Below are 49,510 nucleotides of genomic sequence, written 5' to 3' on the forward strand. Positions count from 1 at the left end.
ACAATAACAGCACCAACCGGCACCTCTTGCTGGTCGGCGGCTTGCTGCGCTAGTTGTAACGCACGCTGCATCCAGTGAACGTCTTGCTGCGAGAACGAATTCATACCACCCCTATTTTTTCAACAAAGGGCATTAAATTACTGTAGATCGGGATGATATTCCACCGGCTTATGTCCGCCCTCGCAGAGTAATTAATTTTGCCTCCGCCTTTCAGAATAGTTACCATTTTCACAAACCTGTTATTCCGGTTCCTTTATTATAATGAATTGTTCTCTATACGTTGGCGTTGTACCGGCTTAGCTCCTCAGAGCTCTGCTCCATGATCCGAATACAGGAGATTCTGTGTAAAAGCGGGTTTCACGACGGAAGCAAAGCGCAAGGCGCGAGCGTGAAGCTGGTCACCTCCAACGGGTCTACATAAATTTACCTAGGGAAGCGGAGTGTCGATGTTAAGATTTCAATCCAGGCACACAAGCAGAATCAAGTTCAGAAGATTTTAGACTGAAACGCAAATGGCTGCTTGCTTAACCAATGAATGGAACCAGACACTCGCACTCTATGAAATTAATTTCCAGTATCCAGTACCTCGTTTTGCTCATTCCCCTGACAACCACTACCGGTCAATCGCTGGCTAAGACTGATTCCGGACAACAAAACGAGATAAAAAACATAGCTGAAAACTGCCCGCACAAACAGTATATCTTCAGCTGGAACCTGACTGACACTTGCTTACCACAACCCCGCGGCGGCACATCCAAGGGTGCGCCAGTCACGCTAGCCACAACTCCCTCGCCCCGCTGGCTCGCACTGCAGGAGCCCGGTTTAAGTAAATTCGAGCAAGACCGGCGTGCAATTCTGGCCATGACCGGCGGTTACCGCGCCAGCTTCGAGTTTCTGGAAACCATCGGTTATCCCGCAGATTACGAACTGGCCCGCCCCTACCAAAGCTGGGGCACGGAATATATTTATCTGGTGGAAGATCGCGGCGAATTTATTAGCCTACAACATATTATGGTGATGTTCTTTCAACAGGAGGAAGGTAAGCTATCGGACCCCATGGTGATGAAACATTGGCGACAGGACTGGCAATATCAGGATCGGGAGATCCTTCAATACAGTGGGAATAACACCTGGAAAAACCATAAGCTGAGTAAAAAAGAAGTGAAAGGAACCTGGTCGCAGAGCGTATATCAGGTGGACGATTCTCCGCGTTATGCTTCATTCGGTAGCTGGCAGCACAATGCCAGCTTTTCTGCCTGGGAGAGTGGTGATACCTGGCGTCCCCTGCCCCGTCGTGAGCACAGCGTACGCGAGGATTATCAGGAAATGGAGGGTATTAACCGCCATATAATTCTGCCCACCGGCTGGGTTCAGGAAGAGGAAAACTTCAAACGTTTATCATCTGGCACTGAAAGCACTTCACCAAATTACGTGGCTAAGGAACTAGGTAATAACCGCTATCAATTACTCACTGATTTTGACTGGAGCGCGGGTGATCAATACTGGAAAGTAACGGGACCATTCTGGAAGATTGTTCGCCAACAATGGGAACAGGTCTCCAAACGTAAAACTCCCTTGGCCCTGAAAAAGCAACACGAGGGAACGCCTCTGTTTATGGCGCTGTTTCAGTTAGCGGAGCAATTCGGCAACGGTGAGTTGGATGATCCAGAAAAGGCGGTTGCAAACGCATTGCACCATTATGTGCAGTAGGCCCCGGTCATCGGCATCCCCGCCGTTTGCCATAGCCGTGCTCGATTCTAAAACGGATAACGATAAGATCAGATAAAAAAAACCCTAAATAGCACACGGTTATGATGGCTCTATTTAGGGTGGGGTCTACCCAAAGACCGCAAGCGCTAAAGCGGTTTAAACACCGCCCAGAGTCAGCTTTTCGGGGTTAAGCAGTCGTGTTAATTCATCGCGGCCAATATCTGTATTTTCTTCGGCAACATCAATAATCGGCCGCCCTTCCGCATAAGCCTGTTTCGCAATTTTAGCCGCTTTTTCATAGCCAATGATCGGATTAAGCGCGGTCACCAGAATCGGGTTGCGGGTTAATGCATCTGCCAACTTGGCTTCATTCACATTGAAACTGGCAATGGCTTTATCTGCCAACAGGACGCTGACATTGGCCAGAATTTCGATCGAAGAAAGCAGGTTGTGTGCGACCAACGGCAACATCACATTCAATTCAAAATTTCCGGACTGCCCTGCTACAGTAATCGCTGCATCGTTACCAATTACCTGTGCGCCCACCATCGCCGCCGCTTCCGGAATCACCGGATTGACCTTGCCGGGCATAATAGAAGAACCGGGCTGCAACGCTTCCAGTTCTATTTCACCCAAACCTGCTAGCGGGCCGGAGTTCATCCAGCGCAAATCGTTGGCGATTTTTATGATGGAAACGGCCGTCGCTTTTAATTGGCCCGACAACGCCACCGCGATGTCTTGCGAACCGATGTGAGTAAAGAAATTCTCTGCCGGAGTAAATTGCAGATCGGTTAAAGACGATAAAGTGCGGTTAAATTTAGTAGCAAAATCCGGATGTGCATTAATACCGGTGCCGACCGCAGTACCGCCCTGAGCCAGGCTTTGAAGGTCCGGTTGCATTGCCGCCAGACGCTGAATATTTTGCTCGATTTGATCCGCCCAGCCGTTCAACGACTGGCTCAAACGCACCGGCATGGCATCCATCAAATGGGTACGACCGGTCTTAATATAATGATCCACGCTCACGGCTTTTTTCCGTGTAATGGTAACCAGGTGATGCAATGCCGGCAGCAAATCTTCCTGCAACGCTAACGCCGCACTGACATGAATAGTGGTTGGGATAATATCATTACTGCTTTGGCCGCAATTAATATGGTCGTTAGCCCCGACTTTTTCACCACTGATATTGCTGGCCAATGTCGCCAACACTTCATTGGCATTCATGTTCGAACTGGTGCCAGAACCGGTCTGAAATACATCAACCGGAAAATGTGACATCAGTGCGGGATCGTCTAATAGCTTTTTGACTGCAAGCTTAATAGCAACCCCGATACTTTCCGGGATTTGTTCCAGCTCCACGTTCACATCTGCCGCGGCCGATTTAATCAATAGTAACGATCGGATGAACTTTTCCGGCAACCGTAATCCACTGACCGGAAAGTTATTAATGGCACGCTGGGTTTGCGCCGCATACAAAGCATCTTCTGCGACGTCCAGATCGCCCATACTGTCGCGTTCAATTCGTGTGTTTGTCATAGGTGAGGCCTTAATAAAAAAAGTAATGTGGGTAAATTAAGCCCGCAGGCTCGACTGAAAATAATGGCTGGTGACCCGCAACTCATGAAAAAAGCAAATCACCTGAGCTCGGCTATGCCGACAATCCGCCAATCGCCTGAGTGCCAGTAGTGGAATATGAACGTGATCAAGACACTGGCAACGCCAATGAGGCGGTAGGCATTCATCGGCAATGGTGTCCATCAATAGTTGAAACTGAGCAACCAGCTGCTCTCTGTGCAGATTTTTCGAATGCGTGATTTCAAATGAATGTGAGGATAGGAACTCCCTGATCAAACCCGGATTATCCGGTTCAATTGCGTTCCTTACCTTTTGGGGTAGTGGTGATGTTGGGCATCTGGTGACCGCCACAGCAGAGTTCATTGCGCCGCTCTCATTTATGATAATGAGAATCATTTTTATAAAAAATGACCACGAGGTCAATAGGCGAGGCCAAGTTATTACAAATAATTATCATTTGCATTTAAAAGAAAGACACTTTACCATCTATAGGCTTCTAATTAGTCTCACAGGAGCAGAAGCTAACGGAGGAACCAATGCACTCAGCGTTCACGCAATTACTCTGCCAGTACCGATTCCGGAAAATCAGAGCAGAAGCCGGGAAAATGCCTGTCCAATATTCGCAACCCATCGCCACTAATAATACGGATAAAAGGGACTATTTCACTCGCCTGCGTTCCGCATGCACATTCGGATGCAGTTTCCTGCTGGCGCTTGGATCCGGTATCGCCCTGACTGGCTGGGTACGATTGCCATCGCTGGAAAAGGCATTGCTCGCCACCCTCTCCATTCCTCTGCTATGGGCTGCATTGATGGTTATTCTGCTGAACTGCTCACGCTGGCGGACTATCTGTAGTGTAGCGGCAGTGGGTGGGGTCGCATTGCTGGGTGCGCAGCTGCTGGTGTATTGATTGGATCGAATTTGAAAATTGGCACTTAAGTACAGCGACGCATCAGCCAAACAAACAATTGATAATACTTATCATTTGCATTAAAATCGCACACAATTTCTCTAACGCTTATACAAACCATTTCACATCGAGGAGTTGTTGTGTCGAAATTCATTCAGGAAACCGTGACCCACGTTCACCACTGGAACGAAACGCTGTTTAGCTTTCGCACTTCCCGGCAACAGTCCCTGCGTTATGAAAACGGCCATTTCATCATGATTGGCCTGGAGGTAGAAGGAAAACCGCTGATGCGTGCCTACAGCGTGGCCAGTGCCAACTACCAGCCGGAGCTGGAGTTTTTCAGCATCAAAGTAGCCGATGGCCCGCTCACATCGCGGTTGCAGAAAATCCAGGTGGGCGACCCGATTATTTTGAGCACCAAACCCACCGGCACCCTGATTGCCGGAAACCTGCGCCCAGGCAAGCATCTATATTTGCTGGGTACCGGTACTGGTCTGGCGCCGTTTCTGAGCATTATCCGCGATCCGGAAATCTACGAAAAATTTGAAAAAGTGATCCTGGTGCACGGTGTTCGTGAAGTGTCTGAACTGGCTTATCAGGATCTGATTGAAAAGGAACTACCGAATGACGAGTTCCTGGGCGAGGAAGTAAAACAGAAGCTAATTTACTACCCCACCGTCACCCGCGAAGAATACAAAAACACCGGACGCGTCACCACGCTGATGAACAGCGGGAAGCTTTACGACGATATCGGCCTACCACCCCCCAATACCGACGATGACCGTTTTATGTTGTGTGGCAGCCCCAGCATGCTGAAGGACCTGTGTGTAATCCTGGATGAAGCCGGCTTTAAAGAATCACGCCACGGGCAGCAGGCTGATTATGTAATTGAACGGGCCTTTGTCGAGCAATAATAGTGAATGAATATCTGATATTTATACCTCTTTGATACCGTACTTTTCGCACAAGTCAAAGCGAAAAAAATCGGCAATTCTTCGTTCACCATACAGGTGGATTTTTATCATTTTGAATTCCGCCGGAACTGCATAAAACTATAACGGAAGGTACTCCCGGCGTGAGCATCAAGCATGCCGGTGCGGAAATAAAAAATAGCTATAGACCGTTTTTATAGCCAACGATACAGCCAGCTATGATGATCGCTGTACATGACCTCAATGGTACGGGTAATGTCGGACGGGACGGCTGGCATATTAAAGAACCTACAGGGTTATATTTTAACCAAAACAGCCCCAGAATATAAACGATAATAATTCTCATTACAAACCTCTATTTTGCCCTTTCGACAAACTGAGGCCTATTACCGAAACCAAACCCATATCGCCATCGCCACCATCATCAGGTTTTCTGTCAGTGAAATGACCCCCAAGGGCACGTTGCTATCACCGCCCACGCAGGCACATTTCAATTCACGTTTATCGATATAAACAGCCTTGAACACCGAAACGGCTCCAACCACCCCAATGAATGCAGCCGGTGGTGACACCAACCAGGCCGGCAGCATCGCCAACATTCCAATACCGGCAAAGGCTTCCAGAAATGCATAGGCGTAGGCGTAACGCGGGTAGCGCATGCCCAATAAATCATAAGTGATGAATTGAAAGCTAAACCCTTCCGGGTCCTTCAATTTCTGGATTGCCAAAGCGCACATGCTAAGAGCGACAAACAACTCCACCAGCAGCAGCAATCCAGGCTCCATCACCGGCCTCGCCAACAACGCCACCGCCATCAAAAAGGCCATACTGAAGATCGCAATCACCGGTCGGTAGGAGGTATCGCTCTCTTTTTCTTTGGTCTTACCGAAGTAGGCTTTCAGTTCACTATAACCACCAACACGCTCGCCATTGATAAACGTTTGCGGCGTGGTTTCCACGTCATACTCGCTCTTAAACTTTTCTGTTTGCTCACGGGTGGTCAACAGGTGGTCGTCAATTTCAAAATTTTCCCGTCGTAGTAACGCACGGGATTTAAGCCCGTAGGGGCAGATATGATATTGCGTGTGCATCCGGTACAGTTCCGCGTGTTTAGCCATAGCCGGGAATCCTTTTTTGCGATTGCATGTATGTTCAACGCCAGAAGGGGTGCAATGGACATACCACCGACATGAAACTCCTTCAAAATCAGCCGGATAACCACACCACTCCCATCTCGTCGGCACACCAGGATTGTAATGATTACAAGCCGCCTGCACTAAGCGTTACTTCCTGAGTCCGATCCGCGCCACATGGTGCCTAACCGAGCCGATTAAAAAGTAAAATTTCGCTCATTTAACTCTATTCTTTTTCCGCGTTTTTCGTCATATTTGCGCTGTCAGTACTGACTACGAAGCGACCACCCTGTGGGAGGACGCCGGGTATCTTTTTTGTTTATTGTTCAAATACATTTACTGGAGAGACCTTCCATGAAAGCAGCCACTTTGCGGCGCTCTATATTCACGGTATTTTGCTTGATCGCGGTTAGTCAGTTCGCCCGGGCGGAAACGCTCAACGTCTACAACTGGTCGGATTATATTGCTGAAGACACCATCCGGAACTTTGAAAAGCAAAGTAAAATAAAAGTCAGCTATGACGTTTATGACTCGAATGAAGTGCTGGAAGCCAAACTGCTGGCAGGCAAAAGCGGCTACGATCTGATTTTCCCAACCGCCCGCCCGTTTGCCGACCGCCATATCAAAGCCAAGCTTTATCGGCCGCTGGATAAAAGCAAACTACACCACTACGGTAACATTGACCCGGTGATCCTGAAGTCGCTCGCGGATATCGATCCAGACAACGCCCACCTGGTTCCCTATATGTGGGGTACCACCGGCATTGGTTATAACATTGACAAGGTAACCGCTATACTCGGCAAAGAAATGCCACTGGATACCTGGAAGTTACTGTTCGATCCGGAAATTGTTGCCAAACTAAGCGCCTGTGGTGTGGTGATGATGGACGATCCTACTGAAGTGTTGGTGGCCGCGCGCGCTTATTTGGGCAAGGACAGCGAAGACTTCAGCACCACCGCCATTAATGAAGCGGCGGCTGTAATCAGTAAAGTCCGTCCTAAAATCCGCTACTTTCACAGCTCGCAATACATCAACGACCTGGCTAACGGCGACATCTGCGTAGCCCACGGTTATTCCGGGGATATCCTGCAAGCTCGCGACCGCGCAGCAGAAGCGAAAAACGGAGTTCACATCGCCTACACAGTGCCGTCCGAAGGCGCCGTCGTTTGGACCGATGTGATGGCGATCCCGGCTGATGCAACTCACCTGGATGCGACTCACCAATTTATCGATTATCTACTCGAACCGGCTGTCATTGCCGATATCACCAACTACGTTGCTTACGCCAACGCCAACACCAAAGCGCTTGAATTGGTGGATGAAACCATCCGCAACGATGCCGGTATCTATCCGCCAGAAACTACCCGCAAACGCCTACTGGTGCTCAAGACCCCCACCGACAAAGAAGCGCGTACCATGAACCGGGTGTGGACTCGGCTTAAAACCGGGCGCTGATATCAAAGAGCCCCTGCATAGATGAGTAGATACTGTTCTCATGGCTGAAACTTTGGCGGCGGCCTATACGCCTTCACGACACCCCACGTCCCCGCTTGCCGCTGACGATGCCATCGTTAAGCTGGAAAAGATCAGCAAGCATTACGATTCTGTGTATGCCTGCGATGATATAAACCTATCGATTCAACGAGGCGAGTTTTTTTCACTGCTCGGCCCTTCCGGATGCGGCAAAACCACTTTATTGCGTATTCTGGCAGGGTTTGAAGTGCCCGATGAAGGACGCGTACTTATTGACGGGGTCAACGTCACGTCCATGCCGGCTTATCTGCGGCCGGTGAATATGATGTTTCAGTCTTATGCATTATTTCCACATATGGACGTGGAAAAAAACATTGCCTTCGGTTTAAAGCAGGAGTCAATGACGAAGGCCCAGCGCAAAGATCGTGTCCGGGAAATGCTGGCCATGGTGCAGCTGGAAAAACTCGCCGGCCGCAAACCCCATCAGCTATCTGGCGGCCAGCGCCAACGGGTGGCATTGGCCAGGGCATTAGCAAAGCAGCCCAAACTATTATTACTGGACGAGCCTCTGGGGGCATTGGATAAAAAATTACGTGAGAAAACACAGTTTGAATTAGTCAACTTACAGGATCGCCTGGGTATTACCTTCGTTATCGTTACTCATGATCAGGAAGAAGCGATGACCATGTCCAGTCGTATTGCGCTAATGCACAATGGGCGTATCGAACAACTGGATGCTCCACGTCGCATGTATGAATTCCCTTCCACCCGCTACGTTGCGGATTTTATCGGCCTGGTCAACCTGTTCGACGGACATGTGATTTCCCATGAGAACGACACCGCGCTGATTGAGTGCGAACAAGCGGGCACCCAGCTGCAGATTCACCATAGCCAACCGTTAGCAGCAGATATGCCTGTTACCGTCGCCTTGCGTCCGGAGAAGATCCGTTTGCTTGATCAGTATTCTGGTCTGCCCAATCAGGCGCGGGCCGTGATCAAAGATATCGCCTACCTGGGCGATGTATCGATCTATTACGCGGAGCTGGAAACCGGAAAGCGAGTTAAATTCACCCTGCCCAATGTGCTGGCCCTGGCCGAACAACCGCTAACCTGGGAACAAACCGTCGTGCTCGGCTGGAACGCCGACAGTTGCAATGTGCTGACACAATGAGGCTGAGGTTGAAACGATTTCAAGCCAGTGGAAACCGCTTTGACCGGTCAGCAACCAAGCTTCGGCATTTGATTATTGCCGCGCCCTGGTTCTGGTTGGCACTCTTTTTCACCTTGCCTTTTCTGTTCCTGCTAAAGATCAGTTTATCTGAAGCGCAGTTCGCGCAACCGCCCTATCTCACGATGTTGCGCGGCGGCGAGGACGGATTGCTTACCCTGGTTATCAATTTCGCCAATTATTTAATGCTGTGGCAAGACTCGCTGTATGGCAGTGCACTGCTAAGCTCGTTGAAGGTCGCATCAATCTCTACCCTTCTTTGCCTGCTGATCGGCTACCCCATGGCGTACGCCATCGCCCGCGCTCCGGAAAACTGGCGTATGCCGCTATTAATGCTGATTATTCTGCCATTCTGGACGTCGTTCCTGATCCGTGTTTATGCCTGGATTGGCATCCTTAAAAACAACGGGCTACTAAACAATTTTTTACTGTGGATAGGTTTGATTGATCAACCCATCGATATTTTATACACGCCACTCGCTGTCTATATCGGTGTGGTCTACAGCTACTTGCCGTTTCTGATTCTTCCGCTTTACGCCACCTTGGTAAAACTCGATCTAACGTTACTGGAAGCAGCGGCCGATCTTGGTTGCCGTCCACTGCAACAATTTATTTCCATCACCCTGCCGCTATCGATGCCCGGCATTATTGCGGGTGCCATGTTGGTTTTTATTCCGGTAATGGGAGAATTTGTGATTCCCGATTTACTGGGCGGCCCGGACAGTCTAATGATTGGCAAATTGCTCTGGACCGAGTTTTTCAGTAACAAGGATTGGCCATTGGCCTCGTCACTGGCCTGTGTGTTGCTGGTGGTCCTGGTGGTGCCCTTTGTTCTACTGCGTCATTTTGAACGCAAAGCCAATGAGGAAAACGAATGAAAGGTCGCTTTTCCTGGCTTATCACCGTGTTGTTACTCGGCTATGCATTTCTCTATATTCCGATTATCAGTTTGATGGTGTACTCCTTTAATGAAAACCGCTTGGTTACGGTATGGAGCGGCTTTTCCACCAAGTGGTATGCTGCGCTCCTGCAAAATCACGCACTGCTGAATGCAGCCGGGCTCAGCGTTAAAATTGCTGCAATAAACGCCACCCTAGCGGTCGTGCTAGGCACACTGGCGGCGCTGGCGATCGTCCGCTTGGGCAAGCTGCGAGGTAGCAAAAGCCTCGGCATCATGGTTACCGCGCCGTTAGTCATGCCGGAAGTGATGACCGGGCTGTCCATGTTGTTACTGTTTGTGGCTATGGAAAACCTTTTCGGCTGGCCCTCCGGTCGCGGCCAAACCACAATTATTCTGGCTCACGCTACCTTTTCTATGGCTTATGTCGCTGTGATTGTTCAGAGTCGCCTCAGTGGTATGGATATTTCTTTAGAAGAAGCGGCTATGGACCTTGGAGCAAGGCCGATCAAAGTGTTTTTTAGTATTACGTTGCCGATTATCTCACCAGCCCTGATAGCGGGTTGGTTACTGGCGTTTACCCTATCAATGGATGACCTGGTAATCGCCAGCTTTGTCTCGGGCCCCGGTGCCACCACGTTACCCATGGTGGTTTACTCCAGTGTTCGCCTCGGTGTGAGCCCGCAAATAAACGCACTGGCAACCCTGATTGTCGGGTTCGTTAGCCTGGCGGTGCTGATTACCGCAATGGTGTTACATCGGCAGGCGAAAAAAACCAAGCGGCATTAAATACTTTGTGAGTCCGGCGCAACTGAAAAAGCGATTAGGGGAATGGACAATGCACGAGGGCCTGATCAATTCACCACACTAATACGCGACCAATCACCCTGCACCGCCCCCAACAATTTACGCATCGCCTTACTTTTCTTCTGATAATCGTAAGCGTTGTTATCCCAACGTGCTTTGACCGACTTATGTATGGGGCCGTTAATGGTGCGAACAAATTCACTGCGAGCCAAATAGATACCTTTGCGCTCGTGGTGCTGCTTATCAAAAGGGTCGGGATGCAAATCCTGGCTATAAAACGGTTCAAACTTCAAACCAAAACCGGATGCCTGCTCCAACATCCATTGGCTGGCACAGTTGCTTAGTCCGCTTTCAGGATAGCCGCCCCCAATATCCGAATGCACACCGGCAAACCAGACTTGTTGTAAATCAAATCCCGGCTTTAAGGTCCACAGCGTTGGTGAAAAGTCTTCGCGATTTTCGTCAATGGAAACGGCGTGGCGCGCGTGTTTAATAATTCGACTAGGCTCACAATCGTGAAACAGAAATTCCTTGCGTCCTAAAGTGCCCCAGAACGGCACCGGAATTCCCAAAGCGCCAACCGTATCCCATACGCCCACAAATTCGATATCGGTCATATCTTCCACTGCGAATTGCTTTCGGAACTGCTTGGCGCCCGGTGAATCGGGATCGCTGGACGCACTGCGCTTTCGATACAATTTATAGGCTTCCGGAATATGATCCGAATACTCTCGTTTCATCAAACCGCAATTACGGATGAAACCAGCCAGGGAACGTACGGTATAGGCACCACGACTGAAACCAAAAAAGAATAACTGATCGCCTCTATTGAAGTTGTGCACGATGAAACGATAGCAATCCATGATATTTTTATCGATGCCCTCCCCGGTTAAACCACCCATAATTTTCTTTCTATCTGTGCCAACACCCCAGTCGTAAAAAGCCACTTGCTCCATATCGCCAACAACAGGCTTCACTGCTCTGGCCATGGTCAGAACATTGGTGGTGCTATCGTCTTCCGGGGAGTTCCAGGTGCCATCTGCGAAAATAGCGATGCGTTTCATTGTTGCCTCCGCTGCACGAGGTGTCTGAGTAAATAAGCGGGATGAAACAAACTGGCCTCACCCCACCACAGTGGTAAGGCCAGTTTACGGCTGTGCATGGGATTATTGATGTCGAATAGTAACAGGAACGTTTGTTCACTAGTCATGATCAGAAACCGGTAGAATTGCCAGTTTGCGGGAGCGAAACGCCGCTCACAGATCATTCAATAGCCGTGAGTGGTGCCAACAGGGTGAGAAGATAAGTGGTCGCGTGATACTATTGCGAAATACTCGTTATTTTTTCCCCTCTTTAAAAGTGAAGCAAAATGAATTCATTATGGAGTAATCTTGTCCAGAACCTGGACCCATATGTCGCAGGCGAGCAACCCAAAGATAAAACCTACATAAAGTTAAACACCAACGAAAACCCCTATCCTCCATCCCCCAAAGTCATGCAGGCTATTCAGAGTGTGACGGCCTCTGACCTGCGCCTTTATCCCGATCCGGACGCTTCGTCTCTGCGAACAGCAATAGCAGAGTACTACGCGGTTTCCCCCACAAATATTTTTGTTGGCAACGGCTCCGACGAGGTGCTGGGATTCGCTTTTGTCGCATTTTTCAAAAAAGAAAACCCCTTGTACTTTCCCGAAATCACCTACAGCTTCTATCCTTCCTATTGCCGCTTGTACGAAATCCGATATCGGCAATGTGCCATGGCCAATGACTGGTCTATTCAATTTGACGATATCGGGGATTCACCCGGTGGCATCGTTTTTCCGAACCCCAATGCTCCTACCGGCATGCTGCTATCACTGCAACAAATAGAATCATTAGTGAAGCGCTATCAAGATATCGTTATTGTGGTAGATGAAGCTTATATCGATTTTGGGGGCGACACTGCGATTGAGCTAACTCAGACCTACTCCAATTTATTGGTGGTACAAACCTGCTCCAAATCCAGATCGCTGGCCGGCTTAAGAGTAGGTTACGCGGTCGGGCATCCAAATCTGATTGCTGCATTGGAACGGGTCAAAAACTCGTTTAATGCCTATCCTCTTGATGCGATTGCTATTCGGGCCGCAACGGCGTCGTTTGAAGATCAAGTCTATTTTGAACAATGCTGCAACCAGATTATAGAAACGCGAGACTGGTTCACAGCGCAATTAAACGCATTGTCTTTTCAAGTATTGGAATCCAAATCCAATTTCGTTTTTGCCCGTCATACACAAGTTGAGGCTAAGCATTTAAGTAAATCTCTAAAAGAAAAAGCAATCCTGGTCCGTCATTTTAGTTCACCTAAAATAGACAATTATTTAAGAATCAGCATCGGTACGCGTGAGGACATGGAAGGGCTGATCGATTCACTGGGGAGCATTCTCGTAGCGTAGATTTATCGCCGTATTCGGTGGGGAAACACACAGGAACACTTAAGCAATTCTAGCAGTGATACAGAATCGTCTTTGGGCGCTGCTGCCAAAATTTAAATTATTAACAGTACGGTCACTTACTAGATGTTGTACGTATAAAAGTGCCAGGTACTTTTACCTGTATTTAATGAATCATAGAGTTTTTGAGCCGGCTCATTACCCAGAGCGGTAACCCATTGCAAACGGGACGCCCCGTGTTTTGCTGCATAGCTGCGACAATGTTCAATAAGCTGCCGACCAATACCTTTGCCTCGCCTCTGTGGCAAAGTAAACAGATCATTGAGAACAGCTACTTTTGCAGTAATTGTTGATGAAAAAGAAAAATAAATAGTGGCGAACCCAACAACATTACCATGCTCCTTATAGATAAATTGGCAACCTATAGGGCTAGAGTCACCGAACTGTGCAAAAAACTCTGCATTTCGATCATCGGATATATCTGCAGCTTTATAAAACTCCTGATAGGCCCGAATTAATGGGAGAACTTCGGTCAAATTTGTTTCCGATACCACTTCGATCATTTGAGCTTTTAATCCTTGTATTACTACCGGTTTGCCGTGCTCGCCATTTGAGCGCTAATGTGTTTATTGAACCTACGACTCGCCTATCTAAATCGAAACATACATCAACAACCTATAATCTAGCTGAAACACGTCGATTATGGCAACAGGTTTTCCGTAACCCGAACGCCTTTTGTTGTAAGACGGCAATCTCTGTAAGTGCTTCATTGGTGTTAGAGAATGTTGATGCAGAGGTTACAAAAGCAGTTGAATCGAATTTTTCCCTAACCAACTATTTTGGATCAGATTACCGGTCAGACTACGAACTTCTATTTTGCTCTGAAGGGTATTGCCGTCGACGCTGAGAGCGGCCAAGCCAGGGTAGCTTTCATAGTCGACATCAGCCAATACTAAAAGGTCGAGGGGCGCATAATCTGGCTGGTAGGAAATATTTCCCACCAGCTCCAGGCCGGATGCGCTAAGTAATTTTACATGTGGCCAGCTGCTTTTATGGGTTGCATTAACGACATGGGCGACCCGGTAGGTGCCGCGCGTCATGCCGCTGACGCTATGAAGACAACATTAACCCTGTAAGCCGCCTGTACTATGCGGCATCGACCCCGGTACGCACGCCTTGCTGATTATAACAGGAGGCGGCTTGGCATTAGGGGCACAGGACGGACGGAGCCGGTTGTCCGCAGTTTTAATAGAGGCAGCTTACGTTAGGTGCCCTGCTAAAGCGCCTTTCAATCCAGACAGTAAAAATCAACTTATCCGCTTAACCACCAAAACATAAACCATGGCTAAAAGAAAATTCAAATTCCCTCATATAGCGCTGCATACATAATCGTTTTCCGCATGCTGAATCGAGTTCAGTATTGCTTTACTCACCTCACAGGAATGTGTGAGAGGCCCCATATGCCCCATTTCGGGGAGCGTCAACATTCCAGCTTGAGGTAACAAGTGCTGAACCAGGTGCGCCATTCGCCTTGCATGAGAATTGGTGCGTTCCCCCATTAACAGAGTGACCGGAGCGAAGTAATCAATCAATGAAAAGGCTTCCGGCTCAACTCGATAGGCTTCGCAAAAATCCTGATAAACAATGGGTGCTAACTGAGCCAACCTTTCCTGTGCGTGCACTGATAGTCTTGACCACGCCTCCGCTTCGTGCCAAAAGTTAATGAACGACTCCATTCCAACAGCGCCCGACTCTTCGCGAACCCTATTTGACAGCGCCAAAATATCATTGAGTAACTGCCGGTCCTCTGGTTGGGAGCTGACCTTCAGTAAAGCCGGAGAAACCGGCTCGAACAGTGTCAGGCTTTTAATTTTGTGCGGAATGCTAGCAATAATTTCCAGCGCTACGGATCCACCGAATGAATGTGCCACCAGATGTGTTAGTCGCCTATCGCTTTCGATAGCCTCTATAATCGGTCTGGCTCTCTCTCTGAGTGTTGAGTGTAGATCTGCTCGCTGCGAAACACCGGCGTTGTAGCCGCGCAAATCAGGAGCAAGCACCGTGCGCCAGGGTGCGCATTGCCGGGACAGGTTTCGCCATAATGCACCTGAACTGGCAGAGCCGTGAATCGCCATAATCGGTAACGGTGAATTTTTCATACATATCCCGTGTCATAATATTGATACAACACGCAAAGCCTACTACAAGCAACTCACATCACTTAGGCTTTGGTGCCTTGAATTTCTCGAAACACGCCTTATCGCCGAGAAGGCTTACATCAATTTAAATTAGAGGCGTGAGAACAATCCCGGTGCCATTGGTAAGGTTCAAAAGCATCGTCCAATGTCAGCGAGAGGGCGTTACTTACGTAATTGGTGAACGTTTTCACGCTCACTCCCAGCGCCAATTCAAAAAACTGGGCTTTTGAATAACCCTGCTCCAAAAAATTCATTAAGGTACTTTGATCGATGCGTCCACGACAGCAAACAAGTTCAACGACAACTCTCTGAAGAATGTGATAACGGGGATCTCGAATGGGCTCTTGGTTTCTAATGGCAAGGATGATCTGTTGCTGAATACCCAGCGTTTGCGACATCAGTGTGTGTCCGGAAACACAATAATCGCAGCCGTTTTCAACACTGGTCACCATCAAAATGACCTGTTGCTCCTCGGGCGAGAATGAGGAATCACGAAACATATTGTTAATCGCCAATAGTCCAGCGAGTGCGTGATGGGATTCAGCAGTTACAGCATATATATTAGGAACGAAGCCGATTGAGTCAGCGACGCTTTCAAGCAATTTCTTTGTGTGATCCGGCACTGATGCCATTGTATGAATATCTACGTTAAACATGGTTATCTCCTTGAAGTGGCATTAAGTTCAAGGCCAGTGTGACTCATCCGATCGAGGCATATTACTTCTACACCAATAGCAACCAACTATACTTTGTGAAGTTGCTAACTCTTTTTTTTGAAGCTACATTGTGAAAAACACCCCCAAAAGGACGCCCCCATGCAATTCGGCCAGTTTTGTCCTATCGCTAAAACCACAGAAATTCTTGGAGAAAAGTGGACCATATTGATATTGCGCGAGATTCTGATGGGAAGTACACGTTTCAATGAACTACAGCGGGGACTGAGCATGATATCCCCTGCAGTCCTAAGCAAACGGCTAAGCTCACTTGATGAATATGGCTTGATTATTAAAAAGAAGATTCATGGCCAAAAAGGGTACGAGTATTTCCCTTCCTCGGCGGCTAAAGAGCTGCTACCCATTTTCATTGAGCTCGGCAACTGGGGCATGCGCTGGACACGAGAACATCTTACCGATATTGATTTCGATGTGGATTTCCTGATGCTTTATCTACAAAGGAGCATTTTGCCAGAGAAGATACCGGGTGCCAAAGCCACTATCCGCTTTCAATTTACGGATGTGAAAGCACAATCCGATTGGTGGGTGCTTATCGATGGGGATATTATTGATGTGTGCACGAAGGACCCATGCAGAGAAGTAGATGTATACTTTACTTGTTCAGTAAAATGCCTGTCTGATATATGGATGGGCGAAACGAGCTATAAAAAAGAAATTCGCGCCGGTAATTTAAAACTAGTCGGACACCGATCTTTCACCCGTGATGTTACAGTCTGGATGTCAAACTGTCAGTTTGCGAACACAAAACCAACAGAATGAAATGCATTATGAGATTCCCAAAGTCGAAACCAGGGTTGTTGTTCGACCTCCACTCGGCACCTGAAAAATATAAACCCTCGCCTCTTCCTGCACTTGTCCTGTCTAGTTTGATCACTTTAAAAGATTGGCTATGCGTCCTTCAAAAATAGCCTTGCACTCCGCAGCCAGCTCACTTCCGTTACTCACCTCGGAATCAAGTGCCACCATAGCCGAAGATATAAATTCATCTACCGTTTTTTTGCTCGCTTCAACAAACGGAACGTTACATATACCGGCTAATTCAAACCCGTTATCCACAGTCCCCATAGCCATTTTCGGTTGATAGGGTATTGAACGTGCAACCATGAAATTAAGTGTTGTACTCATTCCGGCATCACTTACAGACCTCAACTGGCCTGCAACACTAAAGGCATCGGGATCCCCTTTATTTAAGCCAGTTTGCAGAATATCAATATTTTCCGTTAGAAGGTTATGGTTTGCCGCCAGCTCATCCAGATAAGCCCTGCTGCCCTTTTTGGATATTTGGCTTTCGATACTTTCGATGGTTGGATTACTCGTTGAGCAACCAATAATAAAACATGTCAATAGTGTACATACAATGAGTTTCACCTCACCACCTCCAGCTTCTTAACGCTACTTTCAGATATTTTCCTACGAACAATTGGTGGAAGAACTATACACCCTTCCGATGCGTCATTTGTGATAAATTTAAAAGGCTAACAGCTTTATTTCAACCTCCACTCAGCGCTTGAAAAATATATACCCTGGCCTCTTCCTGCACTCGATCAGACAGGTTTTTGCGATCGATTACCAAGGTATTATTCACGCTGATATTTACGTGTCGACGTAACGTACCACGCTCATCGAGGATGTAATCCGAGAACCCGGCGGCGATCTTGTCAACCCCGGCCAATACCTCGGCAACAGAACCTGCAGGCACCCTTATCTCCCGGTTCTCAAGCACCGGGAAGAAACGGTAAAGATGGTGGGTCATTTCAACAATGGGCATTGCAGTTACCCGAATCGAACGGAATAGACCGGCGGGAAGTTATTACCCAGGCAGCGCCAGTTTTCACCGCGGTCTTCTGACAGATACACATTGCCGGTGGTGCTGCCGAAACACAAGTCATCTCCCGACGCGTCCAGCCCATGCCGCAGCACGATATCATAGGCGTTATCCTGAGGCAGCCCGTTACGGAATGTTTGCCAGGATTTTCCGCCATCACGGGTTTGCGCGACAAACAATCCGCCTTTAATGGCCATACGTTCAGAATCACCCCTTGCCGGCACCACCCAGGCGGTGCGTCCGTCTTCCGCGTCCACCGCAATAGGAAAGCCAAAATGCACATCCGAATTTGGCTCACTGACTTTGGTCCAGGTACGCGCACCATCGTCGCTATAAAAAACGCCGAAATGGTTTTGCTGCCAGAAGTGGTCCGGTTGCCCCTGGCTGGCGGTAATAAAATGCGGATCGTGCCCCCACTCCACATCCGGGTCGGGTAGATAATCGACCCGCATTCCGTTATTGCGCCCCACCCAGGTTTTTCCCCCATCGCTGGTTTCCAGGACCCCTGCCGAAGAAGCCGCCACATGCAAATGATCAGGATTACGAGGATCCACGACAATAGAATGAATGCCCGGTTCGAATACACCGTAATCGATGCTCGCCGGTGTACCACCCCAGCGGGTCTCGCTGGTAGCTTCTCCGCTAAAAAGATCCCCGCCGCGACTCTCGTGGTTCCATAGCGGACGATTAAGGTTCCAGGAATCACCACCGTCATCGCTCACGAACAATCCTCCCGGAATGGTACCTGCGTATAACCTGCCCGGTTGCGACGCTGGGCCGAAGGTAATATTCCAGATTTTATACACCGTGGCATCCTGGTACTTCGGCTCGCCCACCGGTGCTTCGGGATCAAAATCCGGTGTAGGCAAGTACTGCACAATATGGCGTGCACCTTCCGGGTACTTCAGCGACAACACATCCTCCCAACTCACACCACCGTCGCGGGAACGGGATAATTTGGGCCCCCAATGCCCATGATCCAAAGACGCCCACAGGTTTCCATCACGGGGGTCACGTGCAGCATAGCAGACAGGTATCCCCGGATGCAGGATGGGTCGCGCGTGCCACTCCGACATATTACGTTCAACGATCACAGTGCCCTTACGCGTACCCAGCAAAATAATGTTAGACATGAAAAGAGCCTCCGAATTAAGCCAACATCATTAGGTGTAAATTCATTTATTTAAATCCTAGTCGAAGGGAAAAGCGACATTTCGACGACAGCATGGAATTTATTTGAGTTTTGAAGACCCAATCAACAGAGTGGCGGGATAAGTGAACCCTGGGCCAGATGTTTTATTACAAAAGTTAGGTTAAATACTATACTGGAATTATTTGCTAACCAGCTAAGGGCTCCTGGTGTTGAACCGAAAGTTGATTCTCCTGCACCGCGATTTATCGTTACAGTCGCGTTATGTATTAGCTATGGCTATCTTCATGCTCGCTTTTCTGCTGCGCCTTGTCGTGCTCCCAACCGATGCCGGATTGCCGTTCCTGACCCTGTATCCGGCCACTGTCGCTGTCTTTTACTTCCTGGGAACAAAACCGGGCTTGGTCGTGACCGCATTGGCGGCCCTAAGCGGATACTATGCTTTCATCCCCCCGCACTGGTCATTCTCGCTCGAAAACCGCGGCTACTATTTAGTTTCGATTTATCTGATTGGCGCAACATTGAGTGCCATCGTTATTCATCAGCTACAGCGCTACGCACAAAGTCTCCATCACACACTCGCGCAGCTACAGGACAGCGAAAATCGCTTCCGCTCTTTTATGGACTGTGGCCACTTCCTGTCGTGGATGAAAGACCATAAAGGCCGGTACGTTTATCTGAACCAACACTCTGAGAATTTTTTTGAATTACCCCCCGGCAGCTGGCAGGGAAAATCCGATTTCGAGATATTTCCAAAAATGACCGCACTCGGATTGCAAGAAAACGACCTAAAAGTCCTGCAAACCAATCAATCCCTCACGGTTGAGGAAACCTCCGCCAAGTCGGACGGTAAAACCTGTCATTGGTTAAGTACCAGATTCCCCTATTCCGAGTCCGCCGGCAGGCAGTATATCGGGGGCATTGCTGTCGATATCACCGAGCGCAGGCAAGCCGAGAAAATGATCGAAGATCTGGCCTTCTACGACTCGCTTACCGGGCTGCCTAACCGGCGTCTGTTAATGGACAGGCTGAAGCACATACTCGATACCCGCGCACGCCAGCCCCGCATCGGTGCCCTGCTGTTTATCGACCTGGATAACTTCAAAGCATTAAATGATACCTACGGTCACAATCACGGCGACCTGCTATTACAGCAGGTCGCCCGACGGCTCCAGGATAATGTCCGCAAAGGTGATACCCTGGCCCGATTGGGGGGCGATGAGTTTGTTGTCCTGCTCGAGGATTTGAATAACAATACCCTGGAGGCCGCCACCCAGGCTGAAATCTCGGGAGATAAAATTCTGCGGGTACTGGGGCTGCCCTATCTCCTTGATGGCAAAACCCATCGCAGTACACCCAGTATCGGCATCACCCTATTTGGTGACGTTCAGGAATCCATAGAAGGTCCGTTGAAACGTGCCGATTTAGCGATGTATCAGGCTAAAGCCGCCGGTCGCAATACCCTGCGCTTCTTCGATCCGCAAATACAGGCGGCAGTCACCGCGCGCTCTGAATTGGAAGCGGACCTGCGCACAGCCATCACACGACAGCAATTTATACTGCATTACCAACCTCAGATGGAAGGTACCGACCAACTCGCTGGAGCCGAAGCCCTGATACGCTGGCAGCACCCGGTACGCGGAATGGTCGCACCCGGCGAATTCATACCGATCGCTGAGGACACGGGCTTAATTCTTGATCTTGGGCGCTGGGTGCTTGAGGCCGCCTGTGCCCAATTAGCGCTGTGGGCTGGGCAACCTGAACGTGCCCGGCTGACCATTTCAGTGAATGTCAGCTCCCGCCAGTTTCGCCAGCCGGACTTCGTAAATCAGGTATCGGCGTCACTCACCAGGTCAGGAGCCAACCCCCGGCTGCTGAAACTGGAGCTGACCGAAAGCCTGTTGGTCTCTAATGTAGAAGAGGTGATCGAAAAAATGGTCGTGCTAAAGAAGAAGGGAATCAGTTTTTCACTGGACGATTTTGGCACCGGTTATTCATCACTTGCTTATTTAAAGAGACTCCCCCTGGACCAGCTAAAAATTGATCAAAGCTTCGTGAGGGATATAGGCCTCAACGCCAACAATACGGTCATCGCTAAAACCATCATTACGCTCGCTGGCAGCCTGGGCCTTACCGTAATTGCCGAAGGTGTTGAAACTGAAGCGCAACGCCGTTTTCTCGCTACCCATGGCTGCACTGCTTTTCAGGGCTATTTATTCAGCCGCCCACTACCCATTGACGAATTCGACAAACTTACCGAAGCCAGTACGATGGACTCCATAAATCAGCGCACGTAGACCCCGCTCTTCCTACCGTAAGACTCCATGGGCCCTGGATTCCCTACGCACTCGCGCCGTCCAATTTTTCTTTTTCCGGCCCGAATGGTTGTGCCCAAATAATCAGAAGGGGCGTAACAAACAAGTCAGCCAGCAAGGCCAACGCAATAGTCGAGGAAAGTAAAACGCTAAACCAAAACGTGACCCCCATGGTGGACATCAACATCGCCGACCAACCACAAGCCAAGGTGACCGAGGTAATGACCAGCGCACGTCCGGCTTCATTAAAGGTTATGACAAACGCCTTCCGGTAATCACCCACCCGCTCAAATTCCAGTTTAAACCGAGTCATCATATGGATCGTATCATCAACCGCTATTCCTAAGGCTACAGGGGCAATTAACAATTTGCTGTAATCTAGATAAGTACCAGTCCAACCCATAAGCCCTCCAACCACCATAATCGGAGCTACATTGGGAATCATACTAATGAGGCCCATTTTAACCGAGCTAAAAATAATCGCGAACAAGAGCGTAATAACCGTCAGTGCAATACTGAACCCGAGGATCTGGCTATCGCTAATATAGGTCATTAGTTTCAAATATAACGCACCCATTCCGGTGTTCGATCTTTCACTCAAATACAATGGATTTGCGTTGAGATATTCTTGCATCTGGGCTTCGAATTTCGCCAGTTCGCTAGTATCAGTAAGTTGTGTTCTGATCTGTAACACCGCTTGAGAGAAGTCCCTGGTCACATAGGTATACAGATCTTCTCCACCGGACAATTCATACACTAACAGATATTGAGAAATAAGATCCGCGCTCTCTGGGATGCGATAATAAGCTGGATCGTCATTATGAAAACTCTGATTGATGTCCTTTATAAGATCGACTATTGAAGTGGCTTTACGTACCAAAGGCTGATGGCCCAACACCTGACTTTGGACTCGGTCCAGTTCTGCTAAAAATTTCGGATTCTTAATACCTCCTTCCTTAGCGGTATCGAAAAGATAGGCATAGGCACTCATGCCACCCATCGTATTATCTATATGTTCAGTGTCCTTGCGAACTTTTACGCTTTTGTCAAAATCCAGCAAGTAATTGGAATCAACTTTCAGGTTCTTCAATCCCACGCCAGCGACTATAACCGTCACTGAAAAAGCCATCATGCAAATGCCGGGATTATTTAACGTAAATTGGCTGCACCGGTTGAGCATCCGGCTTAAATAACCGGGACGTTCACGTCTGCCCGCTGATTGTTTGGCAGGCCGAATGAAAGAAAGGAAAAAGGTGAGCAAAGTGATAGAGAGAAAAAACGCGGCCAGCACCCCCAAAGAAATATAGATGGCCAGATGCGAAATGGTTTTAACCGGCGCCATTGACATGGAAAGAAAGCCGATTGCGGTGGTTATGGAAGTCAGGAGGCAAGGTGTACCCACCACATAAAGCGTATCGCGCAAGGCCATTTCGCGACTTTCATGCTTTCGTAACTGCGTCAGAAATTCAGATATAATATGCACCGCATCGGCAACACCGATAGTAATCAACAGTGTGGGAGCCAACCCAAACATCATATCGATTGGCCAGTCCATCAAACTCATAAACGCGACGGTCACCATCACTGCTAATCCAACCACGACAATGGGGCCAACAGCACCGATGACCCGACCTCGGAAAAATATCAGAAGCAGCAGGACAATGATGGTCATACAGATGGCACCAAGCGATGTGGATTCTTTATCCAGAATACGGTTGTATGTGGCATTGATGGGTACATCGCCGGATAGATAAAAAGGAATATCGACGAATTCGGGATCTGAAAGTATTTGCGTTAAAGCGGCAGCGGATACTTGGGGATAAAGATTTTCCAATCCATCCCCGTCTTCCGGGTCCAAACGGATCTGATCAATAGGATCGGTAGATGAGCGACTCATCTCAACGACCATCACCCCCAGCTTTTGCTCTCGGTCAAATAAGTTGTTTACATAGAGCGGCTTATTTCTAAATAAGTCCGCGAATTTCAGTAGCTGGGCCTGATCAAGAGGTAACTTGTCGCTGATTTTCCTGATATCCAGATCATCGCCGTCGGCAACCATGAGCTCAGCATTAGTAATACTTCGCACTTTTTTAACGAACGGCACTCCCGCATCGATGGCTTTACCCAATCGATCTATTTTGCTAATAATCTGTTCGTTAAAAACGCCATGCGTAGAATCTGACGCATCAAACATAATATATATAATTTCATCAGAGCCAAAATTATCCCGAAATACGTTATAGGCGCTATAGGTCGGATCCGATTCGTCAAAAAAAGCCTCAAAGCTATTGTCCATTCGAACTTTTTGAGCCAAGTACCCGCAAGCACCGAACGCCACGCAGCACATCAGCATCACCTGCCATTTGTGGCGGTATGACCAAATAGCGATATTAGCGAACATCTGATTCAGGCTTGCGAAACTCGCATCGCCGAGTATTTTCATGGCACGGCCCTTTATTCTATTTTAATTATTAGAGCTGAATTCGAATCAATTTAAATGCAACAATCGCCGCCACACGGCACGGGGATCGAGTTCTTATCTATTGCCGAACGACTTATTTATCCCAGGGTGTGCTGGGAGATTCACGCTCGGTGGCAAGGTCCAGTTGGAAATAATCATCGCGTTTGAATTTGAATATCCCGGCAATAAGATTGCTTGGGAATTGCTGCACCTTGGTGTTAAGCAGGCGAATCCGGCGATTAAAATTATTGCGGGCATCCGCAATATCGGATTCAACTTCATTGAGTGTTTTTTGCAGTTCCAGAAAATTGTTACTTGCTTTCAGATCCGGATAATTCTCTGCAACGGCCAGTAAGCTACCCAGTGAACGTGTGACTTCCAGCTCTTCTTTGGTACGCTCATCGCGATCGTTACTTTCCCTGCGCTGGGCGGTTAAATTTTGTAGCGTGTCGGTTTCGTGCTGACTGTAGCCCGCCACCGCGCTGATGAGTTTCGGTATCAGGCTGGCACGTCGCTTCAGAGCCACGTCGATGATACTCCAACCTTCTTCGATCATGTTTAAATACTTGATGAATTTGTTATAGGTGCTGATGCCCCAGGCTATGGGGACAATCACAGCAAACAGTATGAAAGGGAAATAATCCGGCATTACTTAAACCTTAATTGCGTTAGCTCAATGGATACACGAGGTTATACGACAACGCCACAAACCACATGCCCGAAGATACCAGATTCAACCGCTATTGCGAAAGCGCTTGCTTGACCTCGCGAATCAGCCCCTTCCAGTCACCCGGTTGCGGTTGTTGGAATAACCGAGCCTGCGGATACCAGGGAGTGCTACTGGATAAGGTTGGCCAATACCAGCTTGAGATGTCACCTTGCAGAACCCAAACCGGCTTGCCGAGTGCACCGGCAATATGTACTGCCGGACAATCCACGCCGACGAGCAAATCCATCTGATCGATCAACAAGGCCAGATCAGCATAATCTTTTATTTTGCTCTCGACGTCATCAACCGGCAGCCGGGACAAAGTCGCGGTTAGCTCCGAATCATCACAGGAATGTAGGTTATAAAACTGGATGCCCGGCACAGTAAATACCGCCTGGAACACGTCAAAGGGGCACGCCACATGACCATCGCCGTCTGCCCCCGGCTGAGGGGACCAGACCACGCCAACCTTACGCACGGGTGCAGGATCAAGCGCCGAATCAGCAGTTCGATCAGGGAGCCGTAACGCCTCTGTGTTTTTGCGTTTTTTTAGTGTCTCGATGTCAATATAAGGGAATAAGTCAGGAATCGTTTCAGGGGTGGTATTAAACAACAACGGCAGACTGTCTATGGATACGTGCACATCATAATCTGCTACCGAAATCGAGCCAGGATGACGGATTTCGCTGACGCCGGGTATTACCGCTAACAAAGGTGCCAAATCATCGCTACACAAAATCAGTAGCTTTGCGCATAAAGATCGCACCTTCGGCACATAACGGGCAAGCAGAATCCCGTGCCTGACGTCGTTTCCTTCGACATACAGCAACACCGTTTTTTCGGCAACGGCTGCACCATCCCACCGCGGATTCGGAGACTGCAATACCGCTACCTGGCCTGTCTTCAGACGCCACTCATACTCGTCGAAACCCCGCTTATAATTACCGCTCTGCAGCAGCATGACAGCCAGACTGACATGGGCTGCTGCCAGGTCGGGCTGCCGCTCAATAGCTTTCCCGGCGGCGCGAATAGCTTCCCTTGGTTGTCGCAGGCGGCTGTAAAGATTGGCCAGGCTGTGATGTATCTTGGCTCGATCCGGCTCCTTTGCAAGCGCGCTCAACAAACAGTCCAGCGACTCCTGCAGTGCACCTGTTTCGGCTAACGCAACACCCAGACTGTAAGTGGCATCGGGGTATCCGGGTTCACGGTTCAGAACCTCACGAAAGCAAGCCACGGCCTGCTCATAGTCGCCTTGGCGGAAACGCTCCAGTCCTCTTGTCATATAAGTCTGGGGGCGTTCTGCCAGCTCGGCTTCGCTCGGCATAACGACCTCGGCCAATGCCTCATCCGGCAACACATAGGAAATACCCAACAGCGGATCGTTCCACTCCAGCATGTCGGGGAAGCGGGTGTGGTGCAGCAGCTGAACTGCAAATATTTCCTCTACGCCGGATTCAAAACGCAAAAATCCCAGAACTTCGCCGGTTTCAATATTCAGCACCCAGACACCACAGATGCGCTCGGCCAAATCAGCGACGATGGGTATACCACTGAACACGGCACTCTCGCGCACCTTAGACAAACCGATAAAAGCCAGAGGCCCGATAAAGTCGATGCCGCGGGTAAAACCAGGCAGCTTGGCCACGGTTTCCCAAGTGCCTTTAACGGTATCCACCGTAACCAGTGATCCTTGCCCCGACTCCAGCACCCACAATTTACCACGATACCAACGGGGCGAATGAGGCATGGACAGACCGCGCAAAACGACTTTATTACTGGCTACATCCATCAAAATGCCACCGGATGCTTTGTTGCTCCGCCAACCGGCGTGGGTATCGGTTTCACCCAACGCGGTGACATAACGAGGCTCGCCATCCACCATCGCCAGCCCGTTTAAATGACAGCGATCCTCGGGGGCAAGGGCAGAAATGAACGGTGGGCGCCAGCGGGGGTAAAAGCTGTGATCCACATCCAGCGTGCACAAGCAACCAAAGCGGGTGTTGACTAACCACAGCCGGTCGTCTTTTGCCCACGCCATTTCATGAATATCAATATCACCGGTGATGTGAATATGACGCGGCAGGTAGCAAGCGTCGTTTTTGCCCCGTGGTTCAAGCCGGGCGGCCACCGCCGGTACGTTGCGGTATTCCCAAACCGTGTTCGCACCTCCGATACCCAAGCGATTGCCCTTGACCGCAATACCCATGGGTTTTTCGAAATCCCGAAAGTGGGTATTTATCCCACCGGCAACTTCATCGTGACGTACCAGGATTACTTTACCGGCCTGATAGGTCGACACCACCAGACTAATGCCTAATTGCCTGAAGATCTCCGGCAGATTGGCGGTAAAGACGCTGCGTAACGGCGGGCCGCTCGGGTCCGCTGATGGGTTGGACATCAAAGTCATTCCTGTATTCAGTATCTCGGCTGTTGGGTCATGGTCAATTAGGGCACTAACCCCGAATCCAGCCCAGGACGGCTTTGGCCCTCATCCAATGAACGGCATTGATCCAGCCCCGTGATCGGATCGGCATTACTGTCCCTGGTGTAATCACCAGCGGCAATCTTCGGGCTGAAGGTATAACCGGCGGGTTTGACGAAGGCTAATTGATACTCCCCCGCCGGCAAATCGTCAAAACGATACGCGCCGTTGCTGTCGGTGGTCGTTGAAATGACCGTCGACGGATCACAACCTACCCGCACATTCACCGTGACCCCGGGCAGACCCGGCTCACCGGAATCCTGCTTGCCGTCCCCGTTCTCGTCGCGCCACACAAAATCCCCAATAAAACCGCTGCCATTTGCCGCGATTTCAGGTACCAATCCGGCATCCAATGCCAAACGCTTTCGCCCTACACCCAGCGAGCGACACTGATCCAGCCCAGTTGCGGGATCGGCATTGCTGTCAATCCGATAGTCACCTGCTGCAATTAACGGACTGAACGTATAACCGGCTGGCTTCACAAATTCCAACTGATAATTTTGATCGGGCAAGCCCTCAAACCGAAACGCGCCACTGCTGTCCGTCACGGTCGTAAGTAACACTGCGGCATCGCAGTTCACCCGCAGATTGACCACGACTCCACCTAAACCAGGCTCTCCGACATCCTGCACGCCGTCGCCATCGTCATCCCGCCACACAAAATCACCGATCACGCCACTGCCATTGTTGGGGCCGGTTGCTGCCTCACGTTCATACGCGCCCATATCACAGGTCGAAAGGCCATCCGCATTTCCATCCTGCGGTCTGGCTATGCCGCGCTGGTCGGTGTCGGGACAGGTCGCATTGTCGCCCTGATCAATAGCAGGACTGCCGTCTAGCAGCGCATGGGTCAATGTCGAACCACCGTTATCTTGCAAGGGGCCGAGAAGCGGGTCTACGCCGACGATGTTAGAACCCGAAGGGGTGTCCACGATATCCGCTGCACCCGGATTCTGGACCAAGGAATGATGGAGGGAATAAAGGGTATCACAAGACGATAGATCACTGCCCATATCCACTCCATTGCCTGCAATAATGGAGTTGCTGATGTTGAGCTCACTACGATCGCGCAAATCTGAACAGTTTACGCCGTGAGCGCCATTTCCGGTGATCGTGCTGGAGCTGATGCTCACGCTGGAATTTAAAGAAGCTAACAATACACCGGCTTTGCCGTTCCCAGTGATCGTCGAATTTTCCAGGTTCAAACTCCCCCAACCTATATGGCTTACGCCGTTACCTTCATTATCCACTATCACGCTGTCCTTAACGTCCAGATCGTTGTTCACAGTATCCCATTGCCCCCTGGAAAACAGGCCTATCGCATTACTTCTAATTTCACTTCTGACGGCCGTAATATCCAAATTAAAGCCAGCTACACCATAGCCTTGATTGCCGGAAATAATTACATCCTCAACGACTACTTCAGAGGGCCTCGCATACCTGGTGCTTTGTATCAGTATCCCGTGGCCGCCGTTTCCGGACAATTCCGAGTTACTGGCGTTCACACTAATATCGCCATTATAACCGTACATAAATATGGCCGATTCCACATTGCCGGAGAGGATACAGTCGTCGATGGTCACCGCAGGACGCACCATATATAAAGACGCGGAAATCGCGCGGGTGGCATGGGAAAGAGTCAGGCCGGCGAAGTGTAAATCCGGCTCAAGATTAACTGAGGAATTGCTGATGACAAAGATATCAGAACTGCCGCCCGCATCAATAGAAAGAACCCCCGAGCCCGGCCCGGTCACCGCAACCGAATCAACCAGCTCCAGCGGCCCCGAAGTCAGATTCAGCGTGCCGCTGACCGAAGCATCGAAGACGATCTCGTCTGCACCCGGGTTCCCGTTAGTATCGAGCACCGCTTGCCGCAGGCTACCTGGGCCTGCGTCGTTGATATTGGTCACTTGGAAGGTCGCTGCGTTAGCAAACCCGGGGGCCGCCAGAATGCATGCAAGCCCTGTCGCAGGCGCCACGTTTCTGACGGTACGCCTGAGGCTAGCAGCAACGGCAGCCGCTAGAGGATGGATTGAAAATAGAGAGCTGTTAACACGCCGTCTGGCCATGAAAAACATCCTTAAATTTATGGGTTAGCAAACAGATTACGAGGTCTGCATGACAACTGCGTTTCCCTCGCACCAGTCAGGGTACCAGCCCTGCATCCAGCCCCGAGCGCGTTTGGCCCTCCGCCAGCGAACGGCATTGGTCCAAGCCGGAGGCAGGATCGGCGTTGCTGTCTTGGGTGTAGTCTTCAGCTGCAATCAATGGGCTGAAGGTATAGCCCGCTGGTTGCACGAACTCCAACTGATAGCGGCCTACCGATAACCCGGAGAAACGGAACGCACCGTTGCTGTCTGTCGTGGTGGACAACAATGTCGCGGGGTCACAACCCACTAGCAAGTTTACGGTGACACCTGGCACACCCGGTTCACCAGGATCCTGTTTGCCGTCGCCGTTAACGTCGCGCCAGACTAAATCCCCAATTGCACCGCTGCCACTGTTGCTGCCACCTCCCATCGAATCGGGAATCAAGCCCGCATCCAGTGCCGGGCGGATCAACCCTTCCCTGACAGACCGGCAGCGATCCAGCCCGGTCTCAGGATCGGCATTACTATCCAATAAATAATTGCCCGCAGCGACGGCAGGACTGAATCTATACCCAACCGGTTTCACAAATTGCAGCTGATAGTTACCAGTGGCTAACCCGTCAAAACGGTACGCGCCATTGCTATCGGTCACCGTTGTCAAAAGCTGACCGGGATCGCAGTTCACTTGCAGGTTAACTACAACACCAGCCAAGCCCGGCTCTTCAGGGTCTTGCACACCATCCCCGTCATCGTCCCGCCAAACAAAATCACCCATAAAGCCGCGGCCATTGTTAGCGCCGGTTCCCGCTGCCGCTTCATAGGCCCCCATATCACAGATCGCAAGGCGGTCTGCATTTCCGTCCTGGGGTCTGGTTACGCCGCGCTGATCGGTTTCGGGACAAGTAGCATCTTCACCTTGATCAATTGCCGGACTGCCAACAAGCAACGCATGGGTCAGGGTCGATCCGCCATTATCCTGCAAGGGGCCAAGCAAAGGATCTTCACCGATAATATTGCTGCCTGGAGCGGACTCGAAGACACGGCTGTCACCCGGTTGCTGGATTAAGGAATGATGAACGGTAAACGCCCCCTCCCCGGAAAGATCCGTTCCGCCGCTTGAGCCATTACCTGCAATAATGGAATTGCTGACCTCCAGTGCACTCTCTATACCGTCGCCATAAACACCTCCGGAGCCATTACCGGTGATGGTGCTGTTCTGGATCGACGCATTGCCTTGATAGCTATAAAAACGTACGCCAAAGCCATTGCGATTCTGAGAGAGAGTGGAATTAGCAATGGTTAACTCGTTGTCACGTATACCAAAATCCACTCCCCCTTCACCGTTGTCCGAGATCGTGCTGGCACGGATGGTGGCAGAGACGAAAAAATTACTGGCTACCACACCAGCCCCGCCACTACCGGTTATGGAGGAACGCTCAAGATTCAGATGATCCGAATGGCCAAGAACGACACCCTCCTCTTCGCTATCGGCAATTATCGTGTCCGTAATATTGAAACCGCCGCCAAAATAATTCCGGGCAGCACCACCCAACAAGCCGATTGAATTGCCCCTGATTTCGCTGTTGGATATTTTTACTCCGGCGCCTGAGTTGTCAACGCCTGCCCCGCCGTTATCTAACAGTGCGACACCTTCTAGCACGGCTCCATTCCCACCCGAATAGGGGCTACCTGCAACACTGATCGCGTCGCTGCCGTTTTTTGACAGTGTGGAATTACTGACGCGCAACATACTTTCTGCAAAATAACTGGATACGCTGACGCCATTCTCCACACTGCCTGATATGGTGCTGTCGGTCACCGTCACAGCAAGATCCATGAAACCGACCTCTGCAAGAATAGCGGTGGTCGCGTTACTCAGGGTCAGATCGGATACGCTCACCTCAATCGCACTAACCGGTGCTGAATCACTGACGACAAATATTTCAGAGCTGCCACCGGCATCGACGGTCAATAGCGCTTGGCCCGGTCCTTTGACCGAGACAGAATCAAGCAACTCAAGCGGGCCCGAAACCAGATTCAACGTACCGCTGACTGAGCTATCAAAACTAATTTGGTCTGTCCCGGCGTTCTCATTGGCATCGACCACGGCCTGACGTAAACTCCCCGGCCCGGCGTCGTTGGTATTAATGACCTGGTAGGTGGCCGCCATACCTGGGGTGGCCAGGATGAGTGCCAGTCCGGTCGCCGGAACCGTTCTTTTAACGGTGCGCCTAAGGCAAGACGCGACTGCGGCCGCCAGCGGGCGGATAGTGAGTGAAGAATTTTGGGTGCTTACAATCCAGTTTGTCATATGTTCCCCTTTTTTTTATCGTGCACAATGCCCCTGTCGCCGGATAGGTGATGACGAATGATTGATTTTTCTTTGGAGCTTACCAAAGGAACTTAACAGATGACTAAAATAAAACGCAAAACATATAGACAATCAATGCCCAAAAAACCCTACCAAAAAGACGATAACGTTGAGTATCCCGCTCGAATAACCTCGAAACCAAGGTAACTCTATTTGTGCCGCTCGGGCTGGCTGCAATTCAACCAATCTGGACAGCATTACGAGACCTGGAAAATCCGTAGCGCATTGCTAGATGGGGGTAAAATTTACAGGCCGGGTACGCCCCCGGCGTTAGAATAGTCGGGAAAGTGAGAACAACAAGACTGTTAACCAGGTGATATCGTCGGATTCGCTAACTCAGCCGCCATTATCGCAATAGTGCTGCAAGGTCTGACTCCAGTTCACTTGCCATAGGTGTAACTGAAGAATCGTAATGGGTCACGGTTTTCAAATCCGCACTGACAAGGTATTTGTTGAAGTTCCAGGCAGGTGATTCGCCCGTTTTGGCAATGAGCTGTTTAAACAACGGATTCACCTGCTCCCCTTTTACCGAACTTTCAGAGACCATGGGAAAGGTGACTCCATAATTGATGTAACATACCTCCGCTACTTCTTCCTCGTCCGCCAACTCTTGTTTAAAGTCGTTCGATGGAAAACCAATGACAACCAAACCTTGATCTTTGTACTTCTGGTAGAGGGATTCCAGTTCTTTAAACTGGGGAGTGAAGCCACACCGGCTAGCGGTGTTCACAACCAACAACGTTTTTCCGGAAAAGCGCTCACAAAAATTGATCGTCTCATCAGAACGCAATTTTTGTGGTTCGAAGTCCAATAAATTATCGCACATCGCGACGCTGTTTGAAGAGGCACCGAGCAGGCAGAGAACGGCAACCCCGGGGAATATTGATTTCACTATCCGAATGTTCACCTAATTCTCCCAAGTTTCATGACAGATAAAATTGATCATACTATAAACCCAATATGGCGCTTTAGATAGGCTACCAATACAAAGCGCTAATAAATCCGAATATGCCAACCGAGTCAAAGAATAGAAATCACACACGGTTAATATATAACCCTTTACCAGCTAAACACATGAACCCATCGCGCTTCAACTGCTTCGTTCAACAGCACAACGGCAAACACTGCATTAAAGGAAAGATTAAAAAAGGATACGGATATGACCAGTGATTACTTTCATACATTGAAAAAAAGTGCGCTTACTTTGGGGGTCGCAATTGCGTCGGCAAGCGCTGCATTGCCAACCTATGCTTCGATCGCTATTTTCAATGAGAAAACCGGAGAGCTGTTGGAATCGTCAACTAGTAACGAAGTCTCAATGGTTTATGCTAATGCGCTTCGTATAAAGGTAAATCCAGCTGTCAGCAGCGACAAATTACGCCTGGAACCACAAAACACAGAATGCGGTAGCGCAACCCAAACCGATGAGCGGCCGCCATTTGAATTCACGATCAATCCTATGTCCGCTACCAGCATTTGCAAATTCAAAATAGTCAGCTGGAAAAACCCGTGGCGATGGACCGGTCAGCAAGACTATTACATTTCATTTGAACAAGCAGACCCGGTGACCCCGGATGACCCAGTGGTTCCTGTTGACCCGGTAGACCCAAGTGAACCGGCGGACCCAAGTGAACCCGTTGATAATACACACCCAACAGACAAAGTGGTTTGGACAATAGGCAGTAACGGCAAATCGGACTACGTGGTGGGCGACACCGTTCCCCGGAGCAATCATGGCAACAGAATCTATTGTACCGTTAGCCACTTCTCCTATGACGATCCGATCATTTATCCCGGTCAACCTGGCAAAGCCCATCTGCACATGTTTATGGGCAACACGGAAACAGACGCCTACTCAAATCAGGACAGCATCCCCACAAGCGGAAAAAGCTCCTGTTTAGGTGGCACAAATTACCGATCCGGTTTATGGATACCCGCGCTCTTCAATGATAAGGATGAAGCAGTTGTCCCTAGTTCTACGTTTATCTACTACAAGACATTTATGGCGGGTAACGCATACAACCTATTGCAAGTGGTGCCCCAGGGTTTAGAAGTATTGGCCTCGAAAATGACACTTAATGGAAGTGACTCCCATTTTAAAATTAACCGGGGAACAAAAGACGGTAAACCCAATTACAACTTGATAATGCACTTCCCCTCCTGTGTTGCGACCACGAATGGTACCCGCAAGGGAAATCCGATACTCAGCTATCGCGACATGCCCGGCAAAGCTGCATCCGTTGTCAATTCACATGTTGCCTACCCGGGCGGTCCCAGCAGCAATGAGGTAGAATGCCCTTCAAGTCACCCTTACCGCTTCCCAACGCCCCAACTCATTATCAACTTCGATGCTAATGCTGTGGGCAACAACCCCTACCTCGCATCCGATGCAATGAATAATGCAGCGCCTATGAGCACTCTGCATGCTGATTATATTTTTGGCATGGACGAGTCAGTCAACGAACAGGTGCTAAAGTGCGCCAAAGAATCGAGAACCTGTAACTTCGGCAGTGTTGGTGCGTTACCCGAACGCTTTTTTTCAGAAGACGGAACGCAACTCTATCGCTATAACACGCTCCTGCCAGAAATCGACAGAACACCTTTTGGCTCATCATTAAAACCAATGAAAATGAATCCATGATCTGGCTGATCAGGTTTTTGGGGGAAAGACTTTGAACGAATTTCTGTTAGGACTGTTATCACTTATAATGATGTACGCGGGATCAAGCACGACTACAAATACCGCTGAGGATCAGTCGACCACCGACACAGAACAACGTGATCCGGTCCCGCCCGAAGAAGATACATCAGTCGAAGAGGACACAGTAACCGCAACATGGTATCGCCCGTCGGTTTTAGCTACGTGGCAATGGCAGTTATCGGGTGACATTAATACTGAATACGAGGTTGATATTTATGACATCGATTTATTTGACACATCGCCCGGGCTTATCCAGCAAATAAAATCCTCCGGTAAAAAAGTCATTTGCTATTTTTCAGCGGGGTCTTATGAAGATTGGCGCCCAGACGCAACCCAATTCGCGGACGCAGACCTTGGTCGCCCATTGGATGGTTGGCCTGGTGAACGCTGGCTGGATATCCGATCGGATAAAGTGCTTACGATTATGAAAAATCGCCTGGATATCGCCAAACAAAAAGGCTGCGATGGCGTTGAACCAGACAACGTTGATGGCTATAGCAATCGAACCGGCATTAATTTCACGGCCCAGGACCAACTGAAATACAACAAATCGCTTGCGAAACTTGCTCACGCCAGAGGATTGGCTATCGGTTTAAAAAATAATCTTGATCAAGTGGCTGCATTGGTAAATCACTTTGACTACGCAGTGAATGAACAATGCTTTGAATACAACGAGTGCGAGCTACTGTCGCCTTTTATTGCGCAAAACAAGCCTGTTTTTAACGCGGAATATCAGAATAGATATGTCAATAACGAAGCAAAACGCAACGCCCTGTGTACTCAATCTATTGATATGCAGTTTAGCACTTTGATATTGCCCCTGAATTTAGACGACAAATTCAGGTATAGCTGCTTGTAGAAAAAGGCCGCGACCTGATTCCCAGAGGGCCCGACAACCGATATCATAAAACCCACATTCTTGGACCACACCAGAACGGGTATACAACTGACTTTTTACCAGCTCAAGCGATCTTCTGCCGAGGCGGCAGGCAACAACGAACACTGGCTAACGGGGCTGCTCGTACTCTGCCTGACATTGTGCTCTGCTACCAACGCTCTTGGTCAATCGGCCGAGAAAAACGAGTGGCAGAAGGTAGTAAGAGACAGCCCTTACTGGGTGAGTAAAGGCGCATTCTATAATTTAAAAACGATACGTCGCTGGGTCTTAAACAGTGAATCCTTTTGCGGGAACAAAGAACGTCATATCTTATTTGACAAAAGTGCTACGTTTTTGGGTTACGTGAATGATGCCGGCAGCTCGGAAGCGACCCAGATCAAGCTCAATCGGGAGCGTAAGAATCTGGCTGAAAGCGGTAAGGCCAACGTGTGGGTTATGGGAGCACCGGATGTAGCCGGCTATCCATTCGCACTTAGCTGCAATCAACCGGATGCCCAATTGGCGGTGTCACTCGATCGTTACTTTGGCAGAGATAAAAGTGCACGGCTTTGGGGAACCTGGGACGGCATGCGAATTGGCGACACCCATAACAAGGTATCGCTGCATGAAGCCATCAGCATCGTCTATAAAAAGCGTTTAAACCAGGGCCGCATCAGTTTACCGCCCTCGATTCTGGCGACGCTCGCCGGCAAAACCCTGATAGAAAGCGGAGGCCAAAAGACAGCGCACTCAGCAGCGGATGCCCGCGGCATTATGCAACTGTCCAGAGCCGCACTTAAGGATTGCGGTCTGTCAGAAAAATTCCATTTTCACCGCATGGCACAAATCGACTGCGCACTAAAACTCATGGAGCAAAACCACCGTAATTTAAAACCGGTGTTTGACCAGGTGTTTAAGCACTTACCAAAAAACAAATCCGATCAACTTTATTCATTGTTATTAATTCAGGCGTACCACGGTGGTGTCGGCCGGGTATCGCAAATCATCAGCGACCCGGCAGTCCAAAAGGCCGCGCAATATTTCGCTAAAAACCAACGCCACTTCAGTGCCGGCGACATCGCCCTGGGTCTGGTTTTCCACAATCTAGGCCGAGAACAGCTGGGCTTCGCATCGCTGTATTATCTTGCAGACGTGGCCGTAGCCACTGAGCTCGCCTGCAAGACCAAGCCCACCATTCCGGGCTGCAAATAATCTAACACTTGTTTTGATACCGCCCCACTTCGTTTCAGAGATGAATGTCGATCTGATCCAATTTCTGACCGGTTAATGTATCTTTAATAAGAACAGTAAAATCGAAATCCTCAGGGTCATTGTCGGCGGCTTCCCCACTGAAAATACCGATCTCGGGTTCTGAGTTGCCATTAACATCCGGTATCACTGTAATATCCATTGGCGTCAACGACTTCCAGTTCCATAAATTGCCAATCAGTTCGCCTGATAATGAATCACGTATTTCAACCTTGTTCTGGCCATCTAAAGTACTTTTTCCAAAAACGGCTAATTCAGGCGCGCCATTGCCATCAACATCCGCTATTGCCCTCGCCGTTATGGAATCAAAACTTTCGTTAAAACCAATGGTTCGAACAACGTTACCTGCCAGTGGGTCAGCGATCGCAACTCTAACACCGGCGCCGTTCAATTTAGCTTGTAAAACCGCGACTTCGGTTGCTGAACTAGCCTGGCTGTCTAACGTTGGCGGTAATGGAATAATTTGCGATGAATCATAGGTATCGCCCAACCAAACGTTCTTAATTAAAACCCCGCCTTTGTCACGTATTTCCAATTTACTAAACTGGCTCTCCGGGCTTGTCGATAATAAAGCAAAGTCGCTTATTGAATCCCCGTTTATATCCTGCAGCAACGTAAAATCTTTTGGATTGAACGTCGGGTTAAAAGGGATTTTAGCTATTAATGCCGTAGTTACACTATCACGGATCTCTATTTGCACCCGGCTCTTGCTTTGGTGTGTCTCGAGCACGGCTAATTCAGGCGTCCCGTTTGTATTTTCATCGGGCAATACACGCAGTTTACTTGGTAAAAAACGGGTATCGAAAGGCACTGCACTGATTAAGGCGCCACTAAGGCTATCTCTCACTTCTACCGTCCCGTCGAACGCACTTACAACGGCCAATTCCGGGCTCAGGTTGGCGTTCAGATCGGGAGTAATCGCAAAATCCACGGGCCGTAGAGCCGTTGTAAATTGAATTTGATGATCGAGCCCGGTGGTGGAACCGATGGATTTCACATTTGCCAGAACCCTGCCTGAGCCCAAATCGTTCGATAATACAACCAAGTCTTGGTAGCCATCGCCATCCGCATCCGACAACGAGCGAACCTGTGCTTGAAGCAGATCCAATTCGGAGGTCTGCGCCACAAACCCAGTGTCGCCATGGAAGTCAGTCCCTCCCAAATACAGGTTGCCATTATTAAAGACAACGGAGCTGGGTATAGGTGTGCCTGCATCGGGAAGAAACCAGTCGTTTTTGAATTGACCTCGCAAATTATATTCAACCAGCCGGATGCCGTTTTCCTTGCCGACATCAGGCTCCGGAGTGTGATTGGTAAAGCCGGCGACCCAAATACCGTTTTTTCCCAACGTAATATCAACTATACGAGTATGGCGGACTTTCTTGAAAAACGTTTGTTCCCACACTGTATTGCCCAATTCATCTATTTTAAAAACCGTATCGCGGCTAATGCAGTAAAAAAAGCCATTGTCGTAGACCATTTCTTCGATTCGGTCGAACGGGAATTCGTACAATGCTGTGCCATCCGTACTAAATACCGACATTTTATTGCCGTTCGATAGGTAAATTTTGTTGTCTGCAGCTATGGCTCTATAAACAAAAACACTTGCCACCTGTGTAGTCCAAACAAGATTACCGTCGAAGTCCAAATGTGATAGCAGTTGTATACCGCCATCAAAATTGTACTCGCTGGTCACATAAAGGCCCTTGCTATCATGCGTGATTGTCCAGGCACTGTGTGAATCAACTTCATTCGTGTACTGCCAACCTGCGTTCCCGTCGTGAGTGTATTGGGCGACAAATGCTCTTGAACGCGAGGACGGTCCCTCAGCAGAGCGCCCGACGACAAATACACCATGCTCATCAACCGTAATATCGAACGCTTCCGTGTCGGCATAAAGCTTAAAATCCCGTCGCCACAAAATTTCACCACCGAGGGTATATTTTGCCAATAGGCCCGAACAATCCGCATCTATACAGCCCGTGCGACCCACCGCATAAATGGCATCATCATAGTAATAAATCCGTTCAACATCCCCGGAGTTTTGTGCGCTCGGTTGTTGCAGCCATTTAAAGCTCTCAGCAGACACCTGCGTTGATACCAAAACGAGCCAGAATAAAATAAACCGGTAATATCCTAATGATCCTTTCATTGTACAATCCCCTAACCCCAAAAATTTAACTATCGTGTTTTGGCATGACTATACATGGCTAACACCCAACCTTAAAGTCTGGTATCACCCATACACACCCATACACGGCTGCCCATTCAACTGATTGAACCCCCAGACATCAGAGAGGCTGCGAGCACAGATATTTGCAACCTGCATAATTAGAAGCCACGGCAATAATGATATGTTGCATCATATCCTATTTAATAGAATAATCGCCTTATCAGTACAACAGCCATAACTACCCACAGTGATCTAACGGCAATCAAATACCGCTAATAACAAGGTGATAATGTGAAAATCGTTTCAACCGCCATCGATAAGGCAGCCATCAGTCTATCCCTGGTTTGTGCCGTGCATTGTTTACTACTACCAATCGCCCTGGTCATGCTACCCGCGCTAGCTGCCAGCACGGTGGGCGACCAGCGCTTTCACCAGTGGATGCTGGTAGCAGTACTACCCACCAGCCTCTTCGCGTTGACCTTGGGGTGCCAACGTCATCGGAATATAACGGTTATGGCTATGGGTGTGCCAGGCCTTGCGATGCTTACCCTGGCTGCGCTTCTTGGCCATGAATGGCTCGGCGATAGTGGGGAAAAAATAGCGGTGTTATTGGGTGCTTCGCTGATCGCGCTCGGTCATTTACGCAACCATGCACTCTGTAAACAACTCCAGTGCGGCTGTGCCGTGAACGGGGATGGAGGAAAAGAGGCTTTTTGATAAAAATGTCTTACTGTGAACCTAATAACTGCGTCGCTATTTTTTTCGCCAGTAGCGCGGCATCACGATCGCCCCGTGTGTGAGCGCGCACAATGGCACCATCGACCAGGAGAGCCAATTGCTCCGCCATGAGAATTCGTTTGCGCTTACCCGATACCCCATCCAGACCTTGTTGAATCAGGCTCTGTATCGCCGCTTTATGTTCTGCGGCGAGTGTATACACCGCGTGCCCCTTTGACGCGTATTCTGCACTGGCATTTATAAAATTGCAGCCGAAGAACTGATCACTTCGAAACCACTCGTTCATTACATCGAAGATCACCAGCGCCGTTGACTGGTTGCTTGCTCTGGCATGCTCAAGCGACTGGCCAACACTATCTATTAATTGCTCATGCCGTTGCTGTAAAACCGCTACAACCAGTTCGTCCTTACTCCGAAAGTGTTTGTAAAGCGTCGCCTTTGAAACCCCTGACTCCGCTAATATTCGATCAATACCGGTGGCGTGATAGCCATGCTTATTAAAAAGTCGATAAGCGGTATTAATCAGGTGCTGTTTTCGTGGCTGCATCGTGAGTGTTTACCTGACAGGAAAGAATGCACAGATGATACCTAAAAACGCTTGACATGAACAGATCTGTCCACTTACCCTAATCCCCAGCATAGACAGATCTGTTCACCTCGTCATAAAATGTATTATCGGAGGAAAAGTTCATGAGTCAAAGCACTCAAGGCCTTCATCACCTGGGATTAACCGTCAAAGACGTCATAGAAACATCTACTTTCTTTTGCGAGCAGCTTAACTTTAAGGTGGTCGGCGAAAAGCCGGACTACCCCGCCATTTTTGTCAGTGACGGAACCATAATGCTGACCCTCTGGCAGGCCAAGGGCGATAGTCCAACGGTGCCGTTTGACCGTCACTGCAATATCGGGCTGCACCATTTCGCGCTCAAGGTCGCTAACAAACAGTCGCTTGAATTGCTGAATAATCAACTAGAAAACCATGAGGGCGTCAATATCGAGTTTAAACCGGAACCCCTGGGTCAAACCAACACCCTGCATATGATGTGTACTATCCCGGGCGGCATCAGAATCGAGTTTATTACCCTGAGTTGAGAGAATAAAATGAATAGTGATATGCAAGACACCTGGCACCCCGGCGAACGGATGGTGCAAACCCGGGCTGGCGTCAATGAAAAAATGTCAAAACTGGGACCACGGGTCATCCGCAACTATATGCTGGATCAACACAGGAAGTTCTTCGCCAGTCTGCCCATGGTCATTACCGGCAGCCAAGATGAGAACGAAAACGTATGGGCTTATCCGCTGTTCGGCGATCCGGGATTTATCCAATCACCCACGCCCGAACTACTTTCGATCAAGTCGCCAATGAGTCATGCAGGTCCTGCACTTCCCCAGCTGAATACCCGCAGTCAGGTGGGATTGCTCGGTATTGATCTGGAAACCCGGCGCCGAAATCGCTTGAATGGAACCGTTTTAGAGAAGGACCACAATGGCTTCACCATCGGTGTTGAAGAGAGTTTCGGAAATTGTCCCCAGTATATTCAGCAGCGCCGGCTACATACCGAACCTCGCGACGATGAAACCACCACCGAATACGTCAACCGCTGGAGCCGTCCTCTGCGAGAATGTATTACCAACGCCGATACCTGCTTTATTGCCAGCACCTTCTCCAGCCAGCACACCAACAGAAATTCGGGCATGGATGTTTCCCATCGCGGAGGACAGCGGGGCTTTCTTGGTTTCGACGACCGTGATCGCCTGATCATTCCCGACTTTCCCGGCAATTCCTTTTTTAACACCGTAGGGAATCTGACGTTAGACCCCCGAGCCGGTTTGCTCTTTCTTGATTTTTCGGGAGGCAATATCATTACTCTGACCATGAGCGCCGAGATAATTTGGAAAACCGAGAATGCAGCCGTATGCGGAGACCACGACAGAGTAATTCGATTATCACTAAAAGCCGGTTATGTTGTCCGCAACGCTTTGCCCTACCGCTGGAAAACGATAGTCAACCCGACCTGATGTTCATCCGCACTACAGACCGAATGATCTATTAATTATACCCAGCATTGACTACCTGCCGATAAGCCAAGTAGAGCCAAGTAGAGCCAAACCAATTATTATCCCTGCTCATTAAGCAACGCGTACGACCTCATTTTAAAGAACACCAATTGTTTGACAAAACCATTCATTGCTATAGCTCACGCTCGATAAAAGCCTGTGTTTGTTTAAGGGATGCAAACCCCGGGTGTTTGGCAACGGGCTCACCGTTAACAAACAGAATGAGCGAGGGAATGCTGCGTATATTGAATTGAGCAGTGGTCTCCGGGTTGGCATCGACATCAAGCTTGGTAATGGTAACCCTACCTTCGAATGTGTCCACCAACTGCTCCAGAATCGGTGCCATGGCTTTACATGGCCCGCACCAGTCGGCCCAAAAGTCCACCAAAACCGGCTGGTGGGCAGTTTCGATGAATGCCCGGAAATTCTGATCGTTCAGATGTTGAATGGAAGACATGGTTGATTACCTCATCGGTTGTTAGTGACGAGAACCACTATGAGGCCAATCAAATCATAACTATAATTGGCAATTCGTATAGCTATCATCATAGTTATTGATGAATCGAGAGTTGAAGCGGAAGGAAAGCCAGATGAGATCCCAGGAACTGACTTTATTGTATGTATTCGACGCCATCATGACCGAAGGCTCGGTGACCCTTGCCGCTAATAGACTCTCCATGACCCAGCCAGCGGTATCCAATGCCATCGCTCGCATGCGTGACCACTGGCAAGACCCCTTGTTCGTGAAAAAAGGGAGGCAGATTGAACCGACCGCATTTGCCCGTAGCCTCTGGGAACAGGTGCGGGACCCCATGCACTTCCTTTCCACAGCGGTTGAGTCCAGCGTGTTTGAACCTTCAGAGTCGCGACGCAAGTTTCGTATAGCTATCGCCGACATGTGGGTCGACCTGTTCTGGCTACCACTCCTGGAAAAAGTGAGTCAGCAGGCACCCAATGTCGACTTATATGCTGTGCCTTACACCCTGGGCGGTGTCGTGACCCAACTGCGTGAGGCAAACGTCGATCTGGTACTCGGGCCACTCAACCAACATGACAGCAGTCTTCGCTCGCGTTTTCTGATGTCCAATGTGTTTCGGCTGGTAATGCGTAGGAATCACCCTCTGTCAGGAACGCCCGTTTCCATGGCGGATTATTTGGCGGCGCGACACCTGCTGGTATCTCAATCAGGCGATGCCCGGGGAATTGTCGACTCCGCGCTCCAGCAGGAGGGACTACATCGTCGTGTGGCAATGACCGTCAATCATTTTTCAGCCGTACCAAAACTGCTTACGCACAGCGATCTGATTGCGGTGGTGCCGGAAGTCGTAGCCGGCGGTACTCAGTATCGATCAGAACTATGGATAACAGACCCTCCCATGGCCATCGACCCCGTGCCCGTCTACCTTATCTGGCATACCCGGCTGGACCGTGATCCAGGCTTGACGTGGATGCGAAACCTGCTGGAAGAAACCGTTCAGCTGCAATGGAACAAATGCACCCGTTGCGCGCAGGGAGAGCTGCATGATAATGAGGAATTGGATACCCTGACGTAAATCTTTTCGCCCGTGGCACGCACTCCCGTCACCCACTCCCCGGGTGCCCATCCCTAACAATCTCGAGAATGAATATAGGGAGCACGTTTACTCAGCGGTGAGAGCGGGAGTCACCGTGTTTGACTGACGACCAGACCACCCCACACCATGGCGCGATCCCCTTCCCCGCTGCGAATCTCGGATGTCTGGGCACGAAGTACATAACTGAATTTAAAGTTGCCCGCGAAACTGAGGGTATAGCCAACCCAGGCTTCAGCAAGCAGGTAATTCACCTCGTCATGACTCAGGCGGTGATCACTGTGGCGAAACTGCCCCTGCAGGAAAGCATTGTAGGCCCGTGCTTTTAACGCCACGCCTCCCCAGAAATAATTCTCCCGCCCTTTACCCGGTGTTGATATCAGGTCGTTAACACGTTCCCCATAGGTAATCAGTTCCGGATTAAAGCGGTGGCTGGGGGACGAAATCAGTCCATTGCGCGTTGACAGCGCAATGCCGGCTTCAGTCAAATACCCGACTGATCCAAAGTAAGTCGTTTTAAACTGCAATTTGGCCGTATTGGCGCGCCAATCGTCGTGATAGGCGAGCTGGTAGCGAAAGGTAGGCTCACCGCCGTCGGATATCTGGTGATCCCAGCCACGCGCTTTCTCGCTACCAGTCGCCGAGTGCACTGCACTCTGAGCAGCCTCCATCAGAGTCAAGCCCAGAACTCCCAGGGTCAGCGAGGAAGACCACGCATCCGTACCGCCATTTACGTAGTAAATGCGACTATTGGTTAAATACACAAGGCTGGCGTAGGGTCTATCCCCCTCGACCACATCGCGACGGTCAATTTCATCCGGTGTGAAGCCGTAAGTACCCCATTCAATGGAGGGTGTAATACTGCTTTCGGGAAATCGGTTAATCGCCCAGGGCGTGAATCGATCCAGGCGATCCAGGGTATTATCGAGCCCACTCCAGTACTTAAGCCCCTTTCGCCCGGTGTAAGTCACCGCCAGACCGGCGGTAAAATCGCGATCACTACGCGTTGGCGCAAAAAGGTCATTGTCCATCGAAATCGCCCACGCCGAGCCCGTCGAATCCGCCAGGGCAGGAACAGCCAGCTTGGCCAGAAAAAGGATCAGCAACACCTTTAACCACTGATTCATGGTGACACCTCCAACATACGGAATTCATGAAGGTGTCGCTGCTGATTCCAGTCGATACCCGCTTGATTTCCATGATGGAGCCCATCAACCTATAAAAATAATCACGCGTCTATATTATTTATATCACCACAAATGATGTATTGAATTTCAGTTGCGCTTTGACGAGAAATGCCCTGAGCCAGGTCGGTAGCAATCATTAAGGTATCGTTGAAGTGAAATTCGTCCGTTTTTTAAAGGCACGCCGGGAAACGATCTATGGCTTATTGTCGCACGTTGCGTATCGACGCCGAATGGATTTTATGTTTTTTCCGACTGGAGCAATCTAAAGATGACGGGGCTGTATAAATACCGGCGCCCATTCCCGAATCTACGCGAGTTGCATCAGAAAGGCGCGCCAGAATTTTTCGCTTAGCAGGAGGACACCCTTCTGTTACGTTTGCGCTCTCTAAAAATCAGCATGAGTGACGCGAGCAGAGGAATGCCTAAAGTTGCACCCGCAACATCGATTTCAGGCACAGCGGAGGCATTACCGCTGCTCTTAATTTCGCGGGTTAGTTTTTTTGACAACGCATTTGAGAACTCTGTGAAATCCGGTGCTGTGGAATAAAAACCGCCCCCGGCTTTGGTGAATTGCTGCAGGAAATTGGTATCGATGCCACCCACTCCCAGAGCGTTCACCCTCACACCTTGTTGCTTGGCTTGGTTGGCTGCTGTAATGGCGTTACCGCCATAGGTCGGGACACCATCCGTGGAGATATCGATTACCTTATTGGTATATTTATTGGCCACCAAATCCGAAGCCGCCATATTGGTGGCCGCCGCCGTGTTGGTTGCACCATACTGCTGCGATATTTTGGAAAATTCACTGCCGAAAGCGTACGCAGATGTGTCGCTGTCTATACGTGTGTAGCCAACTTCCCGCACCACTCCGGTGGAGAACTGGTACACACCCATGTAAAGAGAATCACCGCTTTCCATAGAGGGCGCAACATAGTTGGTATAGAAACTGTCTTGGAAAATACTTTGATAAGCGCCGGTTTGCAGCGCGAAATCCGAAGGAGAGATACTGCCGGAGCCATCCAGCACCAGCGCTAGGCCCAAACTTTTCCCTGACACATTTGCCGCACCGATACTGACGCCAATGGCTAGCGTACTGATACCGAGAATCTTATAAAAATTATGAACGATTCGATCATTTTTCATTTTCTTTGCTCCTTGTTTTATCACGAAAATAGCTAAATCTGGCGCACGCGCAGGCGGTCAGATGCAGACTGGTTTGGTGTTAACAAAAAAATGAATGTTGATTAATCTATGTTCTTCGAAACCTTTTTACTTGGTTTGAACTCCAGGCCTAGATTATTTAATTTCGATCCGCAGTGCACAATTACCAACTGGTCACCACGAACCTAACCCAATGAAACGACAGATATGACTATGCAGTCGCTTCACATTTCGTGATACTACTGCATCGGTATTGAACATGTCCATGTGATTTTTATGAAGTATTGCGTTTTGGTTATTTCCGTCACAACACGTCGACCAAAGTCGCTCTAATAGCATTCTTTGTCGGTGGCAATTCATTCAATCAGTGAGCAGACTCACCTCTACTTTCTACGGGCCGAACCGTTAATATCGGATTTGCATTTTGATGTGTCTTTTCAAAACGTCTGACTAACAAATTGTCTCATTCGTTTGCCGGACACACAGTCTATTCGACCGTAAATACCCAGCCTGCGATTACCGGCAAAACACACTTTGCCCAAGCGAATAAGTGATCTTAACACCCGATCATCCACATCGCTGTGATTCAAAACCCCATTAATCTGCATACGCTTAACTGGCTGCATCGTGGAAAATGATGCCCATTGCGTATCGACACCCTCGATGAATCTCACTAACGCCGTGTTTCATGGAAGCCCGATAAAAACCAAGTGCGCCTTTCATCGGTCTGAAACTGGTGGTAAAAATGAGCATATCCCCCAGCTTTTGATGTAACACACAGACCTTCGACTGCGCCCTGGGGGTTTGCTGTGTCAAAACAAATTCACCTCCACTGAAATCCGCAATCGGCTCACTCAGCAAAAAAGCGATTTGTATGGGAAAATACACATCACCGTATAAATCCTGATGCAGAGTGTTGAATCCCCCTGTTCGTATTTAACTATTAACGGTGTTGGCTGCGGTTGCCGGCTGGATTCACATTCCGCCAGAAACCCTGGCACACAGCCCGATGGGCCAATTGCTGCGTTGACTTATGGCTAATACAGGGCCTCGCAGCAATTAAACTAGCAACATTCATATCGAGCATTTCCACCAAGAATCCTGCCTATCTGAATCCGGGAAACCTTAATGAAAAGTGAATCGACTATCGACCCGATTCTTGCGGGGATTGGTTTATGTGTTAGCGGGGCCGTTCAAACGTCGCCCCAAACCGGCATATCACCAATCTGGATGGGCAAGGATTTGCCCCTTTCCCCTGATCTGCCGGCCATCCTCGGTATGGACTTTGCTGGCACCATTGAATCTGTGGGTGAAGGTGTCACTCACTTTGCCCCAGGCGACGAAGTGTACGGATGCGCCGGAGGCCTCGCAGACCTGCAAGGCGCGTTGGCAGATTATATGCTGGCTGATTCCCGTTTGATCGCCCATAAACCAAAGACACTGTCGATGCGTGAAGCTGCGGCCTTGCCGTTGGTTGGCATTACTGCGTTCGAAGGCTTACAACGGGCCGGAGTTGCAGCGGGACAGAAAGTACTGGTTCACGGCGGCACGGGCGGCGTAGGACATGTTGCCGTACAATTAGCCAAGCACTTTGATGCTGACGTTTATGCAACCGTATCTGCCGCCAACCAGATGCAAGTCATCCAAAACTATGGCGCCACAGCCATCAACTATAAGACTGAAAAAGTCGCAGACTATGTCACGACACATACCGATGATAAAGGCTTCGATGTCGTGTTCGATTCTGTCGGCGGTGCCAATATGACGAATTCCTTCGAAGCCGCAGCCTTAAACGGACAGATTGTTTCAACTGTATCTATGCTGGAGCTGGACTTAACGCCCGCACATTTCAAGGGTTTGTCGCTACACGTCGTCTTTATGCTGATACCGATGTTGCACAACTACAAACGAGAAGACCACGGCGCTATTCTGACAAAACTTGCCGAAATTGCGGATGCGGGGGCACTCAAGCCATTGCTCGACGAGACCTCCTTTACACTCGAAGAAGCCGGCAAGGCACACAACCGTCTTAGCAGTGGACAAGCTATGGGTAAGGTCGTTGTGAATATTTAAGAAAACGAGACGATGCCCCCACACAGGAAACCGAGCATCATGACCAAAACTATTTTTATTACCGGCTCGACAGGATGTGCGCTTCGCGGTGAATACCATCGCACCCTACCTGCTGACCCAACGACTACTGCTGTTGATCGGAACATCCGGACGAGTAATCAATATTTCCTCCGCCGCCCGATCTCCAGTCAATCCAAATGCGTTAAACGGTCGAGTAAGACTGTCTAACGACTTCGAGGCTTATGCCCAAAGTAAACTGGCGCTCACCTTGTGGTCCCATGTGCGTGCGGCGTTTTCCGATGAGATCGCCGCTTTTCAAAAAGTCTCTATCGCATTTCCGATCTGGCCCATAGGAACTTAGACACGAATTTTCCGCTTTTTTGATGGGCAATCCCAACCCGACTCATAGGCCTTCCTATAAGCGTTTACTGGCATTTCTGGAATATCAGTTTGCGCCGATAGTGTGGCCACAGAACTGACTAGAGCGTAATAATGGCAGCAACATTCCAGTAGATATAGTTTTAAATCAATGTTTGTGATCTCATCTTGCCAAAAGCATAAGCTGGTGGAACTCCTTGTCGAGACGAATAAATCTTTGAAACAAATGGCGAGGTCATCGCACGAACTAATGCGCAGTAATCAAGTTCAAATGCCAGCTCCTCTCCCACAAACAACTTATTTTCGCTAGATTCTATAATAAGGTGATCGCTACTGGCCCCCAGAACATTAATACCGGTGGGAGTTTGCATTCCACAGGGATCAATGTCCTGTATGCCAATGGCCAGAATGGCTTGCCTCACCAAGCCGCGATCACTAACGGGTTGAGCATCTCCGAAAGCAGTCTGTGCAATATCACCCGTCGGTAGAGACGGTTTGACTTTTGATTCGATCACTTCTGCTACAAGCTTGATGGCATCGGTGCTCAGGCCATCTATTGGCTGACGCCGCAACGTCTCGCGACCGAGTAAAATAGCTTCACCGAGACGTAGATTATTAATTCGCCCGATTCTGCTATCTGCACTCAATGCCCACCGCAGGTTGGCCGAATTACCACCCGATACCACGTCTAACGTCAGGTTAAACACTGACTCAATTTGCGCAGTCAGGTCAGATAACAGAGCCATGTTGGTAGCATCAGGAACAACACCACAGCGGCAGGCGAGATTGGCTCCGATACCCTTTAAAAAGATATGAGGCAATCCGATTACCTCACCCACCACGTCTATCAAGTCGTCAGGCATAATGCCTTCTCGGAGGTCGCCCAACTCTACCATTAACAGTATTTGGTGGATTCGATTCTGCTTCTGTGCTTCAAATGAAAGTTGTTTAATGACCTCGATTTCAGTGTTACAGCTTATGTCTGTAAACCGTACAACCTGTGCTACCTGGCTCAGCATGGGTGACCGAATCAGTGTCATCGGCACATCGCTGAACAACACATGGTTCCCTGCAAGACGAAGGGGCTTGATGTTTTCGATCCGTGAATCACCCAATCCAGTCACCCCTGCTTGCAAGAAGGCGTTGGCAATTTCCACCGAACCGAGAGACGCTTTGGTTATGCCCGTCACTGAAATTCGGTGTTCAGCGAGTCGTGTCACCAATTCATGGGCATTGTGATAAATCTTGTCGAGATCAATTTCTAACCTTGGCGCAACCATCAGGCTGCCGTCAACGTTTTCGCTTTAAGATAGGGGAAAGCGGCAACGACAATCTCCACCAGATGATCGGGCGAGCGCTTTAAAGCATCGGTAACCGGAATATGCAAATCCTGCTCATATTGGCTAATGGCATCCGTTACATCGGCATCGCTCATGTTTTCATGATTAATGGTCAAACCAATAACCCGAGTGTCTGAAAAGGTCTCGATCAAATGAATTTCTGATGCCGGCGAAGGCATTGGCATTTTTTTAAAATCACAACGATGCTGCCTCGCGGGTGCGTGCTGCAACACCACGCCGTTGGCACAGCTGCCACGAAGAATAAACGCGGAGGAAGAAAAAGCAGGATGACTTAACGCACCTTGTCCTTCAATAATAATCACGTCGGGCTGTTCGTTTTCAAAGGCTTCAACAATAGTTGCTTCCAGTTCGCCGACGCAAAATTGTGATGGAATTGCATCCAGTGCCACGCCATAACGAGCGCCTTGAATGTTGATTTGCACCCAAAAGTGACCCACTTCAGTCCCATATTTGCATCGAATATTGACCCACGTTCAACTCATCCTGCACCCAACGATGCAGGAGCAATCAGGAGTGATCGACGTGGCATT

At 49.4% G+C, this 49,510-nt stretch carries 44 protein-coding genes (1 of these 44 running past the window's edge); 19 read left to right on the forward strand and 25 right to left on the reverse strand.

The window, feature by feature from the left end:
- On the reverse strand, positions 1-104 hold the 5' end (the start) of the coding sequence (gene tadA, locus FT643_RS18805) for a tRNA adenosine(34) deaminase TadA (protein WP_156872963.1). Its footprint begins 394 nt before the window's first position; the window shows 104 of its 498 coding nt (coding positions 1-104); the start codon lies at positions 102-104; its stop codon lies off the left edge, out of view.
- 454 nt (positions 105-558) lie between these two features.
- On the opposite strand from tadA, the gene FT643_RS18810 reads away from it, so the two are divergent.
- Positions 559-1,710 (forward strand): DUF6607 family protein, encoded by a 1,152-nt coding sequence (locus FT643_RS18810; protein ID WP_156872964.1) that lies wholly within the window; start codon positions 559-561, stop codon positions 1,708-1,710.
- A 156-nt stretch (positions 1,711-1,866) separates the two neighbouring features.
- Here FT643_RS18810 and FT643_RS18815 read toward each other — a convergent pair whose 3' ends face one another.
- Entirely contained in the window at positions 1,867-3,246 is a 1,380-nt protein-coding gene (locus tag FT643_RS18815) for a class II fumarate hydratase (protein WP_156872965.1), read from the reverse strand.
- A gap of 575 nt (positions 3,247-3,821) precedes the next feature.
- Here FT643_RS18815 and FT643_RS18820 point away from each other — a divergent pair.
- Positions 3,822-4,196 carry a hypothetical protein gene (locus tag FT643_RS18820; protein WP_156872966.1) on the forward strand — a complete coding sequence of 125 codons (375 nt, stop codon included), beginning with the start codon at positions 3,822-3,824 and terminating at the stop codon, positions 4,194-4,196.
- A gap of 140 nt (positions 4,197-4,336) precedes the next feature.
- Positions 4,337-5,110 (forward strand): ferredoxin--NADP reductase, encoded by a 774-nt coding sequence (locus tag FT643_RS18825; RefSeq protein ID WP_317622071.1) that lies wholly within the window; start codon positions 4,337-4,339, stop codon positions 5,108-5,110.
- A gap of 404 nt (positions 5,111-5,514) precedes the next feature.
- On the opposite strand, the gene FT643_RS18830 is transcribed toward FT643_RS18825, so the two are convergent.
- Positions 5,515-6,246, reverse strand: coding sequence for a glutaredoxin family protein (locus FT643_RS18830; protein WP_156872967.1), 732 nt, complete (start codon positions 6,244-6,246; stop codon positions 5,515-5,517).
- A gap of 369 nt (positions 6,247-6,615) precedes the next feature.
- Between FT643_RS18830 and FT643_RS18835 the strand changes: the two genes are divergently transcribed.
- The 4 genes from FT643_RS18835 to FT643_RS18850 are packed head-to-tail and all read left to right on the forward strand — an operon-like array spanning position 6,616 to position 10,649.
- Positions 6,616-7,716, forward strand: coding sequence for a polyamine ABC transporter substrate-binding protein (locus FT643_RS18835; protein ID WP_156872968.1), 1,101 nt, complete (start codon positions 6,616-6,618; stop codon positions 7,714-7,716).
- Between the two features lie 40 nt (positions 7,717-7,756).
- Complete coding sequence (locus tag FT643_RS18840; RefSeq protein WP_156872969.1) at positions 7,757-8,905, forward strand: ABC transporter ATP-binding protein; 1,149 nt, start codon at positions 7,757-7,759, stop codon at positions 8,903-8,905.
- A 2-nt stretch (positions 8,906-8,907) separates the two neighbouring features.
- Positions 8,908-9,840, forward strand: a complete 933-nt coding sequence (locus FT643_RS18845) for an ABC transporter permease subunit (protein WP_411267820.1) — start codon at positions 8,908-8,910, stop codon at positions 9,838-9,840.
- Positions 9,837-10,649: an ABC transporter permease subunit gene (locus tag FT643_RS18850; protein ID WP_156872971.1), complete on the forward strand. Its 813-nt coding sequence runs from the start codon at positions 9,837-9,839 to the stop codon at positions 10,647-10,649. The genes FT643_RS18845 and FT643_RS18850 overlap by 4 nt, the downstream gene beginning before the upstream one ends.
- A 65-nt stretch (positions 10,650-10,714) precedes the next feature.
- Here the strand turns inward: FT643_RS18850 and FT643_RS18855 are convergent, their stop codons facing one another.
- Positions 10,715-11,731 (reverse strand): DUF2235 domain-containing protein, encoded by a 1,017-nt coding sequence (locus FT643_RS18855; protein ID WP_156872972.1) that lies wholly within the window; start codon positions 11,729-11,731, stop codon positions 10,715-10,717.
- A gap of 305 nt (positions 11,732-12,036) precedes the next feature.
- Between FT643_RS18855 and hisC the strand changes: the two genes are divergently transcribed.
- The gene (hisC, locus tag FT643_RS18860; protein ID WP_156872973.1) at positions 12,037-13,098 is read left to right on the forward strand and encodes a histidinol-phosphate transaminase; all 1,062 of its coding nucleotides are present in this window, start codon (positions 12,037-12,039) and stop codon (positions 13,096-13,098) included.
- A gap of 119 nt (positions 13,099-13,217) precedes the next feature.
- On the opposite strand, the gene FT643_RS18865 is transcribed toward hisC, so the two are convergent.
- From FT643_RS18865 to FT643_RS18880, 4 genes are all read right to left on the reverse strand, one after another.
- Entirely contained in the window at positions 13,218-13,658 is a 441-nt protein-coding gene (locus FT643_RS18865) for a GNAT family N-acetyltransferase (RefSeq protein ID WP_156872974.1), read from the reverse strand.
- A 234-nt stretch (positions 13,659-13,892) separates the two neighbouring features.
- The gene (locus FT643_RS18870; protein WP_156872975.1) at positions 13,893-14,195 is read right to left on the reverse strand and encodes a hypothetical protein; all 303 of its coding nucleotides are present in this window, start codon (positions 14,193-14,195) and stop codon (positions 13,893-13,895) included.
- A gap of 267 nt (positions 14,196-14,462) precedes the next feature.
- Positions 14,463-15,254 carry an alpha/beta fold hydrolase gene (locus FT643_RS18875; protein WP_156872976.1) on the reverse strand — a complete coding sequence of 264 codons (792 nt, stop codon included), beginning with the start codon at positions 15,252-15,254 and terminating at the stop codon, positions 14,463-14,465.
- 119 nt (positions 15,255-15,373) lie between these two features.
- Positions 15,374-15,949 carry a carboxymuconolactone decarboxylase family protein gene (locus FT643_RS18880; RefSeq protein ID WP_156872977.1) on the reverse strand — a complete coding sequence of 192 codons (576 nt, stop codon included), beginning with the start codon at positions 15,947-15,949 and terminating at the stop codon, positions 15,374-15,376.
- A gap of 159 nt (positions 15,950-16,108) precedes the next feature.
- Here FT643_RS18880 and FT643_RS18885 point away from each other — a divergent pair, with 159 nt between their 5' ends.
- Positions 16,109-16,786: a winged helix-turn-helix transcriptional regulator gene (locus tag FT643_RS18885; protein ID WP_156872978.1), complete on the forward strand. Its 678-nt coding sequence runs from the start codon at positions 16,109-16,111 to the stop codon at positions 16,784-16,786.
- Between the two features lie 111 nt (positions 16,787-16,897).
- Here FT643_RS18885 and FT643_RS18890 read toward each other — a convergent pair whose 3' ends face one another.
- The 3 genes from FT643_RS18890 to FT643_RS18900 all read right to left on the reverse strand — a co-directional run bounded on the left by FT643_RS18890 (position 16,898) and on the right by FT643_RS18900 (position 18,985).
- Positions 16,898-17,395, reverse strand: a complete 498-nt coding sequence (locus tag FT643_RS18890; protein ID WP_156872979.1) for a hypothetical protein — start codon at positions 17,393-17,395, stop codon at positions 16,898-16,900.
- Between the two features lie 121 nt (positions 17,396-17,516).
- Positions 17,517-17,795, reverse strand: a complete 279-nt coding sequence (locus FT643_RS18895) for a MoaD/ThiS family protein (RefSeq protein WP_156872980.1) — start codon at positions 17,793-17,795, stop codon at positions 17,517-17,519.
- Positions 17,796-17,800: 5 nt separating this feature from the next.
- Entirely contained in the window at positions 17,801-18,985 is a 1,185-nt protein-coding gene (locus FT643_RS18900) for a WD40/YVTN/BNR-like repeat-containing protein (protein ID WP_156872981.1), read from the reverse strand.
- Positions 18,986-19,211: 226 nt separating this feature from the next.
- On the opposite strand from FT643_RS18900, the gene FT643_RS23810 reads away from it, so the two are divergent.
- Entirely contained in the window at positions 19,212-21,299 is a 2,088-nt protein-coding gene (locus tag FT643_RS23810) for a putative bifunctional diguanylate cyclase/phosphodiesterase (protein ID WP_156872982.1), read from the forward strand.
- A 43-nt stretch (positions 21,300-21,342) separates the two neighbouring features.
- On the opposite strand, the gene FT643_RS18910 is transcribed toward FT643_RS23810, so the two are convergent.
- The 6 genes from FT643_RS18910 to FT643_RS18935 all read right to left on the reverse strand — a co-directional run bounded on the left by FT643_RS18910 (position 21,343) and on the right by FT643_RS18935 (position 32,256).
- Entirely contained in the window at positions 21,343-23,760 is a 2,418-nt protein-coding gene (locus tag FT643_RS18910) for an efflux RND transporter permease subunit (protein ID WP_156872983.1), read from the reverse strand.
- 112 nt (positions 23,761-23,872) lie between these two features.
- Entirely contained in the window at positions 23,873-24,427 is a 555-nt protein-coding gene (locus FT643_RS18915; RefSeq protein WP_156872984.1) for a LemA family protein, read from the reverse strand.
- A gap of 91 nt (positions 24,428-24,518) precedes the next feature.
- Positions 24,519-26,885, reverse strand: coding sequence for a TIGR03032 family protein (locus FT643_RS18920; RefSeq protein WP_156872985.1), 2,367 nt, complete (start codon positions 26,883-26,885; stop codon positions 24,519-24,521).
- Between the two features lie 47 nt (positions 26,886-26,932).
- Positions 26,933-29,038, reverse strand: a complete 2,106-nt coding sequence (locus FT643_RS18925) for an SdrD B-like domain-containing protein (RefSeq protein ID WP_198043692.1) — start codon at positions 29,036-29,038, stop codon at positions 26,933-26,935.
- A gap of 76 nt (positions 29,039-29,114) precedes the next feature.
- The gene (locus FT643_RS18930) at positions 29,115-31,370 is read right to left on the reverse strand and encodes an SdrD B-like domain-containing protein (protein ID WP_156872987.1); all 2,256 of its coding nucleotides are present in this window, start codon (positions 31,368-31,370) and stop codon (positions 29,115-29,117) included.
- Between the two features lie 406 nt (positions 31,371-31,776).
- Positions 31,777-32,256 (reverse strand): glutathione peroxidase, encoded by a 480-nt coding sequence (locus FT643_RS18935; protein WP_156873004.1) that lies wholly within the window; start codon positions 32,254-32,256, stop codon positions 31,777-31,779.
- Between the two features lie 333 nt (positions 32,257-32,589).
- On the opposite strand from FT643_RS18935, the gene FT643_RS23815 reads away from it, so the two are divergent.
- The 3 genes from FT643_RS23815 to FT643_RS18950 are packed head-to-tail and all read left to right on the forward strand — an operon-like array spanning position 32,590 to position 36,220.
- Complete coding sequence (locus FT643_RS23815; RefSeq protein ID WP_156872988.1) at positions 32,590-34,071, forward strand: DUF1996 domain-containing protein; 1,482 nt, start codon at positions 32,590-32,592, stop codon at positions 34,069-34,071.
- Between the two features lie 31 nt (positions 34,072-34,102).
- Complete coding sequence (locus FT643_RS18945) at positions 34,103-34,990, forward strand: endo alpha-1,4 polygalactosaminidase (protein ID WP_232340339.1); 888 nt, start codon at positions 34,103-34,105, stop codon at positions 34,988-34,990.
- A gap of 60 nt (positions 34,991-35,050) precedes the next feature.
- Positions 35,051-36,220 (forward strand): transglycosylase SLT domain-containing protein, encoded by a 1,170-nt coding sequence (locus FT643_RS18950; RefSeq protein WP_198043696.1) that lies wholly within the window; start codon positions 35,051-35,053, stop codon positions 36,218-36,220.
- A gap of 34 nt (positions 36,221-36,254) precedes the next feature.
- Here the strand turns inward: FT643_RS18950 and FT643_RS18955 are convergent, their stop codons facing one another.
- Positions 36,255-38,429, reverse strand: coding sequence for a hypothetical protein (locus tag FT643_RS18955; RefSeq protein ID WP_156872989.1), 2,175 nt, complete (start codon positions 38,427-38,429; stop codon positions 36,255-36,257).
- 312 nt (positions 38,430-38,741) lie between these two features.
- Here FT643_RS18955 and FT643_RS18960 point away from each other — a divergent pair, with 312 nt between their 5' ends.
- Positions 38,742-39,167 carry a MerC domain-containing protein gene (locus FT643_RS18960; protein WP_198043698.1) on the forward strand — a complete coding sequence of 142 codons (426 nt, stop codon included), beginning with the start codon at positions 38,742-38,744 and terminating at the stop codon, positions 39,165-39,167.
- A gap of 10 nt (positions 39,168-39,177) precedes the next feature.
- Here FT643_RS18960 and FT643_RS18965 read toward each other — a convergent pair whose 3' ends face one another.
- On the reverse strand, positions 39,178-39,735 hold the full coding sequence (locus FT643_RS18965; RefSeq protein WP_156872990.1) for a TetR/AcrR family transcriptional regulator: 558 nt from the start codon (positions 39,733-39,735) through the stop codon (positions 39,178-39,180).
- A 143-nt stretch (positions 39,736-39,878) separates the two neighbouring features.
- On the opposite strand from FT643_RS18965, the gene FT643_RS18970 reads away from it, so the two are divergent.
- Together FT643_RS18970 and FT643_RS18975 are read left to right on the forward strand one after the other, a co-directional pair.
- A complete protein-coding gene (locus FT643_RS18970; RefSeq protein ID WP_156872991.1) occupies positions 39,879-40,280 on the forward strand; it encodes a VOC family protein in 402 nt (133 codons plus the stop codon).
- A gap of 9 nt (positions 40,281-40,289) precedes the next feature.
- A complete protein-coding gene (locus FT643_RS18975) occupies positions 40,290-41,210 on the forward strand; it encodes a pyridoxamine 5'-phosphate oxidase family protein (RefSeq protein WP_156872992.1) in 921 nt (306 codons plus the stop codon).
- Between the two features lie 172 nt (positions 41,211-41,382).
- Here the strand turns inward: FT643_RS18975 and trxA are convergent, their stop codons facing one another.
- Positions 41,383-41,706 carry a thioredoxin gene (trxA, locus tag FT643_RS18980; RefSeq protein WP_156872993.1) on the reverse strand — a complete coding sequence of 108 codons (324 nt, stop codon included), beginning with the start codon at positions 41,704-41,706 and terminating at the stop codon, positions 41,383-41,385.
- Between the two features lie 133 nt (positions 41,707-41,839).
- Here trxA and FT643_RS18985 point away from each other — a divergent pair, with 133 nt between their 5' ends.
- A complete protein-coding gene (locus FT643_RS18985) occupies positions 41,840-42,802 on the forward strand; it encodes a LysR family transcriptional regulator (RefSeq protein ID WP_156872994.1) in 963 nt (320 codons plus the stop codon).
- A 110-nt stretch (positions 42,803-42,912) separates the two neighbouring features.
- On the opposite strand, the gene FT643_RS18990 is transcribed toward FT643_RS18985, so the two are convergent.
- From FT643_RS18990 to FT643_RS19000, 3 genes are all read right to left on the reverse strand, one after another.
- Positions 42,913-43,947 (reverse strand): lipid A deacylase LpxR family protein, encoded by a 1,035-nt coding sequence (locus tag FT643_RS18990; protein WP_156872995.1) that lies wholly within the window; start codon positions 43,945-43,947, stop codon positions 42,913-42,915.
- A 408-nt stretch (positions 43,948-44,355) separates the two neighbouring features.
- The gene (locus FT643_RS18995) at positions 44,356-45,150 is read right to left on the reverse strand and encodes a DUF1194 domain-containing protein (RefSeq protein ID WP_156872996.1); all 795 of its coding nucleotides are present in this window, start codon (positions 45,148-45,150) and stop codon (positions 44,356-44,358) included.
- Between the two features lie 630 nt (positions 45,151-45,780).
- The gene (locus FT643_RS19000; protein ID WP_317622076.1) at positions 45,781-46,104 is read right to left on the reverse strand and encodes a 2OG-Fe(II) oxygenase; all 324 of its coding nucleotides are present in this window, start codon (positions 46,102-46,104) and stop codon (positions 45,781-45,783) included.
- 192 nt (positions 46,105-46,296) lie between these two features.
- On the opposite strand from FT643_RS19000, the gene FT643_RS19005 reads away from it, so the two are divergent.
- Together FT643_RS19005 and FT643_RS19010 are read left to right on the forward strand one after the other, a co-directional pair.
- Positions 46,297-47,241, forward strand: a complete 945-nt coding sequence (locus FT643_RS19005) for a zinc-binding dehydrogenase (protein WP_156872997.1) — start codon at positions 46,297-46,299, stop codon at positions 47,239-47,241.
- A gap of 88 nt (positions 47,242-47,329) precedes the next feature.
- Positions 47,330-47,602 carry a hypothetical protein gene (locus FT643_RS19010; RefSeq protein WP_198043699.1) on the forward strand — a complete coding sequence of 91 codons (273 nt, stop codon included), beginning with the start codon at positions 47,330-47,332 and terminating at the stop codon, positions 47,600-47,602.
- Positions 47,603-47,762: 160 nt separating this feature from the next.
- On the opposite strand, the gene FT643_RS19015 is transcribed toward FT643_RS19010, so the two are convergent.
- Together FT643_RS19015 and FT643_RS19020 are read right to left on the reverse strand one after the other, a co-directional pair.
- Positions 47,763-48,899, reverse strand: coding sequence for an alanine/ornithine racemase family PLP-dependent enzyme (locus FT643_RS19015; protein WP_156872998.1), 1,137 nt, complete (start codon positions 48,897-48,899; stop codon positions 47,763-47,765).
- Positions 48,899-49,417 carry an NAD-dependent epimerase/dehydratase family protein gene (locus tag FT643_RS19020; RefSeq protein WP_317622073.1) on the reverse strand — a complete coding sequence of 173 codons (519 nt, stop codon included), beginning with the start codon at positions 49,415-49,417 and terminating at the stop codon, positions 48,899-48,901. Before FT643_RS19020 ends, FT643_RS19015 begins: the two co-directional genes overlap by 1 nt.
- Positions 49,418-49,510 lie beyond the last annotated feature (93 nt).

This window comes from Ketobacter sp. MCCC 1A13808, from assembly GCF_009746715.1.
In the GTDB taxonomy this organism is placed as follows: Bacteria; Pseudomonadota; Gammaproteobacteria; order Pseudomonadales; family Ketobacteraceae; genus Ketobacter.

Bases quoted from the DNA above. Each gene is read 5' to 3' on its own strand.
- hisC (WP_156872973.1), top strand. From the start codon at position 12,037: ATGAATTCATTATGGAGTAATCTTGTCCAGAACCTGGACCCATATGTC.
- FT643_RS19005 (WP_156872997.1), top strand. From the start codon at position 46,297: ATGAAAAGTGAATCGACTATCGACCCGATTCTTGCGGGGATTGGTTTA.
- FT643_RS18875 (WP_156872976.1), bottom strand. From the start codon at position 15,254: ATGAAAAATTCACCGTTACCGATTATGGCGATTCACGGCTCTGCCAGT.
- FT643_RS18925 (WP_198043692.1), bottom strand. From the start codon at position 29,038: ATGGCCAGACGGCGTGTTAACAGCTCTCTATTTTCAATCCATCCTCTA.
- FT643_RS18995 (WP_156872996.1), bottom strand. From the start codon at position 45,150: ATGAAAAATGATCGAATCGTTCATAATTTTTATAAGATTCTCGGTATC.
- FT643_RS18840 (WP_156872969.1), top strand. From the start codon at position 7,757: ATGGCTGAAACTTTGGCGGCGGCCTATACGCCTTCACGACACCCCACG.
- FT643_RS18915 (WP_156872984.1), bottom strand. From the start codon at position 24,427: ATGCCGGATTATTTCCCTTTCATACTGTTTGCTGTGATTGTCCCCATA.
- FT643_RS18880 (WP_156872977.1), bottom strand. From the start codon at position 15,949: ATGTTTAACGTAGATATTCATACAATGGCATCAGTGCCGGATCACACA.
- FT643_RS19015 (WP_156872998.1), bottom strand. From the start codon at position 48,899: ATGGTTGCGCCAAGGTTAGAAATTGATCTCGACAAGATTTATCACAAT.
- FT643_RS18965 (WP_156872990.1), bottom strand. From the start codon at position 39,735: ATGCAGCCACGAAAACAGCACCTGATTAATACCGCTTATCGACTTTTT.
- trxA (WP_156872993.1), bottom strand. From the start codon at position 41,706: ATGTCTTCCATTCAACATCTGAACGATCAGAATTTCCGGGCATTCATC.
- FT643_RS18935 (WP_156873004.1), bottom strand. From the start codon at position 32,256: ATGTGCGATAATTTATTGGACTTCGAACCACAAAAATTGCGTTCTGAT.
- FT643_RS18885 (WP_156872978.1), top strand. From the start codon at position 16,109: ATGCAATTCGGCCAGTTTTGTCCTATCGCTAAAACCACAGAAATTCTT.
- FT643_RS18910 (WP_156872983.1), bottom strand. From the start codon at position 23,760: ATGAAAATACTCGGCGATGCGAGTTTCGCAAGCCTGAATCAGATGTTC.
- FT643_RS18990 (WP_156872995.1), bottom strand. From the start codon at position 43,947: ATGAATCAGTGGTTAAAGGTGTTGCTGATCCTTTTTCTGGCCAAGCTG.
- FT643_RS18865 (WP_156872974.1), bottom strand. From the start codon at position 13,658: ATGATCGAAGTGGTATCGGAAACAAATTTGACCGAAGTTCTCCCATTA.
- FT643_RS18930 (WP_156872987.1), bottom strand. From the start codon at position 31,370: ATGACAAACTGGATTGTAAGCACCCAAAATTCTTCACTCACTATCCGC.
- FT643_RS18970 (WP_156872991.1), top strand. From the start codon at position 39,879: ATGAGTCAAAGCACTCAAGGCCTTCATCACCTGGGATTAACCGTCAAA.
- FT643_RS18855 (WP_156872972.1), bottom strand. From the start codon at position 11,731: ATGAAACGCATCGCTATTTTCGCAGATGGCACCTGGAACTCCCCGGAA.
- FT643_RS18900 (WP_156872981.1), bottom strand. From the start codon at position 18,985: ATGTCTAACATTATTTTGCTGGGTACGCGTAAGGGCACTGTGATCGTT.
- FT643_RS18820 (WP_156872966.1), top strand. From the start codon at position 3,822: ATGCACTCAGCGTTCACGCAATTACTCTGCCAGTACCGATTCCGGAAA.
- FT643_RS18920 (WP_156872985.1), bottom strand. From the start codon at position 26,885: ATGTCCAACCCATCAGCGGACCCGAGCGGCCCGCCGTTACGCAGCGTC.
- FT643_RS18955 (WP_156872989.1), bottom strand. From the start codon at position 38,429: ATGAAAGGATCATTAGGATATTACCGGTTTATTTTATTCTGGCTCGTT.
- FT643_RS18975 (WP_156872992.1), top strand. From the start codon at position 40,290: ATGAATAGTGATATGCAAGACACCTGGCACCCCGGCGAACGGATGGTG.
- FT643_RS18985 (WP_156872994.1), top strand. From the start codon at position 41,840: ATGAGATCCCAGGAACTGACTTTATTGTATGTATTCGACGCCATCATG.
- FT643_RS18830 (WP_156872967.1), bottom strand. From the start codon at position 6,246: ATGGCTAAACACGCGGAACTGTACCGGATGCACACGCAATATCATATC.
- FT643_RS18895 (WP_156872980.1), bottom strand. From the start codon at position 17,795: ATGCCCATTGTTGAAATGACCCACCATCTTTACCGTTTCTTCCCGGTG.
- FT643_RS23815 (WP_156872988.1), top strand. From the start codon at position 32,590: ATGACCAGTGATTACTTTCATACATTGAAAAAAAGTGCGCTTACTTTG.
- FT643_RS18810 (WP_156872964.1), top strand. From the start codon at position 559: ATGAAATTAATTTCCAGTATCCAGTACCTCGTTTTGCTCATTCCCCTG.
- FT643_RS18815 (WP_156872965.1), bottom strand. From the start codon at position 3,246: ATGACAAACACACGAATTGAACGCGACAGTATGGGCGATCTGGACGTC.
- FT643_RS18850 (WP_156872971.1), top strand. From the start codon at position 9,837: ATGAAAGGTCGCTTTTCCTGGCTTATCACCGTGTTGTTACTCGGCTAT.
- FT643_RS18870 (WP_156872975.1), bottom strand. From the start codon at position 14,195: ATGACGCGCGGCACCTACCGGGTCGCCCATGTCGTTAATGCAACCCAT.
- FT643_RS18835 (WP_156872968.1), top strand. From the start codon at position 6,616: ATGAAAGCAGCCACTTTGCGGCGCTCTATATTCACGGTATTTTGCTTG.